We start from the raw sequence: 57,671 nt of genomic DNA on the forward strand, positions 1-57,671 counted from the left end.
AGTTAGATAATTTAATATTACCCCAACTTGAAGGTTTACACAAATATTTAATTAGACCCCTCTATTTCCAAATTATATTTGGTTTTTTTCTTGGAGTAGTTCTTCTATACTTTACATTTGGATAACCCACTACCATGCACGCCACAAGGTTCTGAGATTTTTCTATCCCTAAAAACTCTTTTATTGCTGGATTTTCCTCTGCTGCTCTCACTAAGAAACCACTAAATACAGTTCCTAGACCCAACGCATCTATCATAAGTTTCATATTTGCAGAAGCCAATCCTGCATTAAGAGCATGTTCTGATGTAACCATAATAAGCACTGGTGCTTTAAAGAATAAATTGTCCTCTCCATCAGGATTTGTAATAAAATCATCATGCATCTTTATCCACATAGCCGCATATCTTTTATATAAAGGATTTGTTGAATTTTCTAAAATATAATGCCCCATAGCTTTAAGAGTTTCTAAAGTAATTCTTCTAACATCTTGAATACTATCTTTCACCACAACATAGTTTACATTTTGTGCATTACTTGCTGTTTGAGTAAATCTTCCAGCTTCTATTATTTTTAATATCTTTTCATTTTCTAGATCCTGATTTTTAAAATGTCTAATTGTTCTTTCAAATCTTATAAAGTTTAAAAGATTATCTGGGTCTATTGTAAAACTATCTTTATCATACTCAACTACATCATTCATATCATACTCATCTGTAGAAATTGCTGCCACAGGGCAAACAGCTATGCAGTGACCACATTTAAAACATCTTACATTTTTTATTTCAGCTTTTCCCTCCACCATCTCGATATCTTTTACAAAACAATCCTTAGTACACAGCTCACATCCGATACATTTTTCAGTATTAACCTTAAACATAAAATCATCCTCCAAATAAAAATTTATTTACTCACTATATTATATACCATTCTCCCAATAGTTATATTAATTTTTTTCATTAAATATCTTCAGTTTTACTATAAACATCTCCCTATCAATAACTATATCATATTCAATATCTCCTAAATCAGAAGCCTTTTGAACGATCGATAATCCCAATCCCATACCATCAAACTTGAACTCCTCTGCATTTTTACCTCTTGCAAAAGGTTGAAATAAATTTTTTTTATCAATCTCAATTGTTCCATCAAAGCTATTCTCGATATATAAAAACTCACCTTTTTCAAAAATTTCTATCTTTCCTCCAACTTTACTATATTTTAAAGCATTCTGAATTAAGTTGTTAAAAATCAATTTTAATAGTCTTGAATCACCTAAGATATTGCTTGTTTTAACAGAAACATTTATCTCTATATCTTTTTCAAGTTCTATTATGTCATATTTTTCTAAAGCGTCATTTAAAATTTCATTTAAATCCAATTTTTCTTTTTTTACTTTGAAAACACTGCTATCTAGCTTCGAAAGAGTTAACAGGTTCTCTGTCAAATCCTTCATCTCATTTCCAACCTTTAAAATAATTTCGTGGTATCGTCTTTTCTCTTTTATATCTAAATTCTCCTCTTCTAAAAGAGCTGTGGCATGAGCACAAATAACTGATATTGGAGTTCTTAATTCATGAGAAGCATTCGATACAAAAGATTTCAAATTATTTATAGAAGTTGAAAGTTCATTTGACATCTTCTCTAAATTTCTACTTAAGTCTCCAATTTCATCCTCTCTAGGTATACTTATATTTTCTGGGAATTCTAATTTTGAAATCTTATCAGCTTTCTCCTTTAAATAACTTATATCTTTTGTTATTCTCTTTGAAAAAATAACTCCTGCAATCAAAGAGATCAACGATGCTATTAAAGCTGTAACTATATTAAATATATTACTCTCATGACTGTGAGATTGAATTACCGAAAGAGATGTTCTTACAATCATCTGTTTTTCTTCTGATATTTTCTCAGCATAATACAAAACTTTGGCGTCATTTCCTAAAAACTCTTGGATTTGAAATTTATTGTAAACTGCTTCATTAATAGTTGTAGTTCGCCTCATCATATGGCTTCCCATCATGTGAGTTTTTTTCAGAGATTTAATCTCTATATCTATTCCCATCGCTTCTTTTACATCATAAACATAATTTTCATAGTTATCCTCTGATTGAGTTTCATATATATATTTACCTGTTTCTATAACTCTCATCATCATCTCTTTTTTTCTATATGTATAAAATTTTTCTAAGAAAATAGCATTAAAAAAATAATTTGTCAAAAGAGTTGTAAGTATTATAAAAATTGAAAATCCAAATATCTTTCGAAATAGATTCATTTTAATTTTGATTGAAAACATATCCAACTCCTCTTATTGATTTTATGTAATCACCATAGATTCCAAGTTTTTTTCGAAGACGAGTCACAAGAGTATCAACAGCTCTTTCCTCTCCACTAAATTCAAATCCCCAAACTTCGTTTAATAAAGTCTCTCTTCCTAAAATTATATTTTCATTTCTAAAAAAATATTCTAAAAGTAAGGCTTCTCTTTTACTTAAAATTATCTCCGTTTCTCCATCTATAATAACTTTAAATCTATTGTAATCAAAAGTTAATCCATCTAAATAGAAAAATTCATCACTTTCCATTTTTAAAAGTTTCTTTATTTTTAATAAAATTATCTTTGTACTTATGGGTTTCGTAATATAGTCGTCTGCTCCAAGTTCTAAGCCATGTATCTCATCTAACTCTGTATCACGAGCTGTCATTATAATTATTGGAATCTTTGAAAACTGTCTTATCTCTTTGCATATCTCCCAACCATTTTTTTTAGGTAAATTTATATCTAAAAGAACTAGTGATGGTGAAAAAGAGTAAAACTCCTCTAAAGCCTCATCTCCTCTAGTTACTATCTTTATCTCAAATCTCTCTTTAATTAAAGTTTTTCCAATTATATTTGCTAAACTCTCTTCATCCTCTATAATAAGTATCTTTCTTTTCATCAATTTCACTCCCTATTTGCTATCTCTTTTCGTCAATATATTATACAACAAAAAGACGAGTTCGCCCCGCCTTTTTATTGCTTCTATATTATTTATCTCAACTATTAGACTAATTTGTTTTCATCATATTTTGTTGCATTTTAGTCATATGAGCAGCTTTGATATTTGCTATCTCTCCATTTAAAACTTCAACTTTTTTCATATCTGGATTCGATGTATTCATAATTTTGCTTATTTCTAATCTTTTCTCTTGAATTTTTATCATATCACCTTGCATCTCTTTTCTTAACTCAGGAGACATATTCATTCCCATATGGTTTCCATTGTGTCCACCACTCATCATTCCACAGCTCATTGATTCATTCATCATTCCACCATTTCCATGATTCATTCCACCCATATTTCCATGTCCTTTAGCAAAAGATACCGCTGATAAAGCTAACATTCCTACAAATAATAATTTTTTCATTAAAATCACTCCCTTATCTATTTTTTATTTTTTCTCTGTTCTTTATACATCTATATTAACAAAAGTTTGTTACAGAATTGTTTCAATTGCATTTTTATTTTTTAAATTTTTTGATATCTCTGTGGATTATTTTTTATATCTAATTTTAACTTTTGAATCTCTGAATCTCTATTTTTTTCTAACTCTTGAATTTTAGAATTTAAAAATTTCAATTTTTTATTATAATCTCTAGTTGAATTTTTTAAATTTCTCAGTTCTATTTTATAACTATCTAATAATTTTTCATTTGTATCAAATATATATTCATAAGCTATCTTTTGCTCGGGTTTTAAATATAAATCAAACTCATTTAAACTAATCTCTACTGAAGCTAAAATAGATGTTATATTTAAAATAATCATTCCTAATAAAACTATTTTTTTCATATTTTTAATCCTCCAATAATAATTTTTCCATTTTTCTCTCTCAAACATATTAACAACTTTATGTTTCTAATTTGTGTCAAAAATTGTATAATAATTTGAAACGAATTTTTAAAGGAGCTATTAAATTGAAAAAACAAATTTTTGAAAGTTGGTTAGAGGGAGTTGAACTAAAATCACATATAAAAAATCCGAATATATCTGTTGGCGATTTTTCTTATTACTCTGGATACTATCACGAAAAACCTTTCGATGAATTTTGTGTCCGTTACTTATTAGGTGATAATAGTACTAAAAATTATAAAGAAATTTTTGGAGAGAAATTTGAATTTGATAAATTAATTATAGGAAAATTTTGTTCTATAGGATCAGGAGCTATTTTTATGTTAGCTGGAAATCAAGGTCATAATTATTCGTGGATATCAACTTTTCCATTCAATCCTAAAATTTTTCCAAATGCTAAAAATGGATTTAAGAAAAAAGGAGATACCGTTATAGGCAATGATGTCTGGATTGGAAGTGAAGCCCTTATAATGCCCGGAGTTCAAATCGCTGACGGTGCTGTCATTGCTGCTAAATCTGTAGTTACTAAAAATGTTCCACCATATTCAATTGTGGGTGGAAATCCTGCCAAAATTATAAAGAAAAGATTTTCAGATGATGATATTACTAAACTTTTAGAAATAAAATGGTGGAATTGGGATATTATTAAAATTAATGAGGCTTTACCTTTTATTAACAGTGAAAATATTAACGATTTATTTTTATTTTCCAAAAGTTAAATAAAAAAATTGACAAATTGATTTAAACACAGTATAAATATAGGGTGTATGGGTATATTTATACTGTAACTATATATAGGAGAACGCAATTATTTATGAAATTTTTATTATTAAGCATATTATTTTCTGTATCTTTATACGGAAAAGAGAATCTACAAATCTCAAAATATTTTAAATTAAAAGATGCAACTAAAAGTGCTACAGCAAAAAGATATAAAATAAATAATTTACCCAAAAGTAATACGAATATTATCTACGCAGCTAAAAGACTCGATAAAGTTAAAGAGATTTTAAAGAAAGATATATATGTAACAAGCTGGTATAGAGGTGACTTATTAAATAAAAAAGTTAGAGGAGTTAAAAATTCTCAACACAAAGATGGTCTAGCTATTGATTTTAAAATCAATGGCAGTGCTAAAACTATAAAATCTAAACTAGATAAAGCCAATATAAGTTATGATCAATTGATATATTATTCTAAGCAAAATAGAGTTCATATTAGTTTCAATAAAGATGTTGCAAAAGAAAGAAATCAATATATTTTAAAATAAATACTTTCTATAAAAAAACCGTGATGAGATTCACGGTTTTTAAAATTCTTTTATACCTCTGTTTTATAAGACTTGTTATTAAAAATAAAATCTCTAACATAAATCGAACCCTTTGGGTGTTTCAACATTTTTTGAAAAACTTGGATTGTTAATTTTGTTATATTAAGATTATTTAAAACCAAATCATTATTTGATTTTATTCCATAGTATTTTGAAACCTCAAGTAATTTAGGCCATCGATTTCTTCCATTCGAGTTTTTTATCTCAACAATATTTATATTTGTAATCATTGTACAAAATTGTATCCTCTGATTCAAATTTAATATATTTTCACTAAGTTTTATATTATGCGAAACGAAATGCTCTACATCATTTGAAAAAATTTTAAAAGCCTCTTTTTTACCATCATGAAAATCCTCTAATCGAATAAATTCACCTGTTTTTAAATTGAATCCCATTTTTATTGCTGTAATATTTGATTCTTCTAAAAAACTAGATGTTGTATCAATTGTATAAAAAATAATTTTTTTATAATCTTTTGATATCTTCTCTATTTCTGAATCAATTTTTTTTGAAGTTATAATAGTTTTCTTCGCTATAGGCTTAGGTTGATGTAGCTTTCTCTCACTAGAACTCCTAACTTTTACTTTACTGATATATTTAGATTTTTTAGAACTTTTCATATAAAAAAATAGCACTATTCCAATAGTTAAAACTAATATATATATCATATATTAAGCCTTTATTATTTTTAACTTCAATAAGTTGTCGCTAGATTTCTCGAACTTTATAGATTTCAATTCAAAATCTAACTTTGCTAGTTTAGGTAGTAACTCGTTTGCTATTTTTTCACATAACTCATGCTCTTTTAAGTGTGTATTTTGGTTTAAAATTTTCAAAATATATCCCTCCCAAATAAATTCTACATCTATATTTTATACTAATTTGTAGAAAAAAGGAAGACCTTTTTTAGATAAATTTTCAAATCTTTTCTTAATAATAAGTTCCAAGCTACAAGACATAAAATCTCTGAGAATAAAGTGCTCAACCAAACACCTTTTAATCCTAAACTTTTAGAACTAATAAATAGCACTATCGGAAAAAATACTATTGATCTAAATATAGATATAATATTGGATTTTTCAGGGGTATTTATAGCTTGATAGTATCCTGATTGAATAACATTAACTCCTATAACAAAAAATGCAAGATTAAAAATAGTCAGCCCTATATATGTTTCGTTTATAATAAATATATCATTTGTAAAGAATCCAATAATTTTATTTCCCCAAACATATAAAATAATAAAATAAAATAAATTTATGCTAAATGCTGCCATCATTGTAAATTTGTAAAATTTAGAAACTTTTTCATGATTTTTAGCTCCGTGATTAAAACTAAATAATGGTTGAACTCCAAACGATAATCCTAATAGTAACATATAAACTATTGTTGTTAAATAATTTATAATTCCAAACGATGCCATTTGATTTTCATTTCCAATTTTTAAAATAGCTAGATTCATACAAAATATTATAATTGAAAATGTAATCTCCATAAAAAATGATGGAAATCCTATTCTTATAAAACTAAAAATATTCTCTTTATATATTCTGCTTTTACCAAAAGAAAGATGACCTTTTTTAAATAAAAAATGTAAAAGTATAACTAAAACCGTTAAAATTTGTCCTAATCCAGTTGCTATAGCTGCTCCTTTTATTCCCCATTTAAAAATAAATATAAATATATAATCTAAAGCTATATTTAAACAAGCTCCTGAAACTGTAGCTGTCATAGCTAACTTTGGGTTCCCATCATTTCTTATAAAGCTACTCAAAGATATTCCAATTATATTTGGAATACAGAAGGCTACATAATATTTTAAATAGGTATTTCCAAGTTCTAATATTGTATCACTTGCACCTAAAAACATTATTATTTGTTTTGAAAATATAAAAAATGTAAAACTTAAAATTAAACTTAAAATTAATAAAAATAATAGTATCTCTCTAAATATACTGATACCTTTTTTTATATTACCATTTCCAAAACTTTCAGATATAAGAGTTCCACCACCAACTGCAAACATCGAAGCTATCCCAAAAAATAAAATAGAAATTGGCATAACTAAATTTACTGCTCCTAATGCTAAAGCACCAACTCCTTGCCCAACAAAAATACCATCAACTATTACATACATTGATGAAATAAACATTGCAAATACCGAAGGTACTGCGTACTTAATAAATTCTTTAAACATTTTACTTCCTCCTTTAATACTCTTTAGTGTATACTCTATTGTAACAATAGAGTCAAAATATATTTGGAGGAAAAATGATTTTTTCAATTGGTGAAACAGCAAAATTAAATAATGTAACTATTCAAACATTACGTCATTATGATAAAGAGGGACTTTTAAAGCCTTCATATATAGATGAAAATACAAAATACAGATTCTATTCTATAGATCAATTTTTACAAATAGATTTCATTAAAAGATGTAAGGCCCTTGGCTTCTCTTTAGATAAGATAAAATGTCTTTTATACGAAGAGAATAGCTTAGAAAATATTTTAGAATCAATAATTTTTCAAAAATATATGGTTCAATTACAAATTGAAAAGTTACAAAATCTGAAAAACAACTTAGAAGAGTTAGAAAATAATTTAGAACACGCTATTTTTAAGTTAGATAAATCTCCTGATTTAGAAGATATAAGCTTTTATATTTTAGGTAGCTCTAAAGGTGAAATGAAAAATATTGCTGATATTGAAACTCATATAAGAAAAGTTTTGAAAAGTTTTAAATCTCCTCATAACATCAGTGACACATTTATTGTTTTAAAAACGAATAAAGACTCTCCTGAAATCTATACCGAGCTTATAATAGCTTCGTATTCTATTAAAAGCGAAATAAAATATTCAGCTCGTGGAGTCTCATTTTATACTGAAAGTGCAGCTTTCCATACTAAGGATTTCTTTGAGAAAATTGAAGATTTTAGTATCGAAAATAATCTTCAAACTAGAAGTGAATATCTCGAAATAGCCTATGTCTCAAAGCTAGATAGTAAAAATAAAGAGAGATCACTCGTAAGTATTTTCTCTCCAATAGATTTGTAAAAAACTCCTCGCGTGGATAAGCTAACTATCCTAACGAGGAGTTTTTTATAGTAAAAGGTATTAATAATATAAAGTTATTTGTTAATTCTATTGTATCTTTGAATTATTCTATCTGAATCAGCTACATGCTTTTCAACAATTTTCTCTACAGAAGTTTTTCCTTCATAGTTTGCTTCCATTGCTTCAACCATTTTATCTCTAAGCTCTGGGAATACTCCTATAATAGCTCCTTGAGTTGAGTAAGATGGCTTAGTTTCTTTTATTTCAGCAACAGCAGTTCCAAATTGTGGATATTGTTCCATATTTTGTTTCATCTCTGCTGTATCGTAAGAAGCTTTGTTCACTGGATAATAACCTGTATTAATTGACCAGTAAGATTGAACATCTTTTGATGTAGCGTATTTAATAAAGTCCCAAGCTGCTTTTTGAGTTGAATCAGCTGATGAGTTTGTTATCCAAAGAGATGCTCCTCCAACAACACTTCCATTGAAGTTTCCGCTTTCGTTTAAAACAAATCCTGTACCAACTTCAAAGTTAGAGTTATTTATAACTCCTTTAATTCCAGCAGACGAATCAAAATACATAGCTACTTTTCCAGATGAGAAAGCTGTTCTTATAGAATCCCAATCTCTTCCGTATGATGTTGCAGAACCATCTTTATACATACCTCTTAAAAACTCTAAAATTTTTGGTAAATCCTTTTTATATGTTACAGATGTTGGAGTCTCTCCAGTTCTACCATTATTTTTATCTACATATGTCACTCCATCATTAGCTAAGAACTGCTCAATAAACCATCCATACATAAGTACTGCTGAACCGTATCTATCAATAGAACCACTGCTATTCTTTTTAACTAATTTCTTTGAATACTCTGCAAACTCAGCATAACTTTTTGGAGGAGTATTTGGATCTAATCCAGCTTCTCTAAAAGCATCTTTATTATATATCATTATCGCTGTTGATGAGTTAAATGGCATAGAGTATAACTTTCCATCTATTCTATAATAATTTAAAAGTGCATCCTCTAACTGATTAACATCAAACTTATCTGCTTCTATAAAGTTTTGCATTGGAGTTATAGCTCCACTATTATACATGAATGATGTTGAAATATCATTCATTTGAATAAGAGTAGGTGCATCTTTCGTTCCTGATATTGCCTTAAATTTTCCAATTGTTTCCTCATAAGATCCTTGATAAATTGCTTCAATCTCTACATCCCCTTGAGATTTATTGTAATCTGCAACGATTTTATTCAAACTAGTCTGAAGCCCTCCACTCATCGAGTGCCAAAATACTACTTTTTCTTTTCCTAAAAGTGTCGTTGATAAAGTTAATCCCAATCCAAATAGTGCCAATTTTTTTAAATTCATTTTTCCTCCCGTTTATTTTAAAGTTTCAATTCTTAATTACTCTTTTACTGCTCCAGAAGTCATCCCTTTTTGAAGTTGACTTTGCCCTATAAATAGAACGATTAATGAGGGAATAATAACAATAACTACTGCAGCCATTAAAATTCCAAAGTTTGTTCCCTCTTCTGCTTTTATCATCTTTAAACCAATTTGAATTGTTCTAGATTCCGGTCTAGTTGAAATCATCAACGGCCATAAATACATATTCCAAACGTTTAAGAATGAATAGATTCCCCAAGTACTTAATATCCCTTTTGATAGTGGTAAAACTATTTTTAAATATATAAATCCATGGCTACAACCATCTATTTTGGCTGCCTCAATTAGCGATTTATTAAGTGTTTTAAATTGTTGTACCATTAAAAATATTCCAAGTCCATTTGCTAAAAACGGTAATATTATTCCTAACTTTGTATTTAATAATCTCATTTTTAAAATTGTAAAGTAGTTTGGAATAAATATCGATTCCCAAGGAATAAATATTGAACACATCACAAGTAAAAATATAATTTTTTTCTCCTTAAACTCCACAAATACAAGAGCATAAGCTGTCATACTACAAATTATTATTTGAATAATCATGGCAACTATTGATGTTATTAAGCTGTTCATGAAAAACTGAAGTATTGGCACATTCTGTAATAACTCTTTATAGTTTGTTAGCTTTACTTCACTTGGTAATAACTTTCCACTTATAATATCCTTCGTTGACATAAAACTAGAGATTAAAGCATATATTATTGGAAAGAAAACTAAAATTCCAGACAAAATAAGTAATCCATAAAATATTTTCTTTTTCATTTTACTGATAGTGCACCTTCCTTTCTAGTTTAAATTTAACAATCATTATTATTGTAATCAATAGAAGTAGGAATAATCCCTGAGCACTAGCATAATCAAATCTATAGTTACTAAACGCTGTTTTATAAATACTATATACTATAAAGTTTGTTGAATTTGATGGTCCTCCACCTGTTAATATATCTACTTGACCGAAACTTTGGAATGATTTTAAAGTTGTTGTAATCAACAAGTAGAATAAACTTGGACTCAGTAGTGGTATTGTTACTCTAAATAGTTTCGAGAAATAATCAACCCCATCTACTTCACAACTTTCATCAATCTCTTGACTTATATTTTGTAATCCTGCTGTTAAAACTAAGAATCCGAAACCTATATTCATCCAGATTGTTGCAAACGAAATTGCCCAAATTGCGTATGTTGAACTTGTAAACCAGTTTATTGGTAAAATTCCAAAGAATTTTAAAATATCATTTATCAATCCTACACTCGGATGAAATAAAAATAAAACTATACTTGAACTAGCTGAAACTGAAACTCCCATACTTGATGAGAAAATAACCCTAAATAGTTTTATTCCCTTTAATTTTTCATTACATATTATCGCTAAAAATAGTGATATAATCATACTAAAAGTCACTGTTATTAGTGAAAATTTTAATGTTGCTAAAATACTTTCATAAAACGAAGCATCTGTAAATAATTCATAGAAATTTTCAATCCCTGCAAATCCTACTATCTGTCCTTTTGAATCAGTGAAAGACAATGAATACATAACCGTCTTCAATAGCGGATAGATATAAAATGTCAATAATATTAGCAATGATGGCATTGAAAATAAAACTCCTGTTAATTTTTGTTCTTTTTTCATAATCCCTCCTCAACTATTACTTTATACTATCCATGTTAATCCTTTATAAATTTTATGTAAAAGTTGTGTAAGAATTTTATAAGTTCCTATTTTCACTTTTTTCTCTAATATTTTGTAAAAAATAAAAAAATAGAACCATTTCCTGGTTCTACAATTTTTTTATAAAATTTTATAGTTATTCTTTCCACTATTTTTAACTTCATAAAGTATTTTGTCTGCATTCTCATATAATTCTTGAAATTCTATTCCACTTTTAGGATATAAAGCTACTCCTATAGATAATGTTATTGTAACAGCCTTATTTTTTATAACTATCCCCTCTTTCAATATTTCAAATAATTTCTTCAATTTTTTTTCAATTGAATTGATATCCTTATAATCTACAGCAAAAATACTAAATTCATCTCCTCCCATTCTAATAACTATATCAAAATCATTAAAAGCTTTCTTCAATATTTTTGCTATTTGAACCAAAACCTCATCTCCACCATCATGACCCAATGTTTCATTAATATTTTTAAAATTATCAATATCTATCATAATAAAAGCATGATATGAGCTCAATGTACTTTCATCTATAATCTGTTTTATCATCTGTTCACCAGATTTTCTATTATATACTTTTGTCAATGAATCTCGAGCAACATACTCTAAGAGAGCATATTCTCTTTCTTGAGAAAGAGAAATTTCTTTTTTATATATATAAATTCCTACAAAAATTATACTCAAAAGAATAATAGCAATAAAAATTACTAAAACCATCGAGTGTTGAAGTAAAAAATCTTTAAAACTAATAACTTCAATATATCGCTTTAACCATTTAGATGTAAGCTTCTCAATTGTTCCATCTCTTTGTCTTTGGATTATTGCTTTATCCAACTCCTCTATTAAATATTTATTATTTTCTGAAACTCCTATTGAAAACATCTTATTTACTAAAATCTGACCAACTGCATTTATATCTCCATATTTTTTACCTAAACGACGCCCTACAGAATATGTAGCCAAAATAAAATCATTTTCTCCACTTTTTATAGATTTAAAAGCTTCTCCATAACTATTATACCCTTTAGCTTTTTTATCTAATTTATAAGGTTTCAAAAAAAGATTTTTGCTATCACTTCCTTTTAAATACGCTATCTTTTTATCATAGAGTTCATCAAAATTAGAATACTTTTTCGTTCCAAATAAAACAAAGGAATCTTTACTTACAGGAATAGAAGAATAAATATTTTGAGTATACTTTGAGCCTGTAACAACCCCTAAAATTAAATCTGCTTCATTTTTTTCTATAGCTTTAATACACTCACTCCAAGGAAGTAATCTTAAATCTATATTTTTTTTTAAAATCTCTCCTAGTGAATATATCAGTTCAACATCAAATCCTACAACTTTATTTTTATTATCAATAAACGAATATGGTTCAAAATCCACATCTGTAACTACAATCAAGGTTTCTAAGTAGTTATTATTTTCTTTATATTCCATTAAAGGTAGTTTATTTTTAAATGAATATCTCATCAAAACTAAATAAAAAAATAAACTTATTATCCCTATAACTGCTCCTATATAATATTTTTTATTTTTCATAATCATTTCCCCTTTCATAATTATGTAAAACCTATATACCAATGAAATTTTAATTTCTTTTAATAACACTTGTTATAATTGCAAGTTAGTCTAAAAAAAAACTATCTCAAAGATTTGAGATAGCCACATCTTATTTTATAACAATTTTAAATTTCTCATCAGTTTCCTTTATGTATTCAAATTCTGAATTTAAAGTTTCTACAAAAGTTTTTATCCAAAAATCTCTTAAATCATAAAAAACTTTTACATCAATACTCTCTTTTGCCCAAACATCTTTATGAACACAAACTCTTCTTTCCCATTGAACCAAATTATCTTCAGAAACAGATATAACATTTACTCTATCACACGGCATTCCATCTAAAATATAGTTATTCATGCAATTATAAATATCAGAAGCTACAGCAGGCTTTCTCTCTTTTTTTACCTCTTCAGCTGCTAAAATAGCTTGTTCTTCAAAAATTTTCTTTAAATGCTCTATTCCATTCTCATCATTTTTTAATATAAAATTAATCCATGCTGCCATTCTTCCCTCTGAAGAGTGAATTCTTCCTTGTAACCATCCATGAATATTATTTATGTCTATAATCTCTTCTAAATTTTTATTCTCTAATTTTTTTCCATACTTTTCTTCTATCTCTTCGTTTACAACTGAAACATCTAATCCTCTATCCACTATGAATTTTACTATACTTTCCTCTAAATTTTCAAACCATAATATCTTATTAAAAAGCCAATAATGTATTTTTCCTAAATATAAACTCATCAGTCTCTCCTTTTATGCATTTAATCTTTCTAAAACTTCATTTAAATCTAATCCGTGAATCTCACAAGCTTGTTCTAATCTCTCCATTTGAGCTGAGGGACATCCAATACATCCCATTCCATATCCCATTAAAATCTCTACTGCCTTTGGGTTAGTTTCTATTATCTCTGCTATTATTGTATCTTTAGTTATCATCTTTATCTTCTCCTTTTATTTCTAATAATTTTATAATATCTGTTCTAAACAGTTCAATACCAATTCTATCTATAAAATGCCCCAACTTTTCTCCCATAGTTGCATTTTCATTGTAGTAGTTCAAAGTTATTTCCACAGCCGTATAAGCCTCGGATTCTGATAAATCTCTAATTAGAATATCAGCACTACGAGGATTAAATCCTGCGCTTCCTCCAACTGTTATAAAAAATTTTCCATCTGTATCCACAATAACACCAATATCTTTTGAATAAGCTCCAGTACAAGCGTTTCTACATCCTACAACAGCTATTTTAGTTCTACACGGAAGTTCCATTCCATGGAAATTATTGCTTATTTTCATTCCTATCCCAATCGTTGGATACTTTGATCTTTTGCAATAGTTAGCTGGACATATCTCAACATTTTTTACAGAGTTTTGAGTTCTTACAGCTGGCTCCATTCCTAATTCATCCCAAATGGCACCTAAATCTTCCTCTTTTAAATTAGTTATTAAAACTCTTTGACCCGATGTAATTTTTAAAACACCTTTATATTTTTTAGCTACTTCAGCTATTTTTATCAGTTTATCTGGCGTAATAAATCCTCCAGGTATATGAGGAGTTATTCCATAAGTTCTTTTTCCATCTTTTATCTTTTGTAGATTTCCTCCATGAATACTCATCTTCAAATCACCATCCTGAATACATAATATAATCATTTCAAAAAAAAATCAGTAACATAGGTTACATTCTGAAAAATTAAAAACCTAATCTTTGCTTTCCTCTATAGTCATCAGCTTTCTCTTTATTGACTCTTATATATTTTTGTGTAACAGAAACACTTGAATGATTTAGTAACTGTTGAACAAACATAATATCCTTTGTTTCATTGTATGCTAATGTTGCAAATGATTTTCTAAAACTATGTGTGCTTATAAATGTACTATCTATATTCTCGTGATCACAAGCTTTCAATATCTGATCTTGAACCTTTCTAACAAATGCTTTAACTTCTTTTTCTTCTGAAGCAAATATATAATTATCATCTCTTGTTCTATTCTTAAAAAGATATTCTACTAACTCCATATTTATCCTTGTTATTTGTGGTTTTTTTGTCTTTTTTTCAATTATTTCCAATTTTCCAAACTGTATATCACTATATTTTAATCTAGCTATATCTTGAATTCTAAGCCCTGTATTAAGTTCAACTAAAAGGGCATTTCTTACATCTTGTTTTATTTTTTCCGAGCCTAAAATTAGGTCAATTTCATCTTTACTTATTGCTTTCGTCATTTTTCCCATATAATCATCACCCTTTTTTAATTATAACATTTATAATATTTTTACGAAACTATTTAATAACTCTATTTTCTACAGGTACCTGGATTTCAGTTATATATTCCTCTACATTTTCAGTGCTATGAATATCAACATGAAAAATCTCAAATATATCTCCTTTTATAATTAAATTTCTCTTCTCAATAAATTTTTTTACTTTTTCATAATACTTATAACTTTCCGAATAATATCCCTTATAAAAAACTGTAACATAAAGTCCACTTCCAATCTCTTCTCCATCTTCTGTTCCTTCATTATTTATAACAAATGTTTCTTCGTAAACATTATAGTTTCCATTAAAAAAATTCTCTTTACTCAATGTTCCACCATATTCATTATCAATAAATAAAAAATCATTTTCTGAAAGCGTTTTTATACTTAACAATTTAATTTTAAAGTCAATATCTCCATCCTCTTTAACTTGTCCTTTAGATTTTATAACTCTTCTTTTAGGTATCTCTTTTAATTCAGGAACTTCAAAAATAACTTCATTCTTAAAATATTCTAAATTTGATTTTTTTATTAGAAGCTCCTCTTTTAATTTATTGAATTTTTCTAATTCTCTCTCTACAATATCTAATTGAGAATTCAGTATTTTTTCAGTCGAACTAACACTTCTTGTTTCTAAAAAACCTTTTATATCATCAAGTCCCAATCCCAATCCTCTTAAATTACGTATATTGTTCAACTTCCAGATTTGCTCATTTGTATAATATCTATATCCACTCTCTTTTTTCATTGCTGGTTCTAATAGTTTTATTTTTTCATAATGCCTTAGTGTATCTACACTTATATTATAAATTTTGCTTATTTCACCGATTGAGTAATATTTTTTCATAAAATCACCTCAAATATATTATACATCAATTTTTTTATTTCTTAAAGACTTGACTCTAGAATCATTCTAGAGTTTATAATATAAAAATAGGACGGTGATATTATGCAACAAAAATTATTAAAAGATAATCTTTTCAAACTTATTTTTAAATATGGAGTACCATCTATTCTGACCATGTGGATCTTCTCTTTATACACTATAGTTGATGGAATTTTTATAGGAAAATTTTTAGGAGCTAAAAGTCTTGCTGCTGTAAATATTGTTATGCCTTATGTCAATTTTTCATTTGCTATTGGTATTATGGTGGCTGTTGGAAGTTCAACTATGATTGCTATTCAACTTGGTGCTGGAGAAGATAAAAAAGCTTTAAAATCTTATAGCACATCAATACAACTTTTTATGGTTTTTAGTTGCCTTCTTAGTTTAATAGGAATAATTTTTCCTGAAAAAGTTGTTACACTTTTAGGAGCTAATGATGTTATTTTAGAAGAAGCTACAACGTATCTATTTTATCTATCATTTTTTACACTTTTTTATATGTTATCATATGGATTTGAAAGTTTTGTAAGAATTGAAGGTAGTCCTAACTACTCTTTACTTTGTATATTGGGTGGAGCTATTATGAATATTGTTTTAGATTACTTTTTAATAGCTATACTGGATATGGGAATCAAGGGTGCTGCTATTGCAACGGGTACTGCTCAGATGACAACAGCCCTAATGTTAGCTTATTACATGATATTTCGAGCTAAAAAATTAAAATATAGTTTTATAAAGTTTAATCCCAAAACTGTTATGACTATTTTATATAATGGTTCATCTGAATTTTTAACAGAGATGGCAACTGGAGTTGTTATCATGGCTTTCAATATAAATATTATGAATATCATTGGAAACGAAGGTATTTCAGCTTTCAGTGTTATAAGTTATATCTCAACCTTAGTTACGATGACAATGATTGGATTTTCTCAAGGATTACAACCTATTATTAGTTTCAACTATGGAGCACAATATAGAGAAAGAGTTCTTAAAATTTTAAAAATCGGAACTATTACAGTGTTTGGACTAGGAATCTTCTTCTTCTTCCTTGTAAACTTATTCTCAGATACTCTTGTTGGTGTCTTTATAAAAGATAATCCAAGACTATTTTTACTGACTAAAGAGGCTGTAATCTATTACAGTTTTACATACATCTTAATGGGGATTAATATAATTATCAGTTCATATTTCACAGCTGTTGAAAATGCTTTTATATCAAGTATTTTAAGTGTATTAAGAGGTCTTATTTTTATAAATATACTTCTTCTATTACTTCCTGGAGTTTTAGATACAAAAGGGATTTGGTTATCAGCTCCTGTAAATGAACTTATCATGTTAATTGTCTCATCTATATTCTTTATTAAAAATGGGTATAAAAAAATTGTGGCGTAAAATCCACAATTTTTTTATTTTTTATTACTCAACTACTTTTAATCCTAACTCTCTAGCAATTATTGTTGCAGCAACTTCTGCTACCTCTCCTGTAAAAGCAACACATTGATCTTTATGTTCCTTTGCTCCCATATCCATTCCATGAGTTAATATTTTACAACATAATACTTTGTGATTTTTTCTGAACTCCTCTTGTAACTCGTTAGCTAGTTCTAAATTTTTAACAACTTTTGTATCTCCACCCTTAGTTCTTCCGAAGAAATAGCTAAGTGCCATTACTCCACCACTTACAGCTCCACAAACACATTTAGATTTTCCAATTCCCACCGGGAATCCTGAAGCAGCAGCGATTAAAGCCTCTGGCATATCTGGGTCGATATTGTCTCTAACTGAGTTTACAATAGCTTCTGAGCAGAAGAAATCTCCAACTCTATAAGCTTCCTCTGCATCATGTTTAACTTTTTTAATACTAATCTCTTTATTCATTTTTTCACTCCTTTTTTATATTTAACAGATGTTAAAACTCTAATAAATCCCCTTGAACTGGGAAATGGTATTGAACTCCGAATCTATTGTTATCAACTAACTCTTTTTCTATTTTTTCTCTCATATTTTCGTTCTTTTTCAAACTCGGCTTTATATGAGTTATAACTATATTTAACCCCTTCAAGTTTCCTTTACCAGAATATCTCTCTAAATTTTCCAGCTCTGTATCAATCCACTTAGGTGTTAAATGTCCAAATAAATCTTTATCCTGTTTTGAATTTTCAAAAGATGATTCAATCATTATTGCCTTTAATTTCTTCTCTTTTAATAGTGGTCCTAAAACTTTAAAGCTTTCATCTAGGCCATTACTTTTTTCAACTTTATCTGGTCCTACATCTCCATAATAAGCTAGATATTCTCCATTATTTTCTATTAAAAACATAGTCGATTCGTAGTTACTATGACTAAGAGGGAAGCTTCTAACTTTTAAAGTTGTTCCGTTTATTGAAACTTCATCTGAAGGAGACAACTCTTTATAAGTATATTGATTTAATTTAAACCCTTCGCCTTCATTAGCAAAATTTGGCCACAGTTGCCAATTGAACACATTATTTTTCAAAGTATCAATTGTACTTTTTAATCCATAAATCTCTTTTTTAGTATCCTCTGTTGACGATACAACTAAACCAGAAATATGGTCTAAGTGAGCGTGAGAGATTAGGTAACCTTTTATTTTTTCTCTAAAAATATATCCTGTATCATTCCATTCAGTATCTTTTGGTATAGTAATATTCTTAAAACTATTTTTCTCTAACCCTTTTTTTATTCCAGGTAAAACTGTTCCCGCATCCAAAGCAACAAAGTTTTCCTCAGTTTTACTTTTTAAAAGGTATCCAGAGATATTTCCATCGAATACTCCACCGTCACTTCCTAAAGTAACAAGCTCAAACCCCTCAGCATAACTTATTAAGCTTGAAATAAGAAAAATTGTTGATAATAACCTTTTCATTTAATCCCTCCAATTTTTTATACTGCACAAATATTTTACCATATATTTAAAATAAATGTTTCAACAATTCTATAAACTTAATTATTTTTCTTTGTTTCTTAATATAAATCTTCTATAGTTTCCTTCAAAGCAGATTCATTAATTATTTTATAATAACCCTTTTCTTTAATTATATATTTCTTTTGAATCAACTCATTTAATATCCTAAAAAGATGTCTTTCACTAATTCCTGTAAATTCAGCAACTTCTTTTATATCACAAATAAACTCTTGATTTTTTTCAATAGCAAAAATATATGCTACTAACCTATTCTTTGGTGATAAACCTTGATTAATAGAAGATTTACTATTACTTTTATAAATTGCATCAGAAAGATTATATGCAATATCTCTTAAAAAAACAACATCATTCAATAACAATTCCTTGCACTCTTTTAATGGTAGATATATGCAATAAGCATCCTCTATAGTTTCAACTGAAGATGGTGCCAACTTATCTAAAAGTAGCTCTATTTCACCAAATATTCTTGGAGCTTTTAATTTCCGTAAAATATTTTCTTTCCCATTACTTAGAGAGAAAGATACTTTTATCTCACCAGATATAAGAATATATATTCCATTTAAATTATCACCTTGATTATATATAACTTCTTTTTTAGTAAAATATAAAAGCTGCATATACTTTCTATAATCATTGTAAAACATAGAATCAATACTAAATTCTCTAATTTTGTTTTCTAATAACAAATCATTTTTTATAATTTTCAAAAAATACCTCCAATTTACTGACAGATGTCAGTGAAAAAATAATTTTTATTTATTATATTATAAATACGAACAAAAAGAAATAAAAAAAACTATTAAAAACTAAATACAATCATTTAAATTAAAATTATATTTAGTTTAAAAGGAGAAGAAAGTGAAAGAAGAAAATAATGTTTCAAAAGTTATGCCTTTTATTATGATGGCCTTTATTTTTACAGGAAGCTTACAAGAAGCACTCAATATCTGTGCTCCAATTATTGCAAAAGATTTTTCTATTACCTCAGCAAATGTTAGTTTAATTTCATCTGTAGCTATGCTTACAATGGGAGTAGCATATGTATTTTATACTGCTTTATCAGATTTTATATCTATTAAGAAACTGCTAATTACTGGAATAGGAATACAAGTTATTAGTTCTTTGGGTGCATTTATATTTAGCAATTACTTTTTCGCTGTTCTTATTTTTAGATCTCTTCAGATGGCTGGTGGAACATCTGCATCTGCATTACTTATACTTACTGCAACAAAATATCTACCAAATGACAAACATATGAAATATTATGGCTTCAATACAGCTTGTTTTTCTGGTGGACAAATGCTTGGAATTTTATTAGGAGGAATTTTTGCTACATATATCGGTTGGAAATATCTATTTATAATTCCTGCTATTTCTATTATAAGTATTCCTTTTATTATAAAATATTTACCTGAAGATTCTAAAAATCAAAAAAATAAAGTTGATATCTTAGGAATATCTTTAATGGGAACACTGGCATTGTTTATATCTTTATATTTTAGTTTAATGCAAACTAGCATTCTTATAATTTGCTTACTAATATCTATAATCTTTTTATTATATATCAGTAAAAATAAAAATGCTTTTATTACAATTGATTTCTTTAAAAATTGGAAATATTTATTAATTATTTTAATAGTATTAATTACCTACTCTATCCAAGGATGCTACTCATTCCTATTTTCATTTATGACATCACATATATATGGAATAGAGCCCAGTAAAATATCATTAATTTTAATTCCAAGTTGTATTATAAGTATGACTATTGGTATTTTAGGAAGTAAAATAACAAAAAAAATTGGTGTTTTTAAGACTTTAATAACTGGTCTTGAAAGTATGTTTCTCGGTCTTTTAATTGGAAGTTTCCTTCTTGATAAAAATATACTTCCACTAATAATTATGTCATGCCTATTCAATGGTGGTTTTTCAATTTTATATACACCAATAATGACTTTAGTTATAAATTCACTACCATTAAAAATGCGTGGAACTGGACTAGGATTTTTCAATCTTTGTATAAAAATAACTTCATCCACTGGAATCGTAATAACTGGAAAATTATTAACTATAAACTCATTACAAGACAATGCATTCATCACTAATATTTCAAAAAATGCTATAGTTTATAGCAATATATTACTTATTTTTATCGGAATTATTTTTACTAGTTTCATTACAGTAAGTATTATTTATAAATCTCTAATAAAAGAGTAAAAAATAGGAGGAAAATATATTATGAAAAGAGCAGATGGAACACAATTTCATATTGGAATTAAAAATGGAGATGTTGGAAAATATGTTATTTTACCTGGTGATCCAAAACGTTGTGAAAAAATAGCTTCTTATCTTGAAAATGCTAAAAAAATAGCTGACTTACGTGAATATACAACATATACTGGATACTTAAATGGAGTAAAAGTCAGTGTGACATCTACTGGAATAGGAGGGCCTAGTGCTGCTATTGCACTTCAAGAACTTGTTGATGCAGGAGCTGATACATTTATTAGACTAGGAACATGTGGAGGAATGGATTTAAAAGTTGAAGGTGGTGATCTTATTGTTGCCACTGGAGCTGTCAGAATGGAGGGAACTAGTAAAGAGTATGCTCCTATCGAGTTTCCTGCTGTTGCAAATTATGAAATTGTAAATGCATTAGTTGAAGCTGCAAATGAAAAAAAAGCAAAATTTCATGTTGGTGTAGTACAATGTAAAGATTCATTTTATGGTCAACACGAGCCTGAAAATATGCCTATTAGCTATGAATTATTAGGAAAATGGAAAGCATGGATGCAAATGGGATGTCTTGGATCTGAAATGGAATCAGCAGCACTATTTACTGTTGCAAATTATTTAAAAGTTAAGTGTGGAACTATCTTGCTTGCTGTAGCAAATCAAGAACGAGCTAAAGCTGGATTATCAAACAATGGCTTTTATGATACAACTCTAGAAACAGAAGTAGCTATAAGAGCTATTGAAAAATTAATTGAAAAAGGTAATCATTAATACAAAAATATCTTCGGTCATGACCGAAGATATTTTTCACCTCATTAGTTTATTTCACTCTCAATAGCAACATCTTTTCCGCTAAAAGCCATTCCTATTTTTATTACCTTTGATACCCCATTATTTTTCATAGATATATCATATTTTTTCTCATTTATTTGAGCTAAAGCTTCCTTCGCTTTCTCATGGATACTGTTTTTATCTCCTATTTTAAACTCAAATATCAATCCAAAATTTCTCTTATCTTTAGGCTCTAAAGCTATGTCGTATCTTCCATAACCACTTTCTCTATTAGAAGTTATTATATATTTATCACCTAAAGTTAAAAGAAGACCTAGCATAAAGTGATGATAATACTTCTCACTATCTCCACCGTCGTGGTAACTTATTGCTGATAGATATAAATCTTTAAATTTATATTGGAATCTTTCAATCTCACCTTTATACAAATCCTCAAGCATTTTAAAATACAAAGCTGTTTTTCCATGACTATATTCTTTAATAAAACTGTTCTTAAAAAATGACTGCACTTCATAGTTTGGAATTTTTAAGAAATATGTCTTTGCACCAGTTATATCTGAAATTTGCAATCTATCATATGTTAAATATCCTGAAAATAACATCAACGACCAGATTGTATCCACATCATCTAAATCAGAAAATACTATATTTTCTGTGATTACTTCCTCTATTTCATTTCCACTAAAAACAGCTTTTAAATCATCTAATACTTTAGAATCATTTTTATTTAGCAACTGCTTTATTAAAGCATTGTCACTAGTATTTATCCAATATGGATTAATCTCTTTATTGTTAATACAATTTATAATAGACCAAGGATTATATACTAGCTTATTTCCAAATTTATAACCGTTGTACCACTTTTTAATCTCTTCTACTTCATAATCTAACTCGTAGTATTTTAAAGCTATCTCTACTTCTTTTTCACTCAATCCAAAATAATTAAAATTATTATCTAATATTGTAGATACAGTAAGATTATTAAGCCCTGAAAATATACTTTCCTTTGCTACTCGCAGTATTCCCGTAAGAACTGCGAATTCTAAATATGGATTTCCTTTTAATGCTGCACTCAAAACATTACGGAAAAAGAATATTGCTTCATCATAATATCCCTGTGAATGAGCAGTAACTAAAGGTGTATCATATTCATCTATTAAAATAATTACTTTTTTTCCAAACTTTTCATATAACTGCTCAGATAAATTTAAAAGTGAATTTTCCTGTGCATCTCTTTTATCTTCTAAAACAAATCCATATTTTTTATACTCTTTTTTTATCAAAGCCATAAACTTTTCTAAACATAGCTCCCAATTACTAACTTTTATATCTTTTAAGCTAATATATATAACAGGATACTGCCCTGCGTACTCCATTTTATCTGTATTCGTAATATCTAATCCATCAAATAATTTTCTATTAGACTCTTTATCTTCTATGTTAAAGAAATAGTTAAGCATTGACATATTTAAAGTTTTTCCAAATCTTCTAGGTCTAGGTAATAATATTACTTTAGATTTTTTATCTAGCACTTCATTTATTAGCATCGATTTATCAGCAAAATAATAGTTATTTTCTATTATCTCTTTAAAATTATCTATTCCTACAGGCAACTTTTTCTTAACCATCTTTTTCACCTCACTAATATATTTTCTTTAAGTATACCATATTTTATCTTTCTAATATAGAAATTGTCTTTAGAACGATTTGATAATATTTTTCTAGATCCTCTTTAGTTAGATACGGAATAATATTATCATTAATATATTTTTTTGAGACACCTAAGCTTAGAACAGCACCTGTTTTCTTTATCAATCCTGCTCCACCTATTTCATTATGAATATGATTAGACATAAATGTCACTCCACCGCAATCTTGACTAACTATTGTCGCTAACTCTGAAACAATTCGAACTTTTTCTTCTGATAGATTAGCTAAAGCTAATTCATTTCCTAATTTTTCAATTTTCTTCCCTATATCCATAGTTTTTAATTTAAGAGAATCAACTTTTCTTTTCATACTTCCTAAATCATAATAACAAAAAGGATAGCTTAAAGTACTACAAGCTTCAACTAATGCATTAACAACATCAATATTATCATCTTGTTTATCTCCTCTTACGATAAAAGTATCAGTTTTTAAATCTCCTAAAGCATCATTAAATAATTTAGATTCTAAAACAATTGTCGGAATTTTATCTAATTTAAAATATTCAACAATTAATTTTTTAGAAAAATAGTTAGAATTGCCTTCTAAGTCTTCATTAGGACCAATTCCTCCAAGAGTAGCATTGACTGTAGCTAAAAAAGATACTGATGTATTTCCTATATCTAAAACAGCTCCTAAAATATATCCATAATTATCTCCAACATTCTCTTTTGTTATTTTGAAATTATCAGGAAATTTTTTATAAAAACCATCTAACAAAGCATTAGCAATAGCTGATTGTAACGCTACAGGTACCTCTAAAACTCCTTGCCCATAGATTCGACCAAACTCTTTTAAAACAATAGTATGAGTCATCAATGCTTCTTTTCCTATTAACTTTTTTATAATATCTTTTTCAAATGGTGTTATTCCTCTTCGAGCAATACCGTATCCAATACCACCGTTTTTTAAGTTTACTATAATTTTATTTTCATCAAAAGTTATATCAAATATTTCTAACGATAACTTTGTAACTTTTTGAAAAAAATATAATATAACTGCTAGTCCAACTGAATCATCTTGTACTTGCCCATTAACGCTGTGACAATGACCACATCCTACATGACCAACTACACCAATTGAACCAAATTTTTTTTCACTAAATTTAATCATCTCAAACTCCTCTAAAACACTTCAGCTTCTTAATTCTTATTCTTTGCAAAAACTCTAAATAGTGATAAATCTTTTAATTTTTTCAAAAAAATCACCTCAAAATACAGTATTATTATTAGATATAAAGTATCAATAATTTTTAATTACTTTAAAATTTACAAATCTATTAAAATTATTTTTATTTTATCATATGAAAAATACTCAGGTAGGTATTCTTTTATTGGCTTCAATCTCTCCATTCCAACTTTCTCCACAGCCTCAATCACTAAACCTTTCTCTTCTGTTGTGTATAACCTTGACAAATCTAATCCTACAATCTCTTTCTTAGCTTTAGAAAGATGGTTAAGAACCGTAGTAACTACAATCTGCTGAGTTGCTGCAATATCTTCAATAGATAAACCTTCCATAAATAACTCAGCAGTCTTTTTGTAACTAGGTGATTTAGTTAAAGTTGATTTTGTTGAAATCTCTAATTTAGAGGTTACACTACTATCATTCGTTTCTTCAATATATTTATTTAAAATGGAAAGAATTGAATCACCATATTTTTCAAACTTAATTTCTCCCATACCATTTACTCCAAGTAACTCAGCTTTACTTCTTGGTTTATAGTTACATATTTCAATTAAAGTTTTATCTGAAAAAACAACGTATGGTGGAACCTTTAATTCAATGGCGGTTTCTGTTCTATACTTTGCTAAAATCTTAAATAGATTTTCCCCACCCTCTATCAATGATAGTGAAGCACTGTTTTTAAAACTCTTTTTAGATTTTTGAATAGAAGTATCATTATTTAAAATTTTCATAAGTAAAGTTTCATTATTTCTAATAAAAGAGTATGCTTTTTCTGTCAATCTTATTAGAGGATATTTACCTTCACTTACTTTTAAATACTCATATCCTATCATATAATCAATAATTATTTTTATCTCTTCTAAACTTTTATCTTTTAAACACGCATATGTAGATTGTTCATTTAATCTATAATCTTTTATTTTGGCTGTATTAGCTCCTTTTAAAACCTCTGAAATCAATTTAACACCAAACCTATCATTTAGCCTTCCAACACATGATATAATTTTTTGTGCATCAATTGTTATATCAAAAACTTCTCCTTCATTTTCACAGTTACTACAAACTCCACAAGATTCTTCCAATGTATCCCCAAAATAGTTTACTATGTATTCTGATAGACATCTATTTGTTCTTGTATAGTTTTCCATACATGATAGTTTTTCATATTTTATTTTTGAAAACTCAGAATCTGTATTTTCGTTCTCTATAAATAACTTTTGAATCACCACATCTTTCGGATGATAAATAAGAACACACTCTGAGTCAAGTCCATCTCTTCCTGCTCTTCCTGCTTCCTGATAATAACTTTCAATATCTTTAGGTATATTATTATGAATAACCCATCTTACGTTTGATTTGTCAATTCCCATACCAAATGCGTTTGTCGCAACAATTATTTTAATTTTATCCAATATAAAATCCTCTTGATTAGACATTCTTTCATCATCAGACATACCAGCATGATATTTTCCAACTTTAATTATTTGAGATAAAATTTCATAAATCTTATCACACTCTTTACGAGTAGAAACATATATTATTCCACTTTCATCAGAATGAGAATTGATAAACTTTTGAATAAATTTAAGATTATCTATATTCTTCAAAATAGAAAATTTTAGATTTTTTCTTCTAAATCCATTTCTAAATATATTGGCATTTATATTCAAACTAGCTAAAATATCTTGAATTACCTCTGATGTAGCTGTAGCAGTAAAAGCCGTTACTACTGGAGAGTAATCTAAGCTTTCCAAGAATGTCTTTATATTTTTATAACTAGCTCTAAAATCATGACCCCATTGAGATATACAATGTGCTTCATCCACAGCTACTTGAGATATTTTTATTTTTTTTATAACTGATAAAAATCTACTATTTTCTAATCTTTCTGGAGCAATATAAATAATTTTATATTCGTTATTCATTAAGGAGTTATAAGTCATTTCACATTCGTCATTTGAAAGAGAACTATTAATAAATGTAGATGGGATTCCATTTTGGTTTAAAGCATCAACTTGGTCTTTCATAAGAGATATAAGTGGTGAAATTACAATTGTTAAGCCTTCAAACATTATTGCCGGGATTTGATAACATATAGATTTTCCACCGCCAGTTGGCATAATAGCTAATGTATTTTTCTTTTCTAAAATATTACTGATTATCTCTTCTTGCCCTTCTCTAAAATTCTCATAACCAAAATATTTTTTTAAAACAACATTTTTTTCCGTCATTCAACCCTCCTTATTTTATATTTTTATATAATTATATTATATCTTATTTCTTCTATTCTGTTAAACAAAAATATCTTCGGTCATGACCGAAGATATCTTCTCATTTTTAAATTTCTATCAAAGAGTTAGTTCTAAATATCTCAATAACATCCACATTATATTTTTGAATTCTCTTTTTTAACTCACTACTAACATAAAAATTCTCATCAAAATGCATTGGAACTATAACTTTAGGTTTTATATTTTCAGCAAAATATTCACTTCCTAAATAGCAGAACTCCTCTAGTCTTGGATCAACAGGGAAAAAAGCAACATCTATATCTTTATTGATTCTAATTTTTTCAACAATCCCTTTATATAACTCTCTCATATATTTTTCCTCTGCTTCAGTATCATCTTTCCAATACCACCAATTCAAATCTCCAGCATGGAAAATTTTCATTTGATCCACTTCTACTAAAAACGAAACACCTAAGTCAGACGACCCATATGCTTTAATCGTTATATCTCCTAAATTTAAAATTCCATCCTCTGACATCTGATGACAATTTTTTATATCTCTATCTAAAACTATATCACTACTTAAAATATAAGTTAGTTCATGATTTTCATTTTTCCAGTTTAAAATATCTTTATTAAAATGATCATAATGGCCATGAGAAGAAAATATCATCACCTTTTTCAAACTTTTAGAAATCATATCAACTAAAGATATATCATCTATATCAGTTTTTAGTGGCATCTTATAGTAATCAAAAACTAATAAATGTTTTTCTGTTTCAACTACAAAACAGCTGTGATATATATAAAATACTTTTAAACTTTTCATAACTTCCTCCTAAACTGATTTGCTTTTACCATTTCTATCATAGCCATTCTTGTCATAACCATATTTATTATACCCTGCTTTATCATAACCTTTCGAGTTATAACCACTTCTATTGTAACCCTCTCTATCATAACTAGCTTTATTATAACCATATTTATCATAACCTGCTCTGTCATAGCCGTACTTATCATATTCATCATGATTTTCTACATTAAAACTTTCTCTATTATATCCCAATCTATCATAGCCTGTTCTATCAAATCCTGCTTTATTGTAACCATATTTATCGTATCTAGCTCTATCGTAACCATTTCTATCGTAACCACTTCGGTCGTAACCCTCTTTATCATAGCCAAATTTATCATAGCTAGTTTTGTCAATTTCTGAATTTAATTTAATATTTTTTGAGATTCCAGATTTATTTAAACCATTTCTATCATGACCAGTTCTATCATAGCCTGCTTTGCTATATCCATTCCAATCATATCCCATTCTGTCATAACCTGCCTTATTATAACCAAACTTATCATAACCCGCTCTATCATAACCATATTTATCGTAATCAGACCTAGAATAACTATTTGCAAAATCATTTCCATAAATCTCTTTATTATAACCAAATCTATCATAGCCTTCTCTATCATAACCATTTTCATCATAACCCAAGTCATCATAAATCTCTTTATATTTTAACACTTCCTTCGTTTTATCATCAGTTGAATTTTTCTCTTTTATTTGCTGAACTTTATGTGTTTGTTCTCTAATAGCCTTATTTCTTAATTTTCTTGTCATTTTTATTTTCTTTTTTCTTTTAAGTATAACTCCTAAAAAAACTGCAATTATAATTAAAATACTGCCTGTTACTAACATAATTTTGATGCACTTCCTTTATTTTCTAATTTTACTATATTATACCTTGAAATATTATGATATCATAGTTTTTTTGAAATATTATGATATAAAAAATAGGGTCAAAATAGACCCTATCTAACTAAATTTATCCAATTTTTACTTTACAACTCTAGGTGGAATAACTTCTAACCAGTATCCATCAGGATCATTTATAAAATAAATTCCCATAGCTGGATTCTCATAGCAAATACATCCCATTTCACTATGCTTTTTATAAGCTGCCTCGTAATCATCAGCAACAAAAGCTAAGTGGAACTCTTCATCTCCTAAATCATAAGCTTCTTCTCTATCTCTTAACCAAGTTAACTCTATTGTAAATCCAGTTTCTCCATCTCCCATATAAACTAAGATATAGCTACCATCTTCAGCTTCTTTTCTTCTTACCTCTATAAGCCCTAACGCATTTTTATAAAACTCCATACTTTTTTCAAGATTTAATACATTGATATTAAAGTGATTAAATACAAATTTCATTCTAACTCCTCCCTAAAAATATATTCAAGTAAATAATAACCTAATTATGCATCTTTTGTCAATTTTTGTATTATTGTTTTTCTTGATTTTAATTCGTTGCATTTATTGCACCAATAACTTAAAGATCCACACGCTGCTAATTTTTCAAGTTCACTTCCACAGTCAGGACAATAAGCTTTTTTTATATATTTTACTTCGCAACTTTTACAAGTATATTCAGTTCCAATTTTTTCCAATTCACAACCACACTCTAAACATTTTTGATCTTCCATTTTCTCCTCCAAAAATAATTTTCTATAACTTATTTATATCTTCTAAAAGTTTAATCAATTTCTTTTCAAATTCAATGTTTTGCTCCTGAGTTCTTTTCTTAGGCCCCTTTGTTCTCTTTCCTGCATTTCTTAGCTTTTGAGACATATGTCTACTAAAAAGTAAACTCTCTATATTGAATTTATTATAAATCAACCCATCTTGGTTTATTGCATGAGCTCCTTTTGATAAAACGATTGATGCCAATCCATAATCTTGAGTTACAATTATATCTTTCTCCTCACTTTTAGAAATAATTGTAAAATCTACTGCGTCTACTCCCTGAGAAACAACAACTGTTTGCACTCCATCTCTTTCAATCTTATGAGCATTATCACACACTATTAAACAACTTATATTTTTAGACTTTGCTACTTTTATTGCAATATCTGTAACTGGACAGGCATCTGCATCTATTATTATTTTCATCTTAGCTTCCTTTAATTAATTTATTTTCTATTACTATTTTAGCAAAACTAAGTATCAAAAATCAAGAATCATATATTATTTCATTTTCAAAACTCTTCACTTTTTTAGAAACCCTTAGAGCTGATAAAAAAACGGTAGAGTATTTGTAATTGATTCAGGGAGTACTTTAATATGAAACCTCTTTTGCAAATCTATCTAAAGGAGAATCTATAGTTGAACTTTTCAATTCTCTAAAGTTTGATTATGCCACGCTTGGTAATTATATCGTCATTAAAAAGATTCAAGACAGGGATTTGAAATTAGCTCTCGAGAACTGTCTAAAAGTCTTTTTTGAGTACAATAAACCACCTTTAAATCGAATATACAAAAAAATTCGATGGCAATTCAACTTTAGATATTGTTCCAAGATTAATTATAACTTAAATATAAAAATATCTTCGGTCATGACCGAAGATATTTTTATATAATTTTTATTTATTGTTTTTTACTATTTAATCTTAAAACAACAGACTTAACCATTTCAATTAAAATCTCTTCTGTTATCTCATCCAAATTCTTATATAAAAGTATCTCTTTTCCTGCTTCAAGCCTTAACATCATAGTTTCATCAAAATTCATCTCAAAAAGTCCTGAATAAAATTTAACTTTTTGGCTAACAGAATCATAAATCTCAGATAAAGTCATTCCTTTTTTATTTTTTATCTCTTCTGATAAAATTTCAATTTCTTCAATATTATTTTCTTTATTTTTAAAATACTCTGTTTCTATTAAATATTCTAAAGTCAAAGATTTCTTTGCTGCTTTAAATGCAATCTTCTGAATTTTTGTATCTTGACCACATTTTTTTATATAATAATCATATGCATTTTTTTCAATAATTTCTTTCTCTTGATCATCTAATACTAAAAATTTTTGGAAATTGTTTTCAAAATCTTTTTTTATAAAATCATCAACTTCAATTTTATGATCATCTAATGGTAATTGTTCAACAATTACTTTTTTAGGTGGTAGTTTGACTATTTCCTCATCTTTAGTCCAATCGTTTTCCAAAGCTTTTATAAAATAAGCTCTAACTTTATCCACTTTATTTTTCTTCATATAAATTGCAACTTGTTGAACTTTTTCTAGTCCATAAGACTCTATAGAATCTTTTATAGTTTTTGGCATCGTTTTTAAAGTTTTTGCTTTTGCCGGCATTAAGTTTAAAACTTCATCTATCATCTCTTGAGTGACATTAATAAACTCTTTTAGATTTTCTGTTTCCTCTTCTTGAAGATCCTTATTTTCTGTATGACTGACTAAAAGTTGACTCTGAGTAAGATGTCTAAACTCGTTTAAATCATCAAAAAATCTTTGTTGTTTATCTTGAACTGTAAAATCATAGAAAAAGATTTCAACTTCAGCGTTCTCCCAGGTTCCATCTTTTTCCAAAATGAAATCTTTTATTAATTCTTTTTCTTTTAATTCTTGAAAACTTTTCATCAAAGTTTTTACAGTTCTTCCAATGTTTGTTTTATCAAATTTTAATGGAATTCTTTTTATTAGATAGATTACATCTATTTTTAAATATGTTTCACTAAATCTAAGTTTTTCAATTAACATATAAATTGTTCTTGCTGTACTAGATTCTATTTCTAATAGTACTGCAGCATCATAAACTAAATATCCTTTTGCTAAAATATTCTTATAGAAAAAATCTGATATCTTAATCTGATAAATCTCCTTTATTCTTCGGTCATTTATCTGTGCCTTTATTTCTGCATTTTCTTTTCTCTCTAAACTAACAATATCTAATTCAAAAATCGATCTTGTTATCTCTTCTTTTAATACAGATTTTAATTCATTAAAATACATCGTATTTTTAAAACTATAAAATGTATTAGCTATTCTTAATAAACTTTTTTTTATAAGCTCATTAGCTCTATTTGTATTGAGTCCTAATTCTTTTTTTAGTTCACTCAACGTTACCCAAAATTTCTGTGGCATTCCTCGATCTTTCATTATTTTCATTAAAACAATAAAAACTTTTTCTTCCATCTCTCCGGGAATATGATAACCTGAAGCTGGGGTAACAGTAATATACGTATCTCGATTATTATTAAAATAATATTTGACAATTTGATTTGTTTTTCTCTTTGTATTTTTACTAAATATAGGATATTGAATTATATTCATATCCATACGTATCAATGCTCTATTTTTCAAAAAACTTTCATCTAAGGTTATATTTTCTTCTACTATTTCTGTTTCGGGTGTATCAATTACCTCTTGAAAGTTTAAATTGTTGCTTTTTTTCTTTTTAGTTATTTTCATAAATCAACTCCAACAATTTTTTCGTCATTATATGGGTATATCTCACTTTTTTCTATACTTTTTCTTAGATTCTAATAGATTATACCTAAAATATTGATAATTTTCAAGAAAAATACTCCCACTTAATGAAGAAATTTTATTTTATAAAAAATATACTCCCAATAAATGTTGATAAAAAAATACAATTTTATATATACTCCCATCTAATGTTGATGAATGCTCCCACCTAATGACGAAAGATGTCCCATCTAGTGTTGATAAATACTCCCACCTAATGACGAAGAATACTCCCACCTAATGACGAAAGCATAAATTGATTATAAACGCTTATAAATAAAGGCTTTGAAAGCTTTTTTTTTTCATTTTTTTTGTACATAACAATATATAACAATATATAACAATATATAAACAACTATAAACAATATATTTTTAAAAGTTTATTTAAAAAAATAAACGCATTTTAATATTTAAATTAAAATATGCGTTGACTTTTGAAAATTTATATAGTATTCTTTAATTATAATAAAAAAAGAGGTATTCAAAATGATATACCCCTACTGGCAATAGAAGTATATCATTTTATCCTCTAAAAATCAAGGAGGGTATAATTTATGAGATTAATAACTTTAAAAAATGGAATTGAAGTAACTCTTTATTTTAAAAAAAATTCAAAACAAGAAAAAGTAACATATATCGTTAAATCAGAAGAAGAAGCTTATAAAATAGCTCAATTACTTTTATCTTAAATAGGGAGATTAAATGATTTTTGAAAAAAAAATAAATTTAACATTTAACAAAAAAAATAAAATATCAACAGCATATTTGAATATTCCAATAAAAGGAATTAAAATAATGAATGAACCTAAGTTTTTAAATTTTATTTATAATGAAAAATTAAATGAAATAACTTTTAAAAAATGCGAAAATGGACAACCATTAATTATTCAAGCTAATGGAAATACAAAACTTTATAGAATAACTCTAGATAAGGAAATTATTGAAAAAATTGGCTATAAAAAAAATCAATTAGTTAAAATAGATATTACAACAGAACAGATGAAAATAACTTTTAATCAGGAGGAAAAAATGTCTAAAATAATTTCTATTATAAATTTTAAAGGTGGTGTTGGAAAAACAACAACAACACACTGTATTGGATCAGGAATAACTTTAGAAAATAAAAAAGTATTACTAATAGATACAGATCCACAAGCAAGTTTAACATTTACAGCATTAAATGAAACTCCAAAACTGACAATAAAAGATATCTTAGTTGATCAAAAAAACATAAATGATGTAATTATTGAAACTCAAAATTTTGATTTAGTTCCATCAAATTTAATATTAAATCTAGCAGAAAGACAATTGACATCTAAATTTGGAACTGAAAAATTATTAAAAAAAGCTTTAGATAAATTAGAAAAAACGTATGATTATATAATTATAGATTGTCCACCAAGTATGAATTTATTTACTGTAAATGCTCTTTATGCATCAGATTATGTATTAATTCCTTGTGAAACAGAACTTTTGGCTTTAGATGGATTAAATCTTTTAATTCAAACTTTAGAACAAACAGAAGAGGAATTAGACGTCAAAATAAAAAATACTTTAATTTTACCAACAAAGTTAGATAAAAGAAAAAAAGTAAGTAAAGAAATTTTTGAACATTTAAAAGATAACTTTAAAACAACAGAAACAACAATAAGAACATGTTCAAAATTAAATTTGTTAGGTCTTAATAAAGATTCTATTTATCAAATAGATTCATCATGTACAGCAGCAATTGATTATAAAAATTTAGTGGGGGAAATTATTAAATGGGATTGTTAGCAAACTATAAAAAAAGTGAAGTTATTATAAAAAAAGATAAGTTTGAATCAAGATTTGATTATACTGATTTTAATCAAGAAGATAAAGAAATACTGATTGAATTAGAAAAAAAAGCAACTCATACAGGAAATTTATTAAAAGAAAATTTAAAAGAATTAGGGGATGTTTTTTTAGAGGCCCATAAAATTTTTTCGAATAATAAAAATGGTATGTTTGGAAAATGGTATGAAAGTTTAGGATTTAAAAAAGATTTTGTTTATCTATGTTTAGACAGAAGACAGCTATCTTTACAATATAATTCAAATGAAATATATAAATTACCAGATAGAGCAATTAAAGATATTAAAAAAATAGAAAAAAATAACGAAAAAATAGTTTTTGAAATTTTAGAATCAGAAAATCCAAAAGAAAAAATAAAAGAATTTAAAGAAAATTTATCTCAAAATAAAATTCAAACAGAAAAAAATATAAAAAAAGAAAATCTTAAAATAAAATTAACTGGATTGTTAAAAATTATAAATATAAATGAATTTAGTGATGAAAAATTATCAAATATAGAAGAAATTATATTTGAACTAGAAAAAGAATTATTATAAAAAAACCTTTTGTAAATAAAGGTTTTTTTGTATAATATATAAAATTTTATTTAATTAGGATTTACACAGAGGAGAAAAAATGAATAAAAAAACATTGGCAATAACAATTTCAGCACTTGGAATAGGGTTAAATATAATACTGGCAACACTAGCTAAGACACTTCATATTCCTTTTTTATTCTTAGACACAATAGGAACAATATTATCTGCAGCGTTACTGGGACCATTTTTTGGAGCTATTACGGGAATGATAACTAATATTATTACATCAGTTGTAAATAATCCAATAGAATTACCATTTGCTATAGTTAATATGATAATAGGAATAGTTGTAGGATATATTGTTAAAAAATTTGGTTTTGACTTCAAAATAGCTGTATTTACAGGAATATTGCTTTCAATAGTAGCTCCATTGGTTGGAACACCTATAGCAGTTTCTTTATTTGGAGGTCTAGCAGGAGGATCAATGGATATTTTAACAGGATGGCTTGTTAAAAGTGGACAAAAAATCTTTACAGCAGCATTTATTCCAAGAATTATGTCTAATTTAATAGATAAAGTTTCATCATGTATTATTGTATCTATACTTATAGCAAAACTTCCAAAAAGTATATTAAATAAAATAAGAGGATAAAAATGAATAGATCTAAAAAAATTATAATAATATCACATTGTATTTTAAATCAAAATAGTGTGGTTAAACCTTATGCTAGAAAGCAAGATGAATTTTTAAAGTTTTTACAAAATAAAATTTTAAAAAACTATGGAATTATACAATTACCTTGTCCAGAAATAAACATTTTAGGTTTAAAAAGATGGGGACATGTAAAAGATCAATTTGAATATAGTGGATTTGTAAATGAAAGTAAAAAAATGCTGCTTCCAATTGTAAATCAAATTAAAGACTATTTAAAAAATGGTTATGAAATAGAGGGCATTTATGGAATTTCGGGAAGTCCAAGTTGTGGTGTGAATAAAACTTGTAGAGCAGATTGGGAAGGAGAAACTAGTTGCTATGAAAGCTTAGAAGATATTAGAGGTAGGGTGAAATTAGTTTCTGAGAAAGGTGTCTTTATGGAAGTTTTAGAATCAATTTTAAAAGAAAAAAACATCTCTTTAAATTTTTATGATGTAGAAGAATGGAGTGAAAAAGTTGATTAGATTAGAGTGTATAGATTTTTCTTATGACGAGAAATCTATATTTGAAAAATTAACTGTTAATTTTGAAAAAGGTAAGTTTTATACTTTATTAGGAAAAAATGGTTCTGGAAAAAGTACATTGCTAAAATTAATTTTAGGTATAGAAAAACCTAAAAACGGAGAGATTTATATAGACAATGTTAACTTAAAAACTAATTTATATCATTGTAGAAGACAAATTGGGATGGTTTTTCAAAATCCAGATGAGCAAATTGTTACGGATATTGTTGAAGAGGAGATAGCTTTTTCAATGGAAAACTATGGGTTTGATTCAGAGGTTATGCTAAGAAAAATAGATGAACTACTATTGGAGATTGAATTTGAAGGAAGAAATTTAGAAAAAATATCAAAACTCTCAGGAGGAGAGAAGCAAAGATTGTGTATAGCTTCTGCCTTAGCATTAAATCCTAAAATTTTAATACTTGATGAGGCTACTTCTATGTTAGATCCGCACAATAGAAAAATAATATTAAATCTTTTAAAAAAATTAAAAGAAAAAGGAGTAACAATTATTTTAATAACTCACCATTTATCAGAAATAGAGTTTTGTGATGAGGTTTTATTATTGAAAGGGAGTGAAATCGATTTTAAAGGCTCTAAAGAGCATTTTAACGAACTTTTAGTAAAAGGGGAACTTGGAGCAGGACTAGATCTTCCCACGATGTTTAAGGTAGCTAAAAACATTTATTTGCGTACAGGAATTAATTTATCACAAAATGTTTTTGATTTAGATAAAATGGGGGAAAGTTTATGGAAATCTCTTTAAGAGAAATAAATTCAGGATATGAAGAAATAGTATTAAAAAATATAAATTTAGATATTAAAAGTGGAAGTTATAATTTTATTATAGGAGAAACAGGAAGTGGAAAATCAACTTTACTTCAAACTATAGGATTTTTATTAAAAAACAAAACAGGAGATATTTTTTGGAAAAATAAAAACCTTTCTTTAAAAGAACACTTGAAAGATTATAGAGAAAATTATGGTTATATGTTTCAATATACAGAAAAACAATTTTTTAATAGCACAATTAAAGAGGAAATAATTTATTCTCTAGTGAAAAGAAAAATATCACCTGAAGAGATTGAAAAAAAGCTAGATGAAATTTTAGAGTTGTTGAAGTTGTCAAAAGATATACTAACTAGATCTCCGTATGAAGTTAGTGGAGGACAGAAAAGATTTATAGCACTAGCTTCAATACTAATAACATCTCCTAAAATTTTGTTATTAGATGAACCTACTGCAGGTCTTGATATAGAAAATAAAAAGTTATTTTTTACAATTTTAGATAAATTGAAAAAAAGTGGAATAACAATAATTCAAATATCTCATCTTTTAGAAGATGTATTAGAGTATGGTGATAATGTTGTTGCTTTGGAAAAAGGTAAAATTATAGCACAAGGAAAACCTTTTGAAGTTTTAAAAAATTCAGATTTGGATTTTATAAAATTTTGTGAAATTATGAATAATTTTGGTGTTTCTACAGAAAATATAAGAAATATTGATGAACTTCTAGAAAGGATTAGATAGTTATGAAATTACAAAAGTTTGACCCAAGAACTGTATTTTATACAACTCTAATCTGTATAATTGCATTGGGATTTATAAAAAAATCTTATCAAATTTTAATTTTGTTACCCGTAATATTTTATCAAATAAGACTTTTTTCTATAAATGTAGAGAAGTTAAAAAAGATTTTAAAATACTCTTCGGGATTAATGATTTCAATAGTAGTTATAAACTTTTTTTTAATAGGAAGACCAATTGATTATGTAGTTATATCTTTTTCTAGATTGATTATAATTATATTTTTAGCTACTTCGATGGTTTCATCACTAGAGATAAGAGAAATTGGTTTTGTAATAGAAAAAACACTATCCCCTTTAAAAATTTTTAAGATTCCTGTAGAATCGATAGGAATTATTACAGCACTTTCATTTAAGTTTGTTCCAATGTTACAAAAGGAAGCTGAAAGAGTGGTGTTAGCCCAAAAGGCTCGAGGAATCGATTATGAATTGATGACTTTAAAAGAAAAAGTAGAAAATATAACAACACTTTTTTTTCCAATTGTTATTTCAGGAATTCAAAATGCAATAAATTTAGCGCTATCGATGGAAGTTAGAGGATATGGAAATGGAGTTGTAAGAAGTAGATTGAGAAGTTATAGGTTTCTTAAAAAAGATTATCAACACTTAATTCTTGTAACTATATTTTGTATAATGTTTTCATTTTTATGTATAATATTTTAAATCTTAATAAAAATATCATAGTCACTACATTTTATAAAACATTAAACTGTAGATGGTTATGGTATTTTTTTTTGATAATATAATTGAAAAATAATAGATAGTATGTTAATATTGTTACAAAAGTTTTTAAATGAAATTGAAATAAAAATACAAAAATGAAAAATAGGAGGCTTTAATATGAGTTTGAACATAAAAACTAATGAAACTATAGAAGAGTTAAAAATTTATAGAAACACAAGTTTATCAACAAGTGAAGACAGTAAACAGTTTAATTATAGTATTCATTCTAACGAGCCATTAGGTATAAAAATTTTACAAAGTTGTTCAATTGAGATTTTAATAGAGGGAGAAAATATAACTGGTGATGCCAATATAAATTTACATAATATAGTAAATTTAAAAGGTATAAAAAAAATTCCTGTAAATGTATGGACTAAAATAGATATTCCAGAAATGGGAGGATTATTTATAGATGTACAAAATATTAAAAATGGATTAGATTCAGTTGATGAAAGATTTAGTTTTAGTGTAAAAGTAAAAATGAATAAATCAGATTATATACTTGCTTCTATTTTTGATATAAGAGAGGAAAAGATTTCAAGGAATATTTTATCTAAAGAGGCTTTTCACGAGAAAGTATTTTTAAATCAGAATGGAGATGATCCAGGATTACTTATAAGTGACAATGTGAGAATATACATTCCAATGATAAAGCATCTTATAAAGAAAAATAACGAACAACCAATGGATATATTAGAAACGTTAGAGATGAATGAGGATATAATCGCTTTATATAATAAATTAGCTGGTCTAGATGAAAATAATGAGAAGGATATGCATAGACCTAGAAAAGGTTTTTTCTTAGTTACTGGAAGAGAAGAGCATAGAGGATATATGTCGGCTGGAAGTACTATGCTAGATTGTGCTCCTAATAATATTTTATCATATTTTGGAAGACCTAAAAAAGGTGAAGCTGTTTGGGGTATGTATCATGAGTACGGTCATCTTTATGAGCAAGGATGGGGATTCACAGAGTATTGGAACAATATGTTTGCAAATTCTAAAACAAGAATAGATAAAAATGATCCTACTTGGTCTTGGGCATATGGGAATAAGCAACAATATGAAGAAACAAAGGTAGTAACGTCATATATTGATTATTTAACTAAAGGTGAACAGAACAAGAGAATAGTACCTATGTATTTCTTCTTAGCATTTATTGATAGTATTGACAATGAGTTTATGCAAAAGCTTGAAACATTCTGGAGAGAAGAAGGAAAGTATTATGGTTGGGATTTTGTCGCATACTTTATAGCTAGGCAATATAAATTAAATGTAATACCTTTTATAAAGATGTGTGAACTACAAGATGTTACAGATTTTAATGCAATTGATGATATAATTGATTCTTCTGAATCTTCATATTTATATATAGATCAAAACTCTTGGTTTGATTCGGTGAGAAATATTTCTATACCGCCTACAGTGAGAAAAATATACCCTGGTAGAAATAGAACTTTAAGTGGAATAGCTAATCCAGAGGCTGAAATAGAAATAAAATTATGTCAAAATAGATATATAGTAACAGCGGATTCGTTAGGAAAGTTTTCGTTCTTAGTTCCAGAGATAATTTATTTAAATTCAGAGTTTAAAATAAAATCAATTGAAAAAAATAAAGTTTCGAGTCATGAGATTGATATTATAGTTTCAGATGATAAACCTAAAGTACTTTTCAAAGGATTCAAAGATGAAGTTTTTTTAAGAGTAGAATTTGATTTTGTAAATAAGAAATTTATAGCATCATCATCAGGAGTAGCAGCTAATGTACATTATCATTCACCAGAATATATTGTGATAGAGCATTATAATAAAAAAAATAAATTAAAAAATAGATATTCTGTAGCGGGATCTTCGAATGCTGATTATGTTTCAAATCTATTAAATGAAATGAAATTTATAGAAGGAGACTATTTAAAACTCTCGCATAAAGAGCAGTTTAATAGATTGGCTTTACTAGGTGAAATTAAAGATACTAAAGAATATTATGATCACGGGGTTAAAAATCTAGATTTACAAAACTCATATTTCTATATAATGAAATCAGATATATTGTATTCAAAAGTTCAATTAGAACTTAATGTAAATAAAGATGATTTAATTGAACTGATAAAAGAATGCAACTATAACAAAGATGATTATTCTAAAAATAGTTACGATGAATATGTTTTAGCATTAGGTAAATCAATAGAAGTTCTAGAAGATGACGATGCTCTAGAAAATCAAGTTGTTGAGGCATATAGAGATTTAGAAAAAGCAATACAGAATTTAAGAAAAAAGAATAAAATTATATTTAAAGGATACAATAATGTTAACTTCTGTGAAATAGTATTCAACGATGATTCTATGATGCTTGACGCTAAGGGAATTGACACAACAATACACCCATTCCATGGAAGTAGCAAGTATGCAGAAATAAAGCTATTCAATAGAAGAGGAGTAGTTAAAGGAAATTATTCAATAAAAGCAAATGAGAGTAGTTTAGAGTTTGCTAAAGCTATAAGTACACTAACTTTTGAAGAAACGGATTATATTAAGTTATATCATTTAGAAAAAAATAGCAGAATGATAATAGAAGGATTTGTTGAAAATACGCCATCTAATTTAAATAATGGTTGTTCAGCTATAGATTTGGAAAATAGTTATTTCTATATACTAAATGAAAATCTAAAATATTCAAATATATTATTAGATTTATCAGATGATAAAACTAAGTTAAAAGATAGGATTGAAGAATTAGAAAAGTTAGATTCTAGTGAGTATACAAAACTTTCTTTTAATAATCTACAAATGGTTATTCAAAAAGCTAAACAGTTGTTAGAAACACCAAATTTAACAGAACAGGAGATAACATTAATTTTAGAAGAGTTAAATGATGTTGAACATGCCTTAAGAGAAAAAAATAAAATTCTGTTTAAGGGATATAATAATGTTATTTTCTCAGAATTGACATTCAACTACGACTTAATGAAATTTGAAGCTAGTGGAATAGAAAATATGATTCATCCATATCAATATTCACGTAAATATTCAGAGGTTATACTATACAATAGAAAAGGAATAGTAAAAGGTAGTTGTAGTGTAAATGCAAATCAAGATAGTATGACATTTGCAAGCAATTTAAATAGTTTAACATTTGAAGAAACAGATTATATTAAGTTGTACCATTTAGAAAAAAATAATAGATTAGTAGTGAGTGGTTTTGTTGAAGATACACCGTATAATCTCTCTACAGGTTGTTTTGATATAGATTTAGAAAATAGTTATTTCTATCTATTGAATGAAAATTTAAAGTATACGAATACTTTATTAGATTTATCAGATGATAAATCTAAATTAAAAGATAAAATTGAGGAGTGTTTAGAAATATCTCCAGAAAATTATACGAAAGTAAGTTATAACTATTTAAAAAGTCATATAGAGTATGCTACATCAATGTTATCTACCCCTAATTTAACTCAAGTCGAGATTGATTTAGAGGTTCAAAGATTAGATGAAGCAAAAAATAATCTAAAAGAAAAAAATAAAATCATATTTAAAGGATATAACAATGTACACTTCTTAGAATTAACATTTAACTATGATTTAATGAAGTTCGAAGCAAAAGGAACGGACTCAATAGTGCACCCATTCCACTATGGGCGTAAATATGGAGAGGTTATTTTATATAATAAAAAAGGAATAGTAAAAAGTAGTTTTAGTGTAAATGCAAATGAAAATAGTATCCAATTTGCAAATAAGTTAAATAGTTTAATATTTGAGGAAACGGATTATATTAAATTATATCATTTAGAGAAAGATAGTAGATTAGTAGTAAATGGCTTTGTAGAAAATACACCACATGATTTATCAACAGGTTGTTTTGATATAGATTTAGAAGATAGCTATTTCTATATATTAAATGAAAATTTAAAGTATACTAATACTTTGTTAGATTTATCAGATGATAAAACTGAGTTAAGAAAGAAAATTGAAGAATACTCACAGATACCTTCTGAAAAATATACTAAAAAAAGCTATGATTATTTTAAAAATCATCTGAATTATGCTCAGTCAATATTGGAAGTTCCTAATTTAACTACTGATGAAATTAATTTAGAAATTGAAAGATTAGATATTGCAAAAAATAAATTGAGAGAGAAAAATAGAGTTATATTTAAAGGGTATAATAATACTATTTTCTCAGAATTGACATTCAACTATGATTTAATGAAATTTGAAGCTACTGGAATAGAAAATATGATTCATCCGTATCAATATTCACGTAAATACTCTGAAGTTGTATTATTCAATAAAAAAGGTATTGAAAAAGGTAGATGTAGTGTAAATGCAAATGAAAATAGTATGACATTTGCAGATAGTTTAAATGCGATGAGTTTTGAAGAAACAGATTATATTAAGCTACATCATTTAGAAAAAAATGGTAGATTAATGCTAAATGGATTTATAGAAGACACACCCTATGATTTATCAACTGGTTGCTTTGATGTAGATTTAGAAAATAGTTATTTCTATATATTAAATGAAAATTTAAAGTATACGAATACTTTGTTAGATTTATCAGATGATAAAACTGAGTTAAGAAAGAAAGTTGAGGAATACTCGCAAATATCTTCAGAAAAATATACTAAAATAAGTTATAACTATTTCAAAAATCATTTAGACTATGCTGTGTCAATGTTAATAGTTCCAAATTTAAATGCAGATGAGATTAGTTTAGAGATTCAAAGATTAGAAGATGCAAAAAATAAATTAAGAGAAAAAAATAAACTTATATTTAAAGGGTACAATAATGTACATTTCTTAGAGGTAACCTTCAATTATGATCTAATGAAGTTTGAAGCAGAAGGAAGAGAAGAGATTGTTCATCCATTCCATTACGGACGTAAATATGCTGAACTTATATTATTTAGTAAAGATGGAGTTATAAAAAGAAGTTGTAGTGTAAATGCAAATGAAAATAGCTTGTCGTTTGCAGCTGCTTTAAATAACTTAAACTTTGAAGAGACAGATTATATCAAATTATATCATTTAGAAAAAGATAATAGATTAGCAATAGAAGGATTTGTAGAAGATACACCATATGATTTATCAACTGGTTGTTTCAATATAAATTTAGAAAGTAGTTATTTTGCTATTTTAAACGAAAATTTGAAATACTATACACAAAATTAGAATAAAAAATATCTTCGGTCATGACCGAAGATATTTTTGTTTATTAGAAAGTATATTTAAATCCAGAATAGAAAGTTCTTCCGCTTGAAGGATCGTAAACTTTTTCTCCGTTAGAGATACCTTCTTGATCGAAGTTTTGTCTATCAAGAAGATTGTTGATTCCTCCAAATAGTTTTAAACCATTATCAAGAGTATAGTTAACACTTAAATCTAAAGAAACAGCATCTTTAGCTTTATATTTGTTTTCTTTATCTAAGTAGTATTGATCTTTATAGTTAAGAGTTAAAGCTGTATTAAAGTTATTTGTAAAATAGATAGCTGTTCCTACATTAGCGTTTGTTTTAGGAGTATATGGAACATGATTTCCTTCGATAGATCTATTTGTTGAATCACTAGAGATAGTAGCATCAACAAAAGCTAAGTTTTCGAAGAATACAAATTTTCCAACAGATTGCTCTAATCCCATTTCAAACCCTTTTCTTTTAGTTTCATCTAAGTTTGAGTAAGTCCAGTGTTTTCCGTGTGTAACTTCTTCGTAATAGATCTCATCTTTAGTTCTACCTGCAAAAGCGTTTAATGATATGAAACTTCCGAAAGCAAAATCTTTTAATCCTATTTCAATAGTTTGATTTGTTTCTGCTTTTAAATCGTTGATAGCATAGACATTATTTATCTTATCTTGGAACTCAGTTGGAGCTGGAGTTCTGAAACTTTGCTCAAATCTAGTATAGATATTACCTGTATCAGAGTATAGGTAGTTGATTGCAAACTCGTAACTATCATTTCTCATAGATTTTTTTATCTCTTCAACTTGTAATCCAGTATCAACATATCCTCCATTTACAAATCCAGGAGTAACTCTGTGGTAGTAGTGAGTAGTTTTTGTTGTATCATATTTTGTCCACTCTCTTCTAACACCTTGTAAGAATTGTAATTTATCTACAGATGTTTTATTGAATACATAAACACCATGACTCTCTTTTTCACTATCTAAGTTATAAACTTTATACATATCCATGAAGTTTTCAAAGTCTCTACTACTTTTTTGAAGCTTATAGTCATATCCAAAAATAAGGTAGCTATCATTTCCATACTCATATTTAATAGATGGATTGATTTTAAATTTTTCATCTGTAAATGTACCTATGCTATCAGCATAGTAGTCTCTGTAATCAAGCATTCCAAAGTTGGCCATAGTAGCTTCTTTTGTATGAACATCATTTTTATTCTCTTGGTAGCTCATATTTAAATTTAGTGAAACTTTAGAGTTGATAGTTTTATCGTAGTTCATAGCGAACTCATTTCTAGTTAAGTTACTTTTATCTAATTGATCGGTAGAGCCTTCAAGAGCAGAAGAACCTAATTCAGCTCCAGTAAAATCTACTCCTGATTGAGAAGCATTAGCATCTAACTCAGCCTTGGTTAACAGCTCAGCTGTTTTAGATTTTTTGTTGTAGTATGTATATTGTAATTTTAATTTGTCATCCTCACTTAATTTTAAAAGTGTAGTTAAATTAAAATGCTCATTTTTTGTATTTTCATAATCTCTATTAGTGTCGTTATCCTCTTTAGAATAATCAATAATAAAAGCTAGATTATCATTTACTTTTATAGAAGTTCCTGTTTCAAATCTACGTTCGTTGTCACTTCCATATCTAAATCCAACATACCCTCCTGTTTTATCAACAGAAGATTTAGTTATTATATTAACCAATCCACCAGTGAATCCATCTCCATAAAGAACTCCATTTCCCCCAGGAAGAATCTCTATTTTTTCGATAGATGATACAGAAACTGAATTTAACGGTAAAGTACCGTGGTTTATATCAACTGGATTTATAGCAGCTCCATCAACAAGAACTTGAACTGTTGCTTTAGAGTTTAATCCACTTCCTCTCATTTGAATACTTTCTCCGACAGAGTTTCTTGTAATTGTGATTAGAGGTGAACTTTCCAAAACTTCTGTTATATCTTTAAAGTTTTTTTCACTGATTTCCTCTTTTGTAATTATTTGAATGTTTTTAGTAGTATTTTGTAAAGATTGTTCATATCCAACAGTAGAGATAACACTCTTCTCTAGATACACTCCTTCACTACCAGGTTCCATAGCATGGCTTAGAGCTGAGATTACAAGCCCTAAATAAATAAAGTGTTTTTTCATTGAAATCCTCCGACTAAATATTTGATAATCAAAATAATATTACCACAATATTTATTGTTTTGCAAGAAAATAATATTAAATATTTAAATAATTTGAAATTCAAAGTAAAATATGCTAAAATAGTATAAATTAAACTTGGGAGGATTTTATGAAAAAAAAGTTATTTTTTATGTTGGGGTGCTTATCATTATTGCTAGGAACTATAGGGATATTTTTACCTATTTTGCCGACGACCCCATTTGTTTTATTATCTGCATTTCTTTTTGAAAGAAGTTCTGAGAAGTTCCATAGATTACTTTTAGAAAATAAAATATTTGGAAAATATATAAAAGATTATACGGAAAAAAAAGGAATAACTTATAAGAATAAAGTTATAGCAATAATAGTTATGACCTTAGGGATGGGAAAAGGTTTTTTATCTATGAATAATATTTATGGAAGAACGGCTTTAGTAATAATATTTTTTGCAGTTTTAACTCATTTGTTGAAATTGAAAACCTTAAAGGCAGAGTAAAAAAAAGGATTTAGCAATATACTAAATCCTTTTTTTAACTACTTTGTGTTTGTCTTGTTTGTTTTAGCTCTTTTGTTTTCAGCTTTTTTTTGCCAAAACTTATTACCAGATGATTTTTTACTAGTTTCAGAATTTGATTTTTTAGTTGAATCGAACTCTCTTTTAGGTCTTTGTTTAAAAGTATCTTTTGGTTTTTTAGGAGCAGTTTTTCCTTCTTGTCCGTGAATTGTCACAAATTCAGTTTTGTTTGTTTTTATAATATCAGCTAAGAATTTTTTATCTTCAAAGGCTGAGAAAGTCAAAACGATACCATTTTTATTTGCTCTTCCAGTTCTTCCACTTCTGTGGGTAAAAGCTTCAGCAGTTTTAGGAAGATCATAGTTGATAACATGCGTAACTTGAGGGATATCTAATCCTCTTGCAGCAATATCAGTAGCAACTAAAATATTATAAGTTCCATTTCTAAAACCTGATAAAGCTGCATCTCTTTGGTTTTGAGAAAGGTTTCCTTGGAAATGAACAGCTTTAAAACCTTTATTTTCTAAAACTCTACTTAAATATTTAGCTTTATGTTTACCGTTAGTAAAAATAATAACTGATTCAATATCAGAATTTTCTAAAATTTCAACTAATTTAGCTTTTTTATCAAGATTTTCAACGTGATATAACTCATGTTCAATAAGTTTTACAGGATCTTTATATTCTATTTCAATAGTTTTGTGATTCTTCTCTAAAACTTTAAATGCAAGAGTTTTAATCTCTTTTGGCATTGTTGCAGAGAAAAACAGAGTTTGTTTCTTTTTTGGTGTGTGTTTAACGATTTTTTCGATATCTTTTAAGAATCCCATATCTAACATATGGTCAGCTTCGTCAAGAACAAGGAATTCAAGTCTTGTTAATCCTAGATTTCCTTGATTGATGTGATCTAAAATTCTTCCAGGACAACCAACAACGATGTCAACACCAGTTTTAAGAACATCAATCTGCTTCTTAACAGAAGTACCACCATAAACGGCTAAAGTTTTAATTCCAATACCTTTACCTAGTTGCAGTATTGTGTTGTTAATCTGCTCAGCAAGTTCTCTAGTCGGGGCTATAATAAGTGCTCTTACTCCCTTTCCCTTACCTTTAGTTGTAGCTATTTTTTCTAAGATAGGGAGAACAAAAGCCGCAGTTTTTCCAGTTCCCGTTTTAGCAAGTCCAAGTACATCTATCCCGCTTAAAATAGTTGGAATAGCTTCAGCTTGTATAGGTGTTGCTTCTTTATATCCAACAGCAGTAATCTGTGTCATTATTTCGTGTTTAAAATTAAATTCATTAAAGTTCATTACATCTCCATTTAAAAATATTTTTTGTTTATCCATCATTATAGCATTCTTTTAAGAAAAATAATATAGAAATTTAATTGTAGGTGTTATAAAAAAGGGATTTAATATGTTATAATTAAAGTCTGAGATAAGTAAAATAAGGGGGATTTGATGAAGAAAAGATATTGGACAGTTGTTCTGTTTTTTTTAGTTTTTGGAGTTTTTTTTACTAAAGGACTTTGGAAGCAAGTAAATAGAAAAACTTTTCCTAAAGAGTTAATAGAAGAAATTGATTCAAAGGAATTAAAAGGGAAGTTAACAGTTTTAGAAAAGTCTGTTTTAGAGCAATTTGAAAATATAAAAGAGCGGGAGTATAACTCTAGATATGATGAAGTTGTAGAGATTGCAAGACCTTTATTAAATAGTGAAAATGGAGTCGAATTAGGGAGCTATATGCTAGGAAAACTTTTATTAAGCGATCAATTATCTCCTAAAAATTCTCTATTTGTGTTAAATAAACTTAGGGTTTTAAAAATGCGACGTCAAAATTTTTTAGAGTCAATTAGATATTGTTTAGAGTACATAAAATTAGCAAAGTATGTTGATAGTGATTATGATGTTGATCGAGGAAAAATGGGCTTATCTATTATTATTAGTAGTTTAAATGGTTATGAAATATCAAATGAAATATTAGAGAGTATATTAAAAGAGGAACGAAATTACAAAGATTCAAACCAAGTAAAAATTGTTGCACTTTTAAATTTAGCAGAAAATAATATAAGAATTTCTAATTATAATAGATCGTTAGAAGCTTTAGATAAAATAGTGGCAAAATCTTCAGAAGAGAAAGAGCCTTATACTGATAGTTTGATGGTTGTAGTTCATTCGTTATATAGTTATAATTATGCTTATTTGGGAAATGAAAAGAAATCGTATGACCATTTAATAAAAGCTCAAAAATTCTTATCTAAAAGAAAAATTTCTTATTTTATAGATGAACATATATATTACTCAGTTGCTGAGTCCTTATATAATCTATATTTTGCAATACTTGAATTTTCAGAGGAAAAAACATTGAATATTCTAAATTCTGTTGAAAATAAAAGTGATTTTGGATTTTTGTATTATAGTTATGAAATTTTATTTGAATATTATAGAAAAACTGATAATTTTGAAAAATATGAGCATTTAAAAAGAAAATATGATAGAAAAATTACAGAAATAAATGAAATAAACTATAAAATGTTATCATTATATATGATTGAATCTATGGAGAGTGGAATTTCTAATAGAGAGTATAAAATCCTAGTTAATAGAGTTATCAGGATGTCTTTATATATTATTAGTTTATTGTTAGTAATTATTTTCTCTTTTAAGAAAGCTGTAGGACTACAAGAAGTTTCTACAACTGATTTTTTAACTAAAATTAACAATAGAAAATCATTCGATAGTACGATGGTTAAGATTTCTAATAAAGATTATTATATGCTGATATTTGATATAGATAACTTTAAAAAAATAAATGATACTTATGGCCATGGATTTGGAGATAGTGTTTTAAGAAAGATAGGACAACTTTTATTGATGAAAGAGGAGTTGTATAAAGTAAAAGTATATAGGATTGGTGGAGAAGAATTTGCTGTCTTATTTTTAGAAGAGTATTGCTCTCAAGAGAAATGTGTAGCTATAAGCGAAGATATAAGAAAGACTATTGAGAGCTTAGTTTGGATTAGAGATATAAAAGTAACAGTGAGTGGAGGATTATCTCGAAAATGTAATAAAGTTTATGAAGAGAGTGATAAACTTCTTTACGAAGCAAAAAAGTCTGGTAAAAATAAAATAATAAATAATTTTGTGTAAATAATTAGGTACTTAGAAATGAGTACCTTTTTTATTTTATTGTAAAAATATTTGAAGTAAAAAAAATTGCAAATACTACACTATAATGGTAGAATTTAAATATAATGAACTTGATTATCATAAAAGGAGAAAATTTATATATGAATTACAATAAAATAGGACGAGATATATTAAAGGAAGTAGGAGGAACATTCAATGTTAAAGAGTTGACATATTGTTTTACTCGATTAAGGTTTGTTCTTAAAGATTTGAAGTTAGTTGATAAAAAAAGGATAGAACAGTTAGAAGGAGTTATATCTGTAATAGAAAGTGGAGGTCAACTTCAGGTTGTTATAGGTTCGAAAGTTGAAAAAATTTACTTAGAGATTGTACCTATATTATCACAAAAAGATGAAGTGAAAAAAGAAGAAAATAAAAATGAAAGTTTAGAAGTTGGAAATATATGGAATAGGATTTTAATTGCAATTTCTACAATTTTCACCCCAATGGTACCGGCAATTGCAGCATCAGGTTTACTTAAAGGGGCTTTGACAGTTGCAAGAATTTTAGCATCAAATAAAGGAATTGATATAACAGGCAATCAAACTTATACAATAATTATGACAGCAACAGATGCAATATTTTATTTTATGCCAATAATTTTAGCTTATACGAGTGCAAAAGTATTTAAAGCAAATGAATTTATAGCTATGGCACTTGGTGGAACGATGTGTTCTCCTGCAATTGTAGCTCTCATGGCTGGAAGTTCATCTGTTTACATGTTTGGGCTAGAGGTAACAAAAGCGAGTTATACATCCTCGGTTATTCCAATTGTAATTGGAGTTTTTATTTTAAGTTATGTGCAAAAATTTTTAGAAAAAATTATACCAGAGGTGTTAAAAATAATATTAGTTCCAGGTTTATCATTGATTATTATGATTCCTGCCATATTTTTATTCTTTGGACCTATTGGAATATATATAGGAAATATGATAAGCTTTATGTATGGAACTTTGATGGGAATTAGTCCGATTCTTTGTGGAGCTTTTGTAGGAGGAATGTGGTGTGTGTTTGTAATTTTTGGAGCACATAGAGCGTTGATTCCAATTGGGATAAATGATGTGGCACTTTTTGGTCGTCAGAATTTATTGGCTTTTGCTGGTGCAGCAAACTTTTCTCAAGGTGGAGCGGCTCTTGGAGTTATGTTAAAAACAAAAAATAAAAATTTAGAAACGATAGCTGCTTCGGCGAGTATTTCGGCAGCTTTATGTGGAATAACAGAACCAGCAATATATGGATGTAACCTAAGATTGAAAAAACCTATGATATATGCTGTTGTATGTGGTGCATTAGGAGGAGCTATAATGGGAGCTGGAGGAGTTTATGGAGACTCGTTTGCTAACAATGGAGTTTTAACAATAGCAACTTATGCTGCATTTGGAATGAAAAAATTTGTGTTTTATCTAATAGGAATTGGAGTTGCATTTTTTGGTTCGGCTCTTTTAACATTCCTATTTGGATTTGAAGATATTGAAAGTTTAGAAAAATAGATAGAGGAGTGAAAATGGATATACAAGATAAAATGAAAAAATTCCCAGAAAACTTTTTATGGGGAGCATCATCATCAGCTTTTCAAATTGAAGGTGGATGGAATCAAGGGGGAAAAGGAAAAACTGTTGCAGATTTCAATTCGTTTAAACGTTCAGATAAACAGGCTGACTCAAAAGTTGCGAGTGATTTTTATAACAACTGGAAAGCTGATATAGATTTAATGAGTGAGTTAGGACTTCAGCTTTATAGATTCTCAATCTCTTGGGCTAGAATTATTCCAACTGGTGATGGAGAGATAAATGAGGATGGAATAAAGTTTTATGATCAAGTTATTGATTATCTTTTAGAAAAGGGGATTATGCCTTTTATAACACTTTATCATTTTGATTTACCTTATGCATTGGTTGAAAAATATAATGGATGGGAAGATAGAGAGTGTGCTTTTGCTTTTGAACGTTATGCAAAAATATGTTTTGAAAGATTTGGTGCTAAAGTAAAAAATTGGCAAGTTCATAACGAGCAAAATTTAATGGTTAGAGTTGATGAGAGAATGAACATAGATGTTGAGAATAAATGGGAAGCGGATAGAATGAGAGCTCAAATGGATTATCACATGTTTTTAGCTCACGCTTTAACTGTTAAAGTTTTTAGAAAAGTTGTTGAAAATGGAAAAATAGGTCCAGCTGTTTCATCAACTTGTTCATACCCGGCAACAAGTAAGCCGGAGGATGTATGGGCAGCTAAGATGAACGATTGTTTTAAAACTGAGTACGCTTTAGATATGCATGTTTATGGTGAGTATCCAAAATATTATATGAGATACTTAAAAGAGAGAAACATTGTTCCTAAAACAGAGGCTATCGATAAGGATATTTTAAAAGGAGCTACAAATGATTTTATAGCTGTTAATTACTATAGAACTCTTTGTATAAAGCATTTACCAGTTGATGAAAATCATGTTTTAGGTGAAAGAGAGTCTATCATGAATCAAGTTGACTTTGATCAATATGGATATTTTAGACATATAAAAAATGAGAATTTAAAAGCGAGTGAGTATGGAGCACAGATAGATCCATCGGGTCTTAGATTGGTTTTAAATAGATATTATGAAAAATACAGATTGCCAATGATTATAGCTGAAAATGGATTAGGTGCACATGATGTATTAACAGAAGATGGAAAAGTTCATGATAGCTATAGAATTGATTATTTGAGAGATCATATTGAAGCCTGTAGACTTGCGATGGAAGATGGTGTTGAGATGTGGGGTTACTCTCCTTGGTCAGTTATGGATATTTTAAGTTCTCATCAAGGGTTTAAGAAAAGATATGGTTTTGTATATATAAATAGAGATGACTTTGATTTAAAAGATATGAAACGTATAAAAAAAGATAGTTTCTACTGGTATCAAAAAGTTATTCAAACACATGGCGAAGAGATGTAGGTGATAAGTTTGGAAAATTTGATAATGAAGAGAGTTAAAGAGAAAAGATTTCAATTAATTTTACAAGTTTTTGATAAAATTGACTTTGAAAGAGTTTTGATACCAGAGGAGTATAGTAAAGAAACTTTTTATGATTTTTTAAAATGGAAAATAGGGAGTAGTTTAGGAATGAGATATGATAAACAACTTAATTTTATCTATTCTCAAAAAAATGAGGAACTTCAAGAACGTTTACTCAAAAACTTGGAGTATGATTTTAAGCAAGAACAGTTTGAAATTTTATCTAATATATATTTTGAGTTTGGAAAAGATAGATAAAAAGAGTATGAGGAAGTAAAAAAGGGAGTCGTTATTGACTCCCTTTTATTGTTGACTTAGTTGAGGTACCTAGAAATAGAAACGGTATAAGGATAAGAGCTATAACTCCACTTCCGATTAAAATATCATTAATTCCCATAATAGAAGATTGAATAATAACTTCCTGGTTTATTAAAGCTAATGAGTTACTTGAGAAACTTTCAATATTTGGATTAGCAACCGTTATGCTAGATACCATCATGTTATGATGAAAAGCCATTGCGTGATTCCAAGCAGGGATAACTAAAGATGTTCCCAAACTACTCCCTATATTTCTCATAAAATTATATATCCCTGAAGCACTAGCCAAATTTTCGTTACTAATATTTGAAAGAGTTAATGTGTTTAAAGATATAAAGAATATACCAACACCAAAGCCGTTAAAAAATCTGGTTAATGCAACATATTCTGGAGTTATTTGTGGTGAGTAACTCGCTGTAAAAAATGTGGAGATACCCAGTAGAAAGAATCCGAAAGCAGCTACTTTTCTAGCATCTAAATGATCTATTTTTTTCCAAGGATAGGAGCTACCATCAATATGGCAACTCCAAGTGTACATGTTGATTTTCCACTAACAAAAGCAGAGTATCCCATATAGTTTTGTAACCAAAGGGGAATTGCAACAACACCGCTAAAGTATGCTAAAACAGAAAACATCAAAGCGAACGAACCGACAAAAAATTTCTATTTAAAAATAGTCGAACATTTACAACTGGGGATTCATGATGCCATTCCCAAATAACTAAGAGGACTAAGAAAACAAAAGCTGATATACTGAGTCCAACAATAATATTATTGGAAAACCAGTCTAAATCATTTCCCTTATCTAGTATAAGTTGTAGAGAACCAACACCGATGACTAAAAGAATAAATCCAATTATATCAATTGGTTCTTTAACAGTTTTTTCTTTGGCGATATCTTTTTTAAAGATGTAGTAAACAATTAAGCTTGATATTATACCAAAGGGAAGATTGATATAAAAACACCATCTCCAAGAAGCAGTATCAGTTACCCATCCCCCTAAAACAGGACCAACAACAGGTGCAATAACAATAGTCATAGAGCAAATCCCTAAGGCTATTCCTTTTTTCTCTTTAGGATATAATTTTAGCATAAGTGTTTGAGAGAGTGGAATCATACTAGCTCTAACAACTCCTTGTAAAATTCTCATGCTTAATAAAAAATTATAAGATGGACTTATATCACAAAGCATACTAACTAAAGTGAAAAGTAGTGTTGCAGCTAAGTATTGTTTAATAATTCCAAAACGTTTAGTCAACCATCCAATAAGTGGTAAAAATATAGCTTCAGCGACAGCGTAGGAAGTGATAACCCAAGTTCCTTGATCAGGAACTACAGCGAAATCACCAGCAATGTGACTTAAAGAAACGTTGACTATGGTCATATCAAGAACATTCATAAAAGATCCAATAGCTAAGGCGATTGTAGCAAAGATAACTGATGAGTTCATAAGCCATAACCTCCTTAAAAACTATTACTATTAATTATTTTTTCAATCAATGAGTTTAATGCTTTTTCATCAATTTTATATAGTTCAGATTTTTGTTCTATAAACTGGTTGGGGATATCAACATTTTTGTTTGTATTAACTTTAACTGTCAAAGTTGTTCCAATCGGTAGAACACCATTTTTATTTAAACTATCCTGATTAAAATCAATACGAACAGGAACACGTTGGACAATCTTAATCCAGTTTCTAGTAGCATTTTGTGTTGGGATTAAAGCGAAGGCACTTCCTGAACCAGCAGATATTCCAGTGACAACACCACTATAAGTTTTACCATTCAAGTCACTTTTGATTTCAACATGGTTTCCAAGCTTGATATCTCTAAGCTGAGTTTCTTTAAAGTTTGCATTAATCCAAGTTTTATTTAAATCAACAACAGTAAAAAGTGTTTGACCAGCACCAACTTGTTGCCCTAAATTAACTTGTTTTTGGGCTATTACACCAGATATAGGTGAGAAAATCTTAGTTTTTTCTAAATTATATTAGGCGTTTTTTAGATTCTCAATAGCTACAGCCACAACAGGATGAGAGTATATATAAGAGCTAAAAGCTTCTATTTTACTATTTTCTAAATTAGTTAGGCTTTGCTCGTAGGCATTTTTACTATCGATATATTTAAAGTTAGTTGTATCAAAACTTTCTTTACTTGTTATTCCTGTGCTGCTAGATATTGTTTGTCTTTTTAAAGTTTTTATCAGCAAGAATAAGGTTAGCTTTAGCAGTTAAAGTGTTATTTTCATTAACTTTTACAGTGTTTTGTAATGTATAATATTTTCTTACTGCGTCAGCTAATTTTGTTTCAGCATCTTTAAGAGCAATTTCATAATTAATTGTATCTAGTTTTATAACAGAAGTTCCAATTGTTATAGGTTGGGTATCCTGTACGTTAATCTCATTGATAACGCCACTAATTTGTGTTGTTATAGACACTTGATTTCCATGGATATAAGCATTTTCAGTTTCTTCATAGCCTTTTAAAAAAATTACATAGTAAAGTAAGTATAAAATTCCAATGAAAAAAATAATTATAAGAAATATTCCGATTTTCTTTTTGGCATCTGCTCTATTTTTAACTTTAGTTTCATTAGATATTTCAATTTGATTTTCCACTGTTATTTCACCTCATTTTTATAGTAGCTACCGATAGACCCGATTAAGTTAATTTGATTTGTATACAGATTAAAGTTATTTTCAATGTAACTTAACTCAGTATCAAGTAAATTGTTTTCAGAATTTAAAAGTTCAAGCTTTGATATACTTCCAATTTTATAAAGAGTATCGCTATCCGAATAGTTAGATTTTATATTTTTATATTTACTTTCTTCGGAAAAATTACTTGATTTTGATGCTTTTAAAATATTGAGATTGTTATTGATATCTTGGTAAGCTTTGATTAGATTAATATTGTAGTTCTCAATAAAGATATTTATATTAACCCCAGCAATTTTATAGTTTTGAGTAAGCGTATTTCTATTGAATAAAGGTAGGTATAAGCTTGGTCCCATTTCCCACAATGTACTATGTGCTTTCAACAGATCTTGAACATTTATATTTTGATATAAATATTTCCCCGTGATAGAAAATCTAGGATAAAAATCAGCTTTTAGAGATTTTAAATTTTCTTTTTCTGAATTAATTAAAGCTAAATAATATTTCATATCAGGTCTATTAATAGCTATATCAGAATCAATATAATCAGGAATATTTAAAAAATAATCGAATTTATGTGTATTAGAATCTATTTTAGCTAATGTGTTATCAATAGTTTGTGAATTAACATCGCCAACAAGAATGTAGAAACTATTTTTTAATATCACCTTTTGTGTATTTATATCAACAATATTTTGTTTTAAAGATAGAATATTGTTTTTAGCGATAGAAATATTTTTGTTATTTCCAAGACCAGTTTGATAAAGAATATTTTCATATTTTAAAATTTCCTCTGCAATATTTAATTTTCTTTGGAAAATATTTTCCTCTTTTACAAGGAGAATATATTTTCCATAGAGATTTGCAACAAGAGTTGAAAGAGTGAGAGTACTCCACTCACTTTGAAGTTCTGTTGCTAGTTTTGAATATTGTGCTTGCTTTTCTAAAGCATCAAATTTCCCCCAAAGATCAAAAATATATTGTGCTTGAATACCCACAGAACCAAGGTTGATAGTATCACTATTTTTAATATCCAAATCTGTTTTAACACTAGTTGTCAAAACATGGTTTCGATTCCAATCAGCAGCTAAATCGACACTAGAAAGATTTGAATTTTTGTGGAGTTTAAAGTATATATAGCTTTTTCAATATTAAGTTTAGAAATTTTAATGTTACTATTTGTTTTTAAAACTTCATTAATAAGAGAGGTTAATTCATGATTATTTGCATTTATCCACCACTCATGAGATTTAAAAAAAACAGAGTTATTTTTTGGTTTATTTTTTGTGATTAAAGTTTTGATAGGAGTTTCAGTAACTTTAGGGGTTGCTAAGCATCCTGTTATTAAAATAGGTAAGATTATAAAAAGGATATGTGTTCTCATAAAGTTCTCACTCCTGATAAAATGATTAAATTTAAATTTAATACACTTCAATAGATTTATATTGTAATTATTTTCTAAGATAATTATTCTCTAAATATCTATAATTTCCTACAAAGTATTACTATTTAATTGTGAAAATAAATTAACTTTACAATAAAATTTAAAATGATATACTTATATCAAATCTTTTTCTACTATTATAAAACAAAAAGAATGAAAATAGTATCTATAAAACAATGGAGGTTTTACATATGAAGAAAAAACTAATTGTTAATGCCGATGATTTCGGATTATCTCCTGGTGTTAATAAGGGAATTATAGAAGCATACTTAAATGGAATTTTATCTTCAACGACGCTGATGGTTAATTAACCTTACGCAGGAGATGCTGTCGAACTGTATCAAAATTACAGTGACTTAGGTTTAGGTATACATTTGACTTTTGATAAAGGGAAGACTCTTTTTGGAGTATCTTCTTTGACTGATGGTGAAGGAAATTTTAGGAACTATAAACTTCTTTTGGAAAATGGTGAAAAAGAGGATTTTATAAAGGAGATTGAGGCACAGATTTTTAGATTTAAAGAGTTATGTGGAAAAATGCCGACACATATGGATTCACATCATCATATTCATATTAGAATTAAAGAAGCTTTTGAGGCTATTCAAGTTATATCAAAAAAATATAATTTGAAGTATAGAAAAAATGATGAGTTGATTGGTGAATTCTATGAAGATAATGTTTCGTTAAGTAATTTTTATTCTCTAATAGATACTAAAGATACTGAAATTATTGAGTTTATGTGTCATCCTGCTGTCGTGGATGCCCCTT

Annotated in this window: 58 protein-coding genes and 1 pseudogene (1 of these 59 running past the window's edge); 21 read left to right on the forward strand and 38 right to left on the reverse strand. The window is 27.6% G+C overall.

The window, feature by feature from the left end; all coding sequences use genetic code 11:
* Window positions 1-61: 61 nt before the first annotated feature.
* The 5 genes from L988_RS06010 to L988_RS06030 form a co-directional block, all read right to left on the reverse strand.
* Window positions 62-877, reverse strand: coding sequence for a nitroreductase family protein (locus tag L988_RS06010; RefSeq protein ID WP_047382561.1), 816 nt, complete (start codon window positions 875-877; stop codon window positions 62-64).
* Between the two features lie 66 nt (window positions 878-943).
* Window positions 944-2,296: a cell wall metabolism sensor histidine kinase WalK gene (locus L988_RS06015; protein WP_052191718.1), complete on the reverse strand. Its 1,353-nt coding sequence runs from the start codon at window positions 2,294-2,296 to the stop codon at window positions 944-946.
* Window positions 2,277-2,939, reverse strand: coding sequence for a response regulator transcription factor (locus L988_RS06020; protein WP_047382563.1), 663 nt, complete (start codon window positions 2,937-2,939; stop codon window positions 2,277-2,279). Before L988_RS06020 ends, L988_RS06015 begins: the two co-directional genes overlap by 20 nt.
* 109 nt (window positions 2,940-3,048) lie before the next feature.
* Complete coding sequence (locus L988_RS06025; RefSeq protein ID WP_047382566.1) at window positions 3,049-3,408, reverse strand: hypothetical protein; 360 nt, start codon at window positions 3,406-3,408, stop codon at window positions 3,049-3,051.
* Window positions 3,409-3,509: 101 nt separating this feature from the next.
* Entirely contained in the window at window positions 3,510-3,833 is a 324-nt protein-coding gene (locus L988_RS06030) for a hypothetical protein (RefSeq protein WP_047382567.1), read from the reverse strand.
* A 125-nt stretch (window positions 3,834-3,958) separates the two neighbouring features.
* Here L988_RS06030 and L988_RS06035 point away from each other — a divergent pair, with 125 nt between their 5' ends.
* Together L988_RS06035 and L988_RS06040 are read left to right on the forward strand one after the other, a co-directional pair.
* A complete protein-coding gene (locus L988_RS06035) occupies window positions 3,959-4,612 on the forward strand; it encodes a CatB-related O-acetyltransferase (protein ID WP_047382568.1) in 654 nt (217 codons plus the stop codon).
* A gap of 95 nt (window positions 4,613-4,707) precedes the next feature.
* Window positions 4,708-5,163 carry a D-Ala-D-Ala carboxypeptidase family metallohydrolase gene (locus L988_RS06040; RefSeq protein WP_047382570.1) on the forward strand — a complete coding sequence of 152 codons (456 nt, stop codon included), beginning with the start codon at window positions 4,708-4,710 and terminating at the stop codon, window positions 5,161-5,163.
* A gap of 50 nt (window positions 5,164-5,213) precedes the next feature.
* Here L988_RS06040 and L988_RS06045 read toward each other — a convergent pair whose 3' ends face one another.
* The 3 genes from L988_RS06045 to L988_RS06050 are packed head-to-tail and all read right to left on the reverse strand — an operon-like array spanning window position 5,214 to window position 7,423.
* Window positions 5,214-5,846, reverse strand: a complete 633-nt coding sequence (locus tag L988_RS06045) for a hypothetical protein (protein WP_156111932.1) — start codon at window positions 5,844-5,846, stop codon at window positions 5,214-5,216.
* Between the two features lie 51 nt (window positions 5,847-5,897).
* The gene (locus L988_RS13620) at window positions 5,898-6,062 is read right to left on the reverse strand and encodes a hypothetical protein (RefSeq protein WP_156110658.1); all 165 of its coding nucleotides are present in this window, start codon (window positions 6,060-6,062) and stop codon (window positions 5,898-5,900) included.
* A gap of 41 nt (window positions 6,063-6,103) precedes the next feature.
* Window positions 6,104-7,423: an MATE family efflux transporter gene (locus L988_RS06050; protein WP_047382575.1), complete on the reverse strand. Its 1,320-nt coding sequence runs from the start codon at window positions 7,421-7,423 to the stop codon at window positions 6,104-6,106.
* 74 nt (window positions 7,424-7,497) lie between these two features.
* Between L988_RS06050 and L988_RS13245 the strand changes: the two genes are divergently transcribed.
* The gene (locus tag L988_RS13245) at window positions 7,498-8,280 is read left to right on the forward strand and encodes a MerR family transcriptional regulator (RefSeq protein WP_052191719.1); all 783 of its coding nucleotides are present in this window, start codon (window positions 7,498-7,500) and stop codon (window positions 8,278-8,280) included.
* Window positions 8,281-8,354: 74 nt separating this feature from the next.
* Here L988_RS13245 and L988_RS06060 read toward each other — a convergent pair whose 3' ends face one another.
* From L988_RS06060 to L988_RS06100, 9 genes are all read right to left on the reverse strand, one after another.
* A complete protein-coding gene (locus L988_RS06060) occupies window positions 8,355-9,656 on the reverse strand; it encodes an ABC transporter substrate-binding protein (RefSeq protein WP_047382576.1) in 1,302 nt (433 codons plus the stop codon).
* A 36-nt stretch (window positions 9,657-9,692) separates the two neighbouring features.
* Complete coding sequence (locus L988_RS06065; RefSeq protein ID WP_047382577.1) at window positions 9,693-10,496, reverse strand: carbohydrate ABC transporter permease; 804 nt, start codon at window positions 10,494-10,496, stop codon at window positions 9,693-9,695.
* A 1-nt stretch (window position 10,497) separates the two neighbouring features.
* Complete coding sequence (locus L988_RS06070; RefSeq protein ID WP_047382579.1) at window positions 10,498-11,367, reverse strand: carbohydrate ABC transporter permease; 870 nt, start codon at window positions 11,365-11,367, stop codon at window positions 10,498-10,500.
* Window positions 11,368-11,526: 159 nt separating this feature from the next.
* Entirely contained in the window at window positions 11,527-12,957 is a 1,431-nt protein-coding gene (locus L988_RS13250) for a GGDEF domain-containing protein (protein WP_052191720.1), read from the reverse strand.
* Between the two features lie 130 nt (window positions 12,958-13,087).
* Window positions 13,088-13,723, reverse strand: a complete 636-nt coding sequence (locus L988_RS06080) for a hypothetical protein (protein ID WP_047382581.1) — start codon at window positions 13,721-13,723, stop codon at window positions 13,088-13,090.
* A 12-nt stretch (window positions 13,724-13,735) separates the two neighbouring features.
* Window positions 13,736-13,918, reverse strand: a complete 183-nt coding sequence (locus L988_RS06085) for a DUF1858 domain-containing protein (RefSeq protein ID WP_197053395.1) — start codon at window positions 13,916-13,918, stop codon at window positions 13,736-13,738.
* Window positions 13,908-14,636, reverse strand: a complete 729-nt coding sequence (locus L988_RS06090; RefSeq protein WP_197053947.1) for a hypothetical protein — start codon at window positions 14,634-14,636, stop codon at window positions 13,908-13,910. Before L988_RS06090 ends, L988_RS06085 begins: the two co-directional genes overlap by 11 nt.
* A gap of 40 nt (window positions 14,637-14,676) precedes the next feature.
* On the reverse strand, window positions 14,677-15,219 hold the full coding sequence (locus L988_RS06095) for a tyrosine-type recombinase/integrase (protein ID WP_052191721.1): 543 nt from the start codon (window positions 15,217-15,219) through the stop codon (window positions 14,677-14,679).
* 49 nt (window positions 15,220-15,268) lie between these two features.
* Window positions 15,269-16,093, reverse strand: a complete 825-nt coding sequence (locus L988_RS06100) for a MerR family transcriptional regulator (RefSeq protein ID WP_047382585.1) — start codon at window positions 16,091-16,093, stop codon at window positions 15,269-15,271.
* 102 nt (window positions 16,094-16,195) lie between these two features.
* On the opposite strand from L988_RS06100, the gene L988_RS06105 reads away from it, so the two are divergent.
* Window positions 16,196-17,524, forward strand: a complete 1,329-nt coding sequence (locus tag L988_RS06105) for an MATE family efflux transporter (RefSeq protein WP_047382586.1) — start codon at window positions 16,196-16,198, stop codon at window positions 17,522-17,524.
* Window positions 17,525-17,548: 24 nt separating this feature from the next.
* Here the strand turns inward: L988_RS06105 and L988_RS06110 are convergent, their stop codons facing one another.
* From L988_RS06110 to L988_RS06120, 3 genes are all read right to left on the reverse strand, one after another.
* Window positions 17,549-18,010 (reverse strand): C-GCAxxG-C-C family (seleno)protein, encoded by a 462-nt coding sequence (locus L988_RS06110; RefSeq protein ID WP_047382587.1) that lies wholly within the window; start codon window positions 18,008-18,010, stop codon window positions 17,549-17,551.
* A 31-nt stretch (window positions 18,011-18,041) separates the two neighbouring features.
* Window positions 18,042-19,019 carry an MBL fold metallo-hydrolase gene (locus L988_RS06115; RefSeq protein ID WP_047382588.1) on the reverse strand — a complete coding sequence of 326 codons (978 nt, stop codon included), beginning with the start codon at window positions 19,017-19,019 and terminating at the stop codon, window positions 18,042-18,044.
* A gap of 98 nt (window positions 19,020-19,117) precedes the next feature.
* Window positions 19,118-19,786 carry a cyclic nucleotide-binding domain-containing protein gene (locus L988_RS06120; protein WP_047382589.1) on the reverse strand — a complete coding sequence of 223 codons (669 nt, stop codon included), beginning with the start codon at window positions 19,784-19,786 and terminating at the stop codon, window positions 19,118-19,120.
* A gap of 151 nt (window positions 19,787-19,937) precedes the next feature.
* Here L988_RS06120 and L988_RS06125 point away from each other — a divergent pair, with 151 nt between their 5' ends.
* Together L988_RS06125 and udp are read left to right on the forward strand one after the other, a co-directional pair.
* Complete coding sequence (locus L988_RS06125; protein ID WP_047382591.1) at window positions 19,938-21,296, forward strand: MFS transporter; 1,359 nt, start codon at window positions 19,938-19,940, stop codon at window positions 21,294-21,296.
* A gap of 21 nt (window positions 21,297-21,317) precedes the next feature.
* A complete protein-coding gene (gene udp / locus L988_RS06130) occupies window positions 21,318-22,085 on the forward strand; it encodes a uridine phosphorylase (protein ID WP_047382592.1) in 768 nt (255 codons plus the stop codon).
* Between the two features lie 44 nt (window positions 22,086-22,129).
* Here udp and L988_RS06135 read toward each other — a convergent pair whose 3' ends face one another.
* The 9 genes from L988_RS06135 to L988_RS06175 form a co-directional block, all read right to left on the reverse strand.
* Window positions 22,130-23,734 carry an AAA family ATPase gene (locus L988_RS06135; protein WP_047382593.1) on the reverse strand — a complete coding sequence of 535 codons (1,605 nt, stop codon included), beginning with the start codon at window positions 23,732-23,734 and terminating at the stop codon, window positions 22,130-22,132.
* A 43-nt stretch (window positions 23,735-23,777) separates the two neighbouring features.
* On the reverse strand, window positions 23,778-24,926 hold the full coding sequence (locus tag L988_RS06140) for a hypothetical protein (protein ID WP_052191722.1): 1,149 nt from the start codon (window positions 24,924-24,926) through the stop codon (window positions 23,778-23,780).
* A 155-nt stretch (window positions 24,927-25,081) separates the two neighbouring features.
* On the reverse strand, window positions 25,082-27,232 hold the full coding sequence (recQ, locus tag L988_RS06145; protein WP_047382594.1) for a DNA helicase RecQ: 2,151 nt from the start codon (window positions 27,230-27,232) through the stop codon (window positions 25,082-25,084).
* Between the two features lie 106 nt (window positions 27,233-27,338).
* Window positions 27,339-28,061, reverse strand: coding sequence for an MBL fold metallo-hydrolase (locus L988_RS06150; RefSeq protein ID WP_047382596.1), 723 nt, complete (start codon window positions 28,059-28,061; stop codon window positions 27,339-27,341).
* 9 nt (window positions 28,062-28,070) lie between these two features.
* Complete coding sequence (locus L988_RS13255; RefSeq protein WP_052191723.1) at window positions 28,071-28,931, reverse strand: hypothetical protein; 861 nt, start codon at window positions 28,929-28,931, stop codon at window positions 28,071-28,073.
* A 138-nt stretch (window positions 28,932-29,069) separates the two neighbouring features.
* Window positions 29,070-29,447 (reverse strand): VOC family protein, encoded by a 378-nt coding sequence (locus L988_RS06160; protein ID WP_047382598.1) that lies wholly within the window; start codon window positions 29,445-29,447, stop codon window positions 29,070-29,072.
* 44 nt (window positions 29,448-29,491) lie between these two features.
* Window positions 29,492-29,719: a zinc ribbon domain-containing protein gene (locus L988_RS06165; protein ID WP_047382599.1), complete on the reverse strand. Its 228-nt coding sequence runs from the start codon at window positions 29,717-29,719 to the stop codon at window positions 29,492-29,494.
* A 22-nt stretch (window positions 29,720-29,741) separates the two neighbouring features.
* Complete coding sequence (locus tag L988_RS06170; RefSeq protein WP_047382600.1) at window positions 29,742-30,185, reverse strand: YaiI/YqxD family protein; 444 nt, start codon at window positions 30,183-30,185, stop codon at window positions 29,742-29,744.
* Between the two features lie 474 nt (window positions 30,186-30,659).
* Window positions 30,660-32,498, reverse strand: coding sequence for a hypothetical protein (locus tag L988_RS06175; protein ID WP_047382601.1), 1,839 nt, complete (start codon window positions 32,496-32,498; stop codon window positions 30,660-30,662).
* 611 nt (window positions 32,499-33,109) lie between these two features.
* On the opposite strand from L988_RS06175, the gene L988_RS14030 reads away from it, so the two are divergent.
* The 9 genes from L988_RS14030 to L988_RS06215 all read left to right on the forward strand — a co-directional run bounded on the left by L988_RS14030 (window position 33,110) and on the right by L988_RS06215 (window position 43,608).
* Window positions 33,110-33,244 carry a hypothetical protein gene (locus L988_RS14030; protein ID WP_255359931.1) on the forward strand — a complete coding sequence of 45 codons (135 nt, stop codon included), beginning with the start codon at window positions 33,110-33,112 and terminating at the stop codon, window positions 33,242-33,244.
* Between the two features lie 13 nt (window positions 33,245-33,257).
* Window positions 33,258-34,331 carry a ParA family protein gene (locus L988_RS06180; RefSeq protein WP_052191724.1) on the forward strand — a complete coding sequence of 358 codons (1,074 nt, stop codon included), beginning with the start codon at window positions 33,258-33,260 and terminating at the stop codon, window positions 34,329-34,331.
* Window positions 34,319-34,927, forward strand: coding sequence for a hypothetical protein (locus L988_RS06185; protein WP_047382603.1), 609 nt, complete (start codon window positions 34,319-34,321; stop codon window positions 34,925-34,927). Before L988_RS06180 ends, L988_RS06185 begins: the two co-directional genes overlap by 13 nt.
* 79 nt (window positions 34,928-35,006) lie before the next feature.
* The gene (locus L988_RS06190) at window positions 35,007-35,561 is read left to right on the forward strand and encodes a CD3073 family putative ECF transporter S component (protein ID WP_047382604.1); all 555 of its coding nucleotides are present in this window, start codon (window positions 35,007-35,009) and stop codon (window positions 35,559-35,561) included.
* 2 nt (window positions 35,562-35,563) lie between these two features.
* Window positions 35,564-36,088: a CD3072 family TudS-related putative desulfidase gene (locus L988_RS06195; RefSeq protein ID WP_047382607.1), complete on the forward strand. Its 525-nt coding sequence runs from the start codon at window positions 35,564-35,566 to the stop codon at window positions 36,086-36,088.
* Window positions 36,072-36,893 carry an ATP-binding cassette domain-containing protein gene (locus tag L988_RS06200; protein WP_047382610.1) on the forward strand — a complete coding sequence of 274 codons (822 nt, stop codon included), beginning with the start codon at window positions 36,072-36,074 and terminating at the stop codon, window positions 36,891-36,893. The genes L988_RS06195 and L988_RS06200 overlap by 17 nt, the downstream gene beginning before the upstream one ends.
* On the forward strand, window positions 36,878-37,657 hold the full coding sequence (locus tag L988_RS06205; protein WP_047382612.1) for an energy-coupling factor ABC transporter ATP-binding protein: 780 nt from the start codon (window positions 36,878-36,880) through the stop codon (window positions 37,655-37,657). Before L988_RS06200 ends, L988_RS06205 begins: the two co-directional genes overlap by 16 nt.
* Before the next feature lie 2 nt (window positions 37,658-37,659).
* On the forward strand, window positions 37,660-38,376 hold the full coding sequence (locus L988_RS06210) for an energy-coupling factor transporter transmembrane protein EcfT (RefSeq protein ID WP_047382613.1): 717 nt from the start codon (window positions 37,660-37,662) through the stop codon (window positions 38,374-38,376).
* A gap of 177 nt (window positions 38,377-38,553) precedes the next feature.
* Window positions 38,554-43,608, forward strand: coding sequence for a putative mucin/carbohydrate-binding domain-containing protein (locus L988_RS06215; protein ID WP_047382614.1), 5,055 nt, complete (start codon window positions 38,554-38,556; stop codon window positions 43,606-43,608).
* A 43-nt stretch (window positions 43,609-43,651) separates the two neighbouring features.
* Here L988_RS06215 and L988_RS06220 read toward each other — a convergent pair whose 3' ends face one another.
* Window positions 43,652-45,769, reverse strand: coding sequence for a TonB-dependent receptor (locus L988_RS06220; protein ID WP_047382615.1), 2,118 nt, complete (start codon window positions 45,767-45,769; stop codon window positions 43,652-43,654).
* A 148-nt stretch (window positions 45,770-45,917) separates the two neighbouring features.
* Here L988_RS06220 and L988_RS06225 point away from each other — a divergent pair, with 148 nt between their 5' ends.
* On the forward strand, window positions 45,918-46,283 hold the full coding sequence (locus tag L988_RS06225; RefSeq protein WP_047382616.1) for a YbaN family protein: 366 nt from the start codon (window positions 45,918-45,920) through the stop codon (window positions 46,281-46,283).
* A gap of 38 nt (window positions 46,284-46,321) precedes the next feature.
* Here the strand turns inward: L988_RS06225 and L988_RS06230 are convergent, their stop codons facing one another.
* Window positions 46,322-47,611 (reverse strand): DEAD/DEAH box helicase, encoded by a 1,290-nt coding sequence (locus tag L988_RS06230; protein ID WP_047382617.1) that lies wholly within the window; start codon window positions 47,609-47,611, stop codon window positions 46,322-46,324.
* A gap of 150 nt (window positions 47,612-47,761) precedes the next feature.
* On the opposite strand from L988_RS06230, the gene L988_RS06235 reads away from it, so the two are divergent.
* The 4 genes from L988_RS06235 (at window position 47,762) to L988_RS06250 (ending at window position 52,742) form a co-directional block, all read left to right on the forward strand.
* The gene (locus L988_RS06235; RefSeq protein ID WP_047382618.1) at window positions 47,762-49,450 is read left to right on the forward strand and encodes a GGDEF domain-containing protein; all 1,689 of its coding nucleotides are present in this window, start codon (window positions 47,762-47,764) and stop codon (window positions 49,448-49,450) included.
* A gap of 140 nt (window positions 49,451-49,590) precedes the next feature.
* Window positions 49,591-50,979, forward strand: a complete 1,389-nt coding sequence (locus L988_RS06240) for a PTS transporter subunit EIIC (protein ID WP_052191726.1) — start codon at window positions 49,591-49,593, stop codon at window positions 50,977-50,979.
* 14 nt (window positions 50,980-50,993) lie between these two features.
* Complete coding sequence (locus L988_RS06245; RefSeq protein WP_197053948.1) at window positions 50,994-52,424, forward strand: glycoside hydrolase family 1 protein; 1,431 nt, start codon at window positions 50,994-50,996, stop codon at window positions 52,422-52,424.
* Window positions 52,425-52,433: 9 nt separating this feature from the next.
* The gene (locus tag L988_RS06250; RefSeq protein ID WP_156110693.1) at window positions 52,434-52,742 is read left to right on the forward strand and encodes a hypothetical protein; all 309 of its coding nucleotides are present in this window, start codon (window positions 52,434-52,436) and stop codon (window positions 52,740-52,742) included.
* Window positions 52,743-52,773: 31 nt separating this feature from the next.
* Here L988_RS06250 and L988_RS13940 read toward each other — a convergent pair whose 3' ends face one another.
* The 7 genes from L988_RS13940 to L988_RS06275 form a co-directional block, all read right to left on the reverse strand.
* A complete protein-coding gene (locus L988_RS13940) occupies window positions 52,774-53,340 on the reverse strand; it encodes an MFS transporter (protein WP_231549826.1) in 567 nt (188 codons plus the stop codon).
* The gene (locus L988_RS13945; RefSeq protein WP_231549827.1) at window positions 53,286-53,438 is read right to left on the reverse strand and encodes a hypothetical protein; all 153 of its coding nucleotides are present in this window, start codon (window positions 53,436-53,438) and stop codon (window positions 53,286-53,288) included. The genes L988_RS13940 and L988_RS13945 overlap by 55 nt, the downstream gene beginning before the upstream one ends.
* The gene (locus L988_RS13950; protein WP_231549828.1) at window positions 53,438-54,253 is read right to left on the reverse strand and encodes a DHA2 family efflux MFS transporter permease subunit; all 816 of its coding nucleotides are present in this window, start codon (window positions 54,251-54,253) and stop codon (window positions 53,438-53,440) included. The genes L988_RS13945 and L988_RS13950 overlap by 1 nt, the downstream gene beginning before the upstream one ends.
* Before the next feature lie 14 nt (window positions 54,254-54,267).
* A complete protein-coding gene (locus L988_RS14035) occupies window positions 54,268-54,771 on the reverse strand; it encodes an HlyD family efflux transporter periplasmic adaptor subunit (RefSeq protein WP_081990307.1) in 504 nt (167 codons plus the stop codon).
* A 202-nt stretch (window positions 54,772-54,973) separates the two neighbouring features.
* Window positions 54,974-55,420 carry a biotin/lipoyl-binding protein gene (locus L988_RS06265; protein WP_047382624.1) on the reverse strand — a complete coding sequence of 149 codons (447 nt, stop codon included), beginning with the start codon at window positions 55,418-55,420 and terminating at the stop codon, window positions 54,974-54,976.
* Between the two features lie 2 nt (window positions 55,421-55,422).
* Window positions 55,423-56,520 (reverse strand): TolC family protein, encoded by a 1,098-nt coding sequence (locus L988_RS06270; protein WP_047382625.1) that lies wholly within the window; start codon window positions 56,518-56,520, stop codon window positions 55,423-55,425.
* A gap of 26 nt (window positions 56,521-56,546) precedes the next feature.
* Window positions 56,547-56,843, reverse strand: a complete 297-nt coding sequence (locus L988_RS06275) for a hypothetical protein (RefSeq protein WP_047382627.1) — start codon at window positions 56,841-56,843, stop codon at window positions 56,547-56,549.
* Between the two features lie 251 nt (window positions 56,844-57,094).
* On the opposite strand from L988_RS06275, the pseudogene L988_RS06280 reads away from it, so the two are divergent.
* A pseudogene (locus L988_RS06280) lies at window positions 57,095-57,671 on the forward strand (carbohydrate deacetylase) (it continues 137 nt past the right edge of the window).

This window comes from Cetobacterium sp. ZWU0022 (assembly GCF_000800875.1).
Classification (GTDB): Bacteria; Fusobacteriota; Fusobacteriia; order Fusobacteriales; family Fusobacteriaceae; genus Cetobacterium_A.

What these genes read in the sequence shown, in the direction of transcription:
- L988_RS06220 (WP_047382615.1), bottom strand. Translation starts at nt 45,769, where the DNA reads ATGAAAAAACACTTTATTTATTTAGGGCTTGTAATCTCAGCTCTAAGC.
- L988_RS06215 (WP_047382614.1), top strand. Translation starts at nt 38,554, where the DNA reads ATGAGTTTGAACATAAAAACTAATGAAACTATAGAAGAGTTAAAAATT.
- L988_RS06040 (WP_047382570.1), top strand. Translation starts at nt 4,708, where the DNA reads ATGAAATTTTTATTATTAAGCATATTATTTTCTGTATCTTTATACGGA.
- L988_RS06090 (WP_197053947.1), bottom strand. Translation starts at nt 14,636, where the DNA reads ATGATTATATTATGTATTCAGGATGGTGATTTGAAGATGAGTATTCAT.
- L988_RS06020 (WP_047382563.1), bottom strand. Translation starts at nt 2,939, where the DNA reads ATGAAAAGAAAGATACTTATTATAGAGGATGAAGAGAGTTTAGCAAAT.
- L988_RS06175 (WP_047382601.1), bottom strand. Translation starts at nt 32,498, where the DNA reads ATGAAAATAACTAAAAAGAAAAAAAGCAACAATTTAAACTTTCAAGAG.
- L988_RS06165 (WP_047382599.1), bottom strand. Translation starts at nt 29,719, where the DNA reads ATGGAAGATCAAAAATGTTTAGAGTGTGGTTGTGAATTGGAAAAAATT.
- L988_RS06150 (WP_047382596.1), bottom strand. Translation starts at nt 28,061, where the DNA reads ATGAAAAGTTTAAAAGTATTTTATATATATCACAGCTGTTTTGTAGTT.
- L988_RS06245 (WP_197053948.1), top strand. Translation starts at nt 50,994, where the DNA reads ATGGATATACAAGATAAAATGAAAAAATTCCCAGAAAACTTTTTATGG.
- L988_RS06030 (WP_047382567.1), bottom strand. Translation starts at nt 3,833, where the DNA reads ATGAAAAAAATAGTTTTATTAGGAATGATTATTTTAAATATAACATCT.
- L988_RS06230 (WP_047382617.1), bottom strand. Translation starts at nt 47,611, where the DNA reads ATGAACTTTAATGAATTTAATTTTAAACACGAAATAATGACACAGATT.
- L988_RS06050 (WP_047382575.1), bottom strand. Translation starts at nt 7,423, where the DNA reads ATGTTTAAAGAATTTATTAAGTACGCAGTACCTTCGGTATTTGCAATG.
- L988_RS06180 (WP_052191724.1), top strand. Translation starts at nt 33,258, where the DNA reads ATGATTTTTGAAAAAAAAATAAATTTAACATTTAACAAAAAAAATAAA.
- L988_RS13945 (WP_231549827.1), bottom strand. Translation starts at nt 53,438, where the DNA reads ATGTTTTCTGTTTTAGCATACTTTAGCGGTGTTGTTGCAATTCCCCTT.
- L988_RS06235 (WP_047382618.1), top strand. Translation starts at nt 47,762, where the DNA reads ATGAAGAAAAGATATTGGACAGTTGTTCTGTTTTTTTTAGTTTTTGGA.
- L988_RS13940 (WP_231549826.1), bottom strand. Translation starts at nt 53,340, where the DNA reads ATGTACACTTGGAGTTGCCATATTGATGGTAGCTCCTATCCTTGGAAA.
- L988_RS06025 (WP_047382566.1), bottom strand. Translation starts at nt 3,408, where the DNA reads ATGAAAAAATTATTATTTGTAGGAATGTTAGCTTTATCAGCGGTATCT.
- L988_RS06100 (WP_047382585.1), bottom strand. Translation starts at nt 16,093, where the DNA reads ATGAAAAAATATTACTCAATCGGTGAAATAAGCAAAATTTATAATATA.
- L988_RS06195 (WP_047382607.1), top strand. Translation starts at nt 35,564, where the DNA reads ATGAATAGATCTAAAAAAATTATAATAATATCACATTGTATTTTAAAT.
- L988_RS06160 (WP_047382598.1), bottom strand. Translation starts at nt 29,447, where the DNA reads ATGAAATTTGTATTTAATCACTTTAATATCAATGTATTAAATCTTGAA.
- L988_RS06190 (WP_047382604.1), top strand. Translation starts at nt 35,007, where the DNA reads ATGAATAAAAAAACATTGGCAATAACAATTTCAGCACTTGGAATAGGG.
- L988_RS06170 (WP_047382600.1), bottom strand. Translation starts at nt 30,185, where the DNA reads ATGAAAATAATAATAGATGCAGATGCCTGTCCAGTTACAGATATTGCA.
- L988_RS13950 (WP_231549828.1), bottom strand. Translation starts at nt 54,253, where the DNA reads ATGAACTCATCAGTTATCTTTGCTACAATCGCCTTAGCTATTGGATCT.
- L988_RS14030 (WP_255359931.1), top strand. Translation starts at nt 33,110, where the DNA reads ATGAGATTAATAACTTTAAAAAATGGAATTGAAGTAACTCTTTATTTT.
- L988_RS06185 (WP_047382603.1), top strand. Translation starts at nt 34,319, where the DNA reads ATGGGATTGTTAGCAAACTATAAAAAAAGTGAAGTTATTATAAAAAAA.
- L988_RS13250 (WP_052191720.1), bottom strand. Translation starts at nt 12,957, where the DNA reads ATGAAAAATAAAAAATATTATATAGGAGCAGTTATAGGGATAATAAGT.
- L988_RS06115 (WP_047382588.1), bottom strand. Translation starts at nt 19,019, where the DNA reads ATGAAAAGGTTATTATCAACAATTTTTCTTATTTCAAGCTTAATAAGT.
- udp (WP_047382592.1), top strand. Translation starts at nt 21,318, where the DNA reads ATGAAAAGAGCAGATGGAACACAATTTCATATTGGAATTAAAAATGGA.
- L988_RS06085 (WP_197053395.1), bottom strand. Translation starts at nt 13,918, where the DNA reads ATGATAACTAAAGATACAATAATAGCAGAGATAATAGAAACTAACCCA.
- L988_RS06010 (WP_047382561.1), bottom strand. Translation starts at nt 877, where the DNA reads ATGTTTAAGGTTAATACTGAAAAATGTATCGGATGTGAGCTGTGTACT.
- L988_RS06060 (WP_047382576.1), bottom strand. Translation starts at nt 9,656, where the DNA reads ATGAATTTAAAAAAATTGGCACTATTTGGATTGGGATTAACTTTATCA.
- L988_RS06110 (WP_047382587.1), bottom strand. Translation starts at nt 18,010, where the DNA reads ATGAATAAAGAGATTAGTATTAAAAAAGTTAAACATGATGCAGAGGAA.
- L988_RS06225 (WP_047382616.1), top strand. Translation starts at nt 45,918, where the DNA reads ATGAAAAAAAAGTTATTTTTTATGTTGGGGTGCTTATCATTATTGCTA.
- L988_RS06205 (WP_047382612.1), top strand. Translation starts at nt 36,878, where the DNA reads ATGGAAATCTCTTTAAGAGAAATAAATTCAGGATATGAAGAAATAGTA.
- L988_RS06070 (WP_047382579.1), bottom strand. Translation starts at nt 11,367, where the DNA reads ATGAAAAAAGAACAAAAATTAACAGGAGTTTTATTTTCAATGCCATCA.
- L988_RS06095 (WP_052191721.1), bottom strand. Translation starts at nt 15,219, where the DNA reads ATGGGAAAAATGACGAAAGCAATAAGTAAAGATGAAATTGACCTAATT.
- L988_RS06135 (WP_047382593.1), bottom strand. Translation starts at nt 23,734, where the DNA reads ATGGTTAAGAAAAAGTTGCCTGTAGGAATAGATAATTTTAAAGAGATA.
- L988_RS06140 (WP_052191722.1), bottom strand. Translation starts at nt 24,926, where the DNA reads ATGATTAAATTTAGTGAAAAAAAATTTGGTTCAATTGGTGTAGTTGGT.
- L988_RS06065 (WP_047382577.1), bottom strand. Translation starts at nt 10,496, where the DNA reads ATGAAAAAGAAAATATTTTATGGATTACTTATTTTGTCTGGAATTTTA.
- L988_RS13255 (WP_052191723.1), bottom strand. Translation starts at nt 28,931, where the DNA reads ATGTTAGTAACAGGCAGTATTTTAATTATAATTGCAGTTTTTTTAGGA.
- L988_RS06105 (WP_047382586.1), top strand. Translation starts at nt 16,196, where the DNA reads ATGCAACAAAAATTATTAAAAGATAATCTTTTCAAACTTATTTTTAAA.
- L988_RS06240 (WP_052191726.1), top strand. Translation starts at nt 49,591, where the DNA reads ATGAATTACAATAAAATAGGACGAGATATATTAAAGGAAGTAGGAGGA.
- L988_RS06275 (WP_047382627.1), bottom strand. Translation starts at nt 56,843, where the DNA reads ATGAGAACACATATCCTTTTTATAATCTTACCTATTTTAATAACAGGA.
- L988_RS06015 (WP_052191718.1), bottom strand. Translation starts at nt 2,296, where the DNA reads ATGTTTTCAATCAAAATTAAAATGAATCTATTTCGAAAGATATTTGGA.
- recQ (WP_047382594.1), bottom strand. Translation starts at nt 27,232, where the DNA reads ATGACGGAAAAAAATGTTGTTTTAAAAAAATATTTTGGTTATGAGAAT.
- L988_RS06080 (WP_047382581.1), bottom strand. Translation starts at nt 13,723, where the DNA reads ATGAGTTTATATTTAGGAAAAATACATTATTGGCTTTTTAATAAGATA.
- L988_RS13245 (WP_052191719.1), top strand. Translation starts at nt 7,498, where the DNA reads ATGATTTTTTCAATTGGTGAAACAGCAAAATTAAATAATGTAACTATT.
- L988_RS06045 (WP_156111932.1), bottom strand. Translation starts at nt 5,846, where the DNA reads ATGAAAAGTTCTAAAAAATCTAAATATATCAGTAAAGTAAAAGTTAGG.
- L988_RS06210 (WP_047382613.1), top strand. Translation starts at nt 37,660, where the DNA reads ATGAAATTACAAAAGTTTGACCCAAGAACTGTATTTTATACAACTCTA.